At 67.2% G+C, this 54,934-nt stretch carries 63 protein-coding genes and 1 tRNA gene (1 of these 64 cut by a window edge); 53 read left to right on the plus strand and 11 right to left on the minus strand.

Going from position 1 to position 54,934, the window contains the following annotated elements:
- The coding region (locus ACWFR3_RS12320) for a UDP-N-acetylmuramate dehydrogenase (protein ID WP_453734517.1) at positions 1-1,109 on the plus strand (1,109 nt) is incomplete at its 5' end.
- 14 nt (positions 1,110-1,123) lie between these two features.
- On the opposite strand, the gene ACWFR3_RS12325 is transcribed toward ACWFR3_RS12320, so the two are convergent.
- Positions 1,124-1,756, minus strand: a complete 633-nt coding sequence (locus tag ACWFR3_RS12325; RefSeq protein ID WP_453734518.1) for an NAD(P)-dependent oxidoreductase — start codon at positions 1,754-1,756, stop codon at positions 1,124-1,126.
- An 87-nt stretch (positions 1,757-1,843) separates the two neighbouring features.
- Between ACWFR3_RS12325 and ACWFR3_RS12330 the strand changes: the two genes are divergently transcribed.
- Positions 1,844-2,443: a TetR/AcrR family transcriptional regulator gene (locus ACWFR3_RS12330; RefSeq protein WP_453734519.1), complete on the plus strand. Its 600-nt coding sequence runs from the start codon at positions 1,844-1,846 to the stop codon at positions 2,441-2,443.
- Here the strand turns inward: ACWFR3_RS12330 and ACWFR3_RS12335 are convergent.
- Together ACWFR3_RS12335 and ACWFR3_RS12340 are read right to left on the minus strand one after the other, a co-directional pair.
- On the minus strand, positions 2,433-3,452 hold the full coding sequence (locus ACWFR3_RS12335) for an adenosine deaminase (protein WP_453734520.1): 1,020 nt from the start codon (positions 3,450-3,452) through the stop codon (positions 2,433-2,435). The genes ACWFR3_RS12330 and ACWFR3_RS12335 overlap by 11 nt on opposite strands.
- 143 nt (positions 3,453-3,595) lie before the next feature.
- On the minus strand, positions 3,596-4,822 hold the full coding sequence (locus ACWFR3_RS12340) for a pyridoxal phosphate-dependent aminotransferase (RefSeq protein ID WP_453734521.1): 1,227 nt from the start codon (positions 4,820-4,822) through the stop codon (positions 3,596-3,598).
- Between the two features lie 191 nt (positions 4,823-5,013).
- Between ACWFR3_RS12340 and ACWFR3_RS12345 the strand changes: the two genes are divergently transcribed.
- From ACWFR3_RS12345 to ACWFR3_RS12395, 11 genes are all read left to right on the plus strand, one after another.
- Positions 5,014-5,086 (plus strand) — tRNA-Trp (locus ACWFR3_RS12345).
- Between the two features lie 105 nt (positions 5,087-5,191).
- A complete protein-coding gene (gene secE / locus ACWFR3_RS12350) occupies positions 5,192-5,479 on the plus strand; it encodes a preprotein translocase subunit SecE (RefSeq protein ID WP_190084400.1) in 288 nt (95 codons plus the stop codon).
- An 89-nt stretch (positions 5,480-5,568) separates the two neighbouring features.
- Positions 5,569-6,459 carry a transcription termination/antitermination protein NusG gene (gene nusG, locus ACWFR3_RS12355; RefSeq protein WP_453734522.1) on the plus strand — a complete coding sequence of 297 codons (891 nt, stop codon included), beginning with the start codon at positions 5,569-5,571 and terminating at the stop codon, positions 6,457-6,459.
- Positions 6,460-6,634: 175 nt separating this feature from the next.
- Positions 6,635-7,069, plus strand: a complete 435-nt coding sequence (rplK, locus tag ACWFR3_RS12360; protein ID WP_160506641.1) for a 50S ribosomal protein L11 — start codon at positions 6,635-6,637, stop codon at positions 7,067-7,069.
- A gap of 87 nt (positions 7,070-7,156) precedes the next feature.
- Positions 7,157-7,879 (plus strand): 50S ribosomal protein L1, encoded by a 723-nt coding sequence (gene rplA, locus ACWFR3_RS12365; protein WP_453734523.1) that lies wholly within the window; start codon positions 7,157-7,159, stop codon positions 7,877-7,879.
- Between the two features lie 156 nt (positions 7,880-8,035).
- Positions 8,036-8,926, plus strand: coding sequence for a hypothetical protein (locus ACWFR3_RS12370; protein ID WP_453734524.1), 891 nt, complete (start codon positions 8,036-8,038; stop codon positions 8,924-8,926).
- Positions 8,927-8,991: 65 nt separating this feature from the next.
- Positions 8,992-9,942, plus strand: coding sequence for a hypothetical protein (locus tag ACWFR3_RS12375; protein ID WP_453734525.1), 951 nt, complete (start codon positions 8,992-8,994; stop codon positions 9,940-9,942).
- Between the two features lie 261 nt (positions 9,943-10,203).
- Positions 10,204-10,734 (plus strand): 50S ribosomal protein L10, encoded by a 531-nt coding sequence (rplJ, locus tag ACWFR3_RS12380; RefSeq protein ID WP_453734526.1) that lies wholly within the window; start codon positions 10,204-10,206, stop codon positions 10,732-10,734.
- A gap of 113 nt (positions 10,735-10,847) precedes the next feature.
- Positions 10,848-11,228 (plus strand): 50S ribosomal protein L7/L12, encoded by a 381-nt coding sequence (gene rplL / locus ACWFR3_RS12385; protein ID WP_453734527.1) that lies wholly within the window; start codon positions 10,848-10,850, stop codon positions 11,226-11,228.
- 560 nt (positions 11,229-11,788) lie between these two features.
- A complete protein-coding gene (rpoB, locus tag ACWFR3_RS12390; RefSeq protein ID WP_351170398.1) occupies positions 11,789-15,274 on the plus strand; it encodes a DNA-directed RNA polymerase subunit beta in 3,486 nt (1,161 codons plus the stop codon).
- 96 nt (positions 15,275-15,370) lie between these two features.
- Positions 15,371-19,270 (plus strand): DNA-directed RNA polymerase subunit beta', encoded by a 3,900-nt coding sequence (locus ACWFR3_RS12395; RefSeq protein ID WP_453734528.1) that lies wholly within the window; start codon positions 15,371-15,373, stop codon positions 19,268-19,270.
- Positions 19,271-19,362: 92 nt separating this feature from the next.
- Here ACWFR3_RS12395 and ACWFR3_RS12400 read toward each other — a convergent pair whose 3' ends face one another.
- The 6 genes from ACWFR3_RS12400 to ACWFR3_RS12425 form a co-directional block, all read right to left on the minus strand.
- On the minus strand, positions 19,363-20,622 hold the full coding sequence (locus ACWFR3_RS12400) for a M48 family metalloprotease (RefSeq protein ID WP_453734529.1): 1,260 nt from the start codon (positions 20,620-20,622) through the stop codon (positions 19,363-19,365).
- A gap of 30 nt (positions 20,623-20,652) precedes the next feature.
- Positions 20,653-21,192, minus strand: a complete 540-nt coding sequence (locus tag ACWFR3_RS12405; RefSeq protein ID WP_453734530.1) for a Pycsar system effector family protein — start codon at positions 21,190-21,192, stop codon at positions 20,653-20,655.
- Positions 21,189-22,298: a PE-PGRS family protein gene (locus ACWFR3_RS12410; protein ID WP_453734531.1), complete on the minus strand. Its 1,110-nt coding sequence runs from the start codon at positions 22,296-22,298 to the stop codon at positions 21,189-21,191. Before ACWFR3_RS12410 ends, ACWFR3_RS12405 begins: the two co-directional genes overlap by 4 nt.
- 24 nt (positions 22,299-22,322) lie before the next feature.
- The gene (locus tag ACWFR3_RS12415) at positions 22,323-24,512 is read right to left on the minus strand and encodes a hypothetical protein (protein WP_453734532.1); all 2,190 of its coding nucleotides are present in this window, start codon (positions 24,510-24,512) and stop codon (positions 22,323-22,325) included.
- Entirely contained in the window at positions 24,509-25,405 is an 897-nt protein-coding gene (locus ACWFR3_RS12420; protein ID WP_453734533.1) for a hypothetical protein, read from the minus strand. The genes ACWFR3_RS12415 and ACWFR3_RS12420 overlap by 4 nt, the downstream gene beginning before the upstream one ends.
- Before the next feature lie 136 nt (positions 25,406-25,541).
- The gene (locus ACWFR3_RS12425) at positions 25,542-26,261 is read right to left on the minus strand and encodes a Crp/Fnr family transcriptional regulator (protein ID WP_453734534.1); all 720 of its coding nucleotides are present in this window, start codon (positions 26,259-26,261) and stop codon (positions 25,542-25,544) included.
- A 363-nt stretch (positions 26,262-26,624) separates the two neighbouring features.
- On the opposite strand from ACWFR3_RS12425, the gene rpsL reads away from it, so the two are divergent.
- The 35 genes from rpsL (at position 26,625) to truA (ending at position 48,741) form a co-directional block, all read left to right on the plus strand.
- Entirely contained in the window at positions 26,625-26,996 is a 372-nt protein-coding gene (gene rpsL, locus ACWFR3_RS12430) for a 30S ribosomal protein S12 (protein ID WP_003948652.1), read from the plus strand.
- Positions 26,997-26,998: 2 nt separating this feature from the next.
- On the plus strand, positions 26,999-27,469 hold the full coding sequence (rpsG, locus tag ACWFR3_RS12435; RefSeq protein ID WP_003974303.1) for a 30S ribosomal protein S7: 471 nt from the start codon (positions 26,999-27,001) through the stop codon (positions 27,467-27,469).
- 39 nt (positions 27,470-27,508) lie between these two features.
- Entirely contained in the window at positions 27,509-29,635 is a 2,127-nt protein-coding gene (gene fusA, locus ACWFR3_RS12440) for an elongation factor G (RefSeq protein WP_453734535.1), read from the plus strand.
- Positions 29,636-29,787: 152 nt separating this feature from the next.
- Complete coding sequence (gene tuf, locus ACWFR3_RS12445) at positions 29,788-30,981, plus strand: elongation factor Tu (protein ID WP_160506655.1); 1,194 nt, start codon at positions 29,788-29,790, stop codon at positions 30,979-30,981.
- 504 nt (positions 30,982-31,485) lie between these two features.
- A complete protein-coding gene (gene rpsJ, locus ACWFR3_RS12450; RefSeq protein WP_003948644.1) occupies positions 31,486-31,794 on the plus strand; it encodes a 30S ribosomal protein S10 in 309 nt (102 codons plus the stop codon).
- 13 nt (positions 31,795-31,807) lie between these two features.
- Positions 31,808-32,452 carry a 50S ribosomal protein L3 gene (gene rplC, locus ACWFR3_RS12455; RefSeq protein ID WP_361182338.1) on the plus strand — a complete coding sequence of 215 codons (645 nt, stop codon included), beginning with the start codon at positions 31,808-31,810 and terminating at the stop codon, positions 32,450-32,452.
- 7 nt (positions 32,453-32,459) lie between these two features.
- Positions 32,460-33,113 carry a 50S ribosomal protein L4 gene (gene rplD / locus ACWFR3_RS12460; protein ID WP_365862737.1) on the plus strand — a complete coding sequence of 218 codons (654 nt, stop codon included), beginning with the start codon at positions 32,460-32,462 and terminating at the stop codon, positions 33,111-33,113.
- Positions 33,113-33,529, plus strand: a complete 417-nt coding sequence (rplW, locus tag ACWFR3_RS12465; RefSeq protein WP_365862735.1) for a 50S ribosomal protein L23 — start codon at positions 33,113-33,115, stop codon at positions 33,527-33,529. The genes rplD and rplW overlap by 1 nt, the downstream gene beginning before the upstream one ends.
- 39 nt (positions 33,530-33,568) lie before the next feature.
- Positions 33,569-34,405, plus strand: coding sequence for a 50S ribosomal protein L2 (gene rplB / locus ACWFR3_RS12470; RefSeq protein WP_160506661.1), 837 nt, complete (start codon positions 33,569-33,571; stop codon positions 34,403-34,405).
- A 12-nt stretch (positions 34,406-34,417) separates the two neighbouring features.
- Positions 34,418-34,699 carry a 30S ribosomal protein S19 gene (gene rpsS / locus ACWFR3_RS12475; RefSeq protein WP_190084420.1) on the plus strand — a complete coding sequence of 94 codons (282 nt, stop codon included), beginning with the start codon at positions 34,418-34,420 and terminating at the stop codon, positions 34,697-34,699.
- A gap of 41 nt (positions 34,700-34,740) precedes the next feature.
- Positions 34,741-35,088 carry a 50S ribosomal protein L22 gene (rplV, locus tag ACWFR3_RS12480; RefSeq protein WP_016645177.1) on the plus strand — a complete coding sequence of 116 codons (348 nt, stop codon included), beginning with the start codon at positions 34,741-34,743 and terminating at the stop codon, positions 35,086-35,088.
- Positions 35,088-35,930: a 30S ribosomal protein S3 gene (rpsC, locus tag ACWFR3_RS12485; protein ID WP_160506663.1), complete on the plus strand. Its 843-nt coding sequence runs from the start codon at positions 35,088-35,090 to the stop codon at positions 35,928-35,930. The genes rplV and rpsC overlap by 1 nt, the downstream gene beginning before the upstream one ends.
- 5 nt (positions 35,931-35,935) lie before the next feature.
- Positions 35,936-36,355, plus strand: a complete 420-nt coding sequence (rplP, locus tag ACWFR3_RS12490) for a 50S ribosomal protein L16 (protein ID WP_135332557.1) — start codon at positions 35,936-35,938, stop codon at positions 36,353-36,355.
- Entirely contained in the window at positions 36,355-36,579 is a 225-nt protein-coding gene (gene rpmC / locus ACWFR3_RS12495) for a 50S ribosomal protein L29 (protein WP_003998824.1), read from the plus strand. The genes rplP and rpmC overlap by 1 nt, the downstream gene beginning before the upstream one ends.
- Entirely contained in the window at positions 36,579-36,863 is a 285-nt protein-coding gene (rpsQ, locus tag ACWFR3_RS12500; RefSeq protein ID WP_055564830.1) for a 30S ribosomal protein S17, read from the plus strand. Before rpmC ends, rpsQ begins: the two co-directional genes overlap by 1 nt.
- Before the next feature lie 104 nt (positions 36,864-36,967).
- On the plus strand, positions 36,968-37,336 hold the full coding sequence (gene rplN, locus ACWFR3_RS12505) for a 50S ribosomal protein L14 (protein ID WP_073768975.1): 369 nt from the start codon (positions 36,968-36,970) through the stop codon (positions 37,334-37,336).
- 2 nt (positions 37,337-37,338) lie between these two features.
- Entirely contained in the window at positions 37,339-37,662 is a 324-nt protein-coding gene (rplX, locus tag ACWFR3_RS12510) for a 50S ribosomal protein L24 (RefSeq protein ID WP_160506664.1), read from the plus strand.
- Complete coding sequence (gene rplE / locus ACWFR3_RS12515) at positions 37,662-38,219, plus strand: 50S ribosomal protein L5 (protein ID WP_344522014.1); 558 nt, start codon at positions 37,662-37,664, stop codon at positions 38,217-38,219. The genes rplX and rplE overlap by 1 nt, the downstream gene beginning before the upstream one ends.
- A gap of 5 nt (positions 38,220-38,224) precedes the next feature.
- Positions 38,225-38,410 carry a type Z 30S ribosomal protein S14 gene (locus ACWFR3_RS12520; RefSeq protein WP_003948630.1) on the plus strand — a complete coding sequence of 62 codons (186 nt, stop codon included), beginning with the start codon at positions 38,225-38,227 and terminating at the stop codon, positions 38,408-38,410.
- Between the two features lie 224 nt (positions 38,411-38,634).
- The gene (gene rpsH, locus ACWFR3_RS12525; RefSeq protein ID WP_160506666.1) at positions 38,635-39,033 is read left to right on the plus strand and encodes a 30S ribosomal protein S8; all 399 of its coding nucleotides are present in this window, start codon (positions 38,635-38,637) and stop codon (positions 39,031-39,033) included.
- Positions 39,034-39,054: 21 nt separating this feature from the next.
- Entirely contained in the window at positions 39,055-39,594 is a 540-nt protein-coding gene (gene rplF, locus ACWFR3_RS12530) for a 50S ribosomal protein L6 (RefSeq protein ID WP_249588331.1), read from the plus strand.
- 3 nt (positions 39,595-39,597) lie between these two features.
- A complete protein-coding gene (gene rplR / locus ACWFR3_RS12535) occupies positions 39,598-39,981 on the plus strand; it encodes a 50S ribosomal protein L18 (protein ID WP_365862731.1) in 384 nt (127 codons plus the stop codon).
- A 46-nt stretch (positions 39,982-40,027) separates the two neighbouring features.
- Positions 40,028-40,630, plus strand: a complete 603-nt coding sequence (gene rpsE, locus ACWFR3_RS12540; protein WP_006126891.1) for a 30S ribosomal protein S5 — start codon at positions 40,028-40,030, stop codon at positions 40,628-40,630.
- Positions 40,630-40,812, plus strand: a complete 183-nt coding sequence (gene rpmD / locus ACWFR3_RS12545) for a 50S ribosomal protein L30 (protein WP_041985698.1) — start codon at positions 40,630-40,632, stop codon at positions 40,810-40,812. Before rpsE ends, rpmD begins: the two co-directional genes overlap by 1 nt.
- 1 nt (position 40,813) lies before the next feature.
- On the plus strand, positions 40,814-41,269 hold the full coding sequence (rplO, locus tag ACWFR3_RS12550; protein ID WP_249588330.1) for a 50S ribosomal protein L15: 456 nt from the start codon (positions 40,814-40,816) through the stop codon (positions 41,267-41,269).
- 224 nt (positions 41,270-41,493) lie between these two features.
- Positions 41,494-42,807 carry a preprotein translocase subunit SecY gene (secY, locus tag ACWFR3_RS12555; RefSeq protein WP_453734536.1) on the plus strand — a complete coding sequence of 438 codons (1,314 nt, stop codon included), beginning with the start codon at positions 41,494-41,496 and terminating at the stop codon, positions 42,805-42,807.
- Positions 42,807-43,460 carry an adenylate kinase gene (locus ACWFR3_RS12560; RefSeq protein WP_453734537.1) on the plus strand — a complete coding sequence of 218 codons (654 nt, stop codon included), beginning with the start codon at positions 42,807-42,809 and terminating at the stop codon, positions 43,458-43,460. The genes secY and ACWFR3_RS12560 overlap by 1 nt, the downstream gene beginning before the upstream one ends.
- 111 nt (positions 43,461-43,571) lie before the next feature.
- Positions 43,572-44,408: a type I methionyl aminopeptidase gene (gene map / locus ACWFR3_RS12565; RefSeq protein WP_453734538.1), complete on the plus strand. Its 837-nt coding sequence runs from the start codon at positions 43,572-43,574 to the stop codon at positions 44,406-44,408.
- 257 nt (positions 44,409-44,665) lie between these two features.
- Positions 44,666-44,887, plus strand: coding sequence for a translation initiation factor IF-1 (infA, locus tag ACWFR3_RS12570; RefSeq protein ID WP_003948620.1), 222 nt, complete (start codon positions 44,666-44,668; stop codon positions 44,885-44,887).
- Between the two features lie 56 nt (positions 44,888-44,943).
- Entirely contained in the window at positions 44,944-45,057 is a 114-nt protein-coding gene (rpmJ, locus tag ACWFR3_RS12575; protein ID WP_003974245.1) for a 50S ribosomal protein L36, read from the plus strand.
- A gap of 178 nt (positions 45,058-45,235) precedes the next feature.
- Positions 45,236-45,616 (plus strand): 30S ribosomal protein S13, encoded by a 381-nt coding sequence (rpsM, locus tag ACWFR3_RS12580; RefSeq protein ID WP_135332566.1) that lies wholly within the window; start codon positions 45,236-45,238, stop codon positions 45,614-45,616.
- Positions 45,617-45,678: 62 nt separating this feature from the next.
- Positions 45,679-46,083 (plus strand): 30S ribosomal protein S11, encoded by a 405-nt coding sequence (gene rpsK / locus ACWFR3_RS12585; RefSeq protein ID WP_003948617.1) that lies wholly within the window; start codon positions 45,679-45,681, stop codon positions 46,081-46,083.
- Between the two features lie 120 nt (positions 46,084-46,203).
- Positions 46,204-47,226 (plus strand): DNA-directed RNA polymerase subunit alpha, encoded by a 1,023-nt coding sequence (locus tag ACWFR3_RS12590; protein ID WP_016645160.1) that lies wholly within the window; start codon positions 46,204-46,206, stop codon positions 47,224-47,226.
- A gap of 81 nt (positions 47,227-47,307) precedes the next feature.
- Positions 47,308-47,805: a 50S ribosomal protein L17 gene (rplQ, locus tag ACWFR3_RS12595; protein WP_361053552.1), complete on the plus strand. Its 498-nt coding sequence runs from the start codon at positions 47,308-47,310 to the stop codon at positions 47,803-47,805.
- An 81-nt stretch (positions 47,806-47,886) separates the two neighbouring features.
- Positions 47,887-48,741, plus strand: coding sequence for a tRNA pseudouridine(38-40) synthase TruA (gene truA / locus ACWFR3_RS12600; RefSeq protein ID WP_453734539.1), 855 nt, complete (start codon positions 47,887-47,889; stop codon positions 48,739-48,741).
- A 27-nt stretch (positions 48,742-48,768) separates the two neighbouring features.
- On the opposite strand, the gene ACWFR3_RS12605 is transcribed toward truA, so the two are convergent.
- Complete coding sequence (locus ACWFR3_RS12605; RefSeq protein ID WP_453734540.1) at positions 48,769-49,617, minus strand: hypothetical protein; 849 nt, start codon at positions 49,615-49,617, stop codon at positions 48,769-48,771.
- 110 nt (positions 49,618-49,727) lie between these two features.
- Between ACWFR3_RS12605 and ACWFR3_RS12610 the strand changes: the two genes are divergently transcribed.
- From ACWFR3_RS12610 to glmM, 4 genes are all read left to right on the plus strand, one after another.
- On the plus strand, positions 49,728-50,903 hold the full coding sequence (locus ACWFR3_RS12610; RefSeq protein WP_453734620.1) for a glycosyltransferase family 87 protein: 1,176 nt from the start codon (positions 49,728-49,730) through the stop codon (positions 50,901-50,903).
- A gap of 211 nt (positions 50,904-51,114) precedes the next feature.
- Entirely contained in the window at positions 51,115-51,558 is a 444-nt protein-coding gene (gene rplM, locus ACWFR3_RS12615) for a 50S ribosomal protein L13 (RefSeq protein WP_453734541.1), read from the plus strand.
- Between the two features lie 42 nt (positions 51,559-51,600).
- Entirely contained in the window at positions 51,601-52,122 is a 522-nt protein-coding gene (rpsI, locus tag ACWFR3_RS12620; protein ID WP_055548454.1) for a 30S ribosomal protein S9, read from the plus strand.
- Between the two features lie 89 nt (positions 52,123-52,211).
- On the plus strand, positions 52,212-53,570 hold the full coding sequence (glmM, locus tag ACWFR3_RS12625; protein WP_453734542.1) for a phosphoglucosamine mutase: 1,359 nt from the start codon (positions 52,212-52,214) through the stop codon (positions 53,568-53,570).
- 93 nt (positions 53,571-53,663) lie between these two features.
- Here glmM and coaA read toward each other — a convergent pair whose 3' ends face one another.
- Positions 53,664-54,662: a type I pantothenate kinase gene (coaA, locus tag ACWFR3_RS12630; RefSeq protein WP_453734543.1), complete on the minus strand. Its 999-nt coding sequence runs from the start codon at positions 54,660-54,662 to the stop codon at positions 53,664-53,666.
- A 99-nt stretch (positions 54,663-54,761) separates the two neighbouring features.
- Between coaA and ACWFR3_RS12635 the strand changes: the two genes are divergently transcribed.
- Positions 54,762-54,934 carry the 5' end (the start) of a holo-ACP synthase gene (locus ACWFR3_RS12635; RefSeq protein WP_453734544.1) on the plus strand. 196 nt of this gene lie beyond the right edge of the window, so only the first 173 of its 369 coding nucleotides appear in the window; the start codon lies at positions 54,762-54,764; the stop codon falls past the right edge of the window.

Genomic DNA, 54,934 nt, shown 5'->3' on the forward strand with positions numbered 1-54,934 from the left:
ACGGGCGGTGCCCCCGCCCGAGCGGCGGGGCCACGGACCGTACTCTTGAGCACGTGCAGGAACTCCACGATGCCCCCCTCGCCCCGCTGACCACCTTCCGCCTCGGCGGTCCCGCGGCCCGTCTGATCACCGCGACGACCGACGCCGAGGTGATCGCCGCCGTCCGCGAAGCCGACGACTCCGGGACCCCGCTGCTGATCGTCGGCGGCGGCTCGAACCTCGTCATCGGGGACAAGGGCTTCGACGGCACCGCGCTGCGCATCGCCACGAAGGGCTTCGAACTCGACGGGACGAAGCTGGAGTTGGCGGCCGGCGAGGTGTGGACCGACGCGGTGGCCCGCGTCGTGGAGGCCGGGCTCGCGGGCATCGAGTGCCTCGCCGGGATCCCCGGCTCCGCGGGAGCGACGCCGATCCAGAACGTGGGGGCGTACGGCCAGGAGGTCTCGTCGACCATCACCGAAGTGATCGCGTACGACAGGACGACGCACGAGACGGTCGCCGTCACGAACGCCGAGTGCGACTTCTCGTACCGTCACAGCCGTTTCAAGGCCGAGCCCGACCGCTTCGTGGTGCTGCGCGTCCGCTTCGCCCTTGAGGACGCCCAGGGGATGAGCGCCCCCCTCAAGTACCCGGAGACGGCGCGCACCCTCGGCGTCGAGGCGGGAGACCGGGTTCCGGCGGCCGTCGCCCGCGAGACCGTACTGAAGCTGCGCGCGGGCAAGGGCATGGTGCTCGACCCCGAGGACCACGACAGCTGGTCGGCCGGGTCCTTCTTCACCAACCCGATCCTCACGGAGGAGGAGTTCGCCGCCTTCCACGCGCGCGTGGTGGACCGTCTGGGCCCGGAGGTGGCACCCCCCGCCTTCCCGACGGACGACGGCCGCGTGAAGACCTCCGCGGCCTGGCTCATCGACAAGGCGGGCTTCACCAAGGGCTACGGAACGGGCCCGGCCCGCATCTCCACCAAGCACACCCTCGCCCTCACCAACCGCGGCGGCGCGACCACGGAGGACCTCTTGGCCCTCGCCCGTGAGGTCGTCGCCGGAGTGCGGGAGACCTTCGGGGTCACGCTGGTCAACGAGCCGGTGACGGTGGGCGTCAGCCTCTGAGGCCCGACGGGCGGCTAGTAGGCCACGCCCACGCCCTGCTTCACCGTCGACACGTCGTCGACCGCCGCCAGCATCGCGTGTGCCACATCGGCCCTTCCGATGAACCGCCCGCTGGCCGGGGTGCCCCCGACGACCATGCGGTAGACGCCCGTCGCCGGCTTGTCCTGCAGCCGCGGCGGGCGCACGGACGTCCAGTCCGTCGAGCTGGCCGCCAGGTCCGCCTCCATGGCCCGCAGATCGTCGTACACCGGATTCAGGATCTTGCTGACCAGGGATCCCATGATCCGGTCGACCGCGGGCTGACGCTCGGCCGGCGGGCCGACCGGCGCCGCGCTCACCACCACCAGCCTGCGCACCCCCTCGGCCTCCATCGCGTGCACCACCGACCGCGTGAGCCCGGTCGCGATCCCCGCGTCCGCCTTCTTGCGCGGCCCGAGGCCCGAGAGGACCGCGTCCCGCCCGGTCACCGCCGCCCGCAGGGCCTCCGGATCGGTCAGGTCGGCCCGGAACACCTCCAGTCCTTCTCCCGTCACGCTCAGCCTTGCGGGGTCACGTACGACGGCCGTGACCCCGTGGCCCGCCGCGAGCGCCTGCCTGACGATCTCCCCGCCGACACCGCCGGTGGCACCGAACACCGTGAGCTTCATCGCGCACCCTCCCCAGGTGGGTAAGTATTCACTCACCACTAGGGTGAGTATTCACTCACCCATTCGTCAAGGTTGGTTGGACGGCACATGCAGCAGAAGCCCACCCGGGCCCGCATCCTGGACGCGGCGCACGACCTCATGCTCACCATCGGCCTCGCCCGTGCCACCACCAAGGAGATCGCCAAGGCGGCGGGCTGCTCCGAAGCCGCGCTCTACAAGCACTTCGCGAGCAAGGAGGAGCTGTTCGTGGCCGTCCTCCAGGAGCGGCTGCCCCGCCTCGGCCCGCTCCTGCGCCGCCTCGCCGAGGATCCGGGGGAGCGCTCCGTAGCGGACAACCTCGCCGAGATCGCCCGCCTGGCCTGCCACTTCTACGCCCAGAGCTTCCCGATCGCCGCGTCCCTCTACGCCGAGACCAAGCTCAAGCGCCGCCACGAAGACTCCATGCAGGAGATGGGCACGGGCCCGCACGTGCCCATCGAGGCCCTCGACGCCTACCTCCGCACCGAACGCGACGCAGGCCGGATCGCCTCCGGAGCCGACACTTTCGCCGCCGCCTCGCTCCTCCTGGGGGCCTGCGCCCAGCGCGCCTTCGCCTACGACTCCACGGTCGGCAAGCAACCCCCGCAGCCCGTCGAGGAGTTCGCCGCCGCCCTCGCCGGCACTCTCCTTGCGGGCATCAGCCGCTGAGCCACTCCTCGATCCCGGACAGCAGCTTCGCCTGTATGTCGACCGGGGCCGCAGAGCCGCGCACCGACTGCCGGGCGAGCTCGGCCAGGTCGCCGTCGTCGAAGGCGTGGTGCTTGCGCGCGATCTCGTACTGCGCCGCGAGCCGTGATCCGAAGAGCAGCGGGTCGTCGGCCCCCAGCGCCATCGGCACCCCGGCGTCGTACAGGGTCCGCAGCGGGACGTCCTCGGGCTTCTCGTAGACGCCGAGGGCCACGTTGGACGCCGGGCACACCTCGCAGGTCACGCCCCGCTCGGCGAGCCGCTTCAGGAGCCGCGGGTCCTCGGCCGCCCGCACCCCGTGCCCGATCCGCCCGGCGTGCAGGTCGTCCAGGCAGTCCCGCACCGAGGAGGGCCCGCTGAGCTCACCGCCGTGCGGCGCCGCGAGCAGGCCGCCGTCCCGCGCGATCGCGAAGGCCCGGTCGAAGTCCCTTGCGAAGCCCCGGCGTTCGTCGTTCGAGAGCCCGAAGCCGACGATGCCGCGATCGGCGTACCGCACGGCGAGCCGTGCCAGCGTGCGGGCGTCCAGAGGGTGCTTCATGCGGTTCGCGGCGACGAGTACACGTATCCCGAGGCCGGTGTCCCGCGAGGCGCTCTCGACGGCGTCCAGGATGATTTCCAGGGCCGGGATGAGCCCGCCGAGCCGAGGCGCGTACGACGTCGGGTCGACCTGGATCTCCAGCCACCCCGAACCGTCCCGCAGATCCTCCTCCGCGGCCTCCCGCACCAGGCGCTGGATGTCCTCGGGCTCCCGCAGACAGGATCGCGCCATGTCATAGAGCCGCTGGAAGCGGAACCACCCGCGCTCATCGGTCGCCCGCAGCTGCGGAGGCTCACCGCCGGTCAGCGCCGGGGGCAGCCGCACCCCGTACTTGTCGGCGAGTTCCAGCAGGGTCGTGGGCCGCATCGACCCGGTGAAGTGCAGATGCAGATGGGCCTTCGGCAGCTCTCTTACGTCACGTACACGCTCCATTGGAGGATCTTGCCGTACGCGGGCGGCGTCCCGGAAGCCACTTCCCCCATCGTGCACATGCCCGAACGAAGAAACGGGCCGCCTCCCCGGAGTGGGGAGACGGCCCGCACGCGCGCGTGGAGCGCGAAAACTCAAGCGAGACCTCAGTCGCGGGCCTCGGCAAGCAGCTTCTGGACCCGCGAGACGCCCTCGACGAGGTCCTCGTCACCCAGGGCGTACGAAAGGCGCAGGTAACCCGGCGTCCCGAAGGCTTCGCCAGGAACGACCGCGACCTCGGCCTCCTCCAGGATCAGCGCGGCGAGCTCGACCGAGTTCTGCGGGCGCTTGCCGCGGATCTCCTTGCCGATCAGGCCCTTCACCGAGGGGTACGCGTAGAAGGCGCCCTCGGGCTCGGGGCAGAGCACGCCGTCGATGTCGTTCAGCATCCGCACGATGGTCTTGCGGCGCCGGTCGAAGGCCTCGCGCATCTTCTCGACGGCGGTCAGATCGCCGGAGACGGCCGCGATGGCGGCGACCTGCGCGACATTGGAGACGTTCGAGGTGGCGTGCGACTGCAGGTTCGTCGCGGCCTTCACGACGTCCTTCGGGCCGATGATCCACCCCACCCGCCAGCCGGTCATCGCGTACGTCTTGGCCACGCCGTTGACCACGATGCACTTGTCGCGCAGCTCGGGCAGGATCGCGGGGAGCGAGGTGAACTTCGCGTCTCCGTAGACGAGGTGTTCGTAGATCTCGTCGGTCATCACCCACAGGCCGTGCTCGACGGCCCAGCGGCCGATCGCCTCGGCGTCGGCCTCGCTGTAGACGGCACCCGTCGGGTTGGACGGCGACACGAAGAGGACGACCTTCGTGCGCTCCGTGCGAGCGGCCTCCAGCTGCTCCACCGAGACGCGGTAGCCCGTGGTCTCGTCGGCGACGACCTCGACCGGCACGCCGCCCGCGAGACGGATCGACTCGGGGTACGTCGTCCAGTAGGGAGCCGGGACGATGACCTCGTCGCCCGGGTCGAGGATCGCGGCGAACGCCTGGTAGATCGCCTGCTTGCCGCCGTTGGTCACCAGGATCTGCGAGGCGTCGACCTCGTACCCGGAGTCGCGCAGCGTCTTCGCGGCGATCGCGGACTTGAGCTCGGGGAGCCCGCCGGCCGGGGTGTAGCGGTGGTACTTCGGGTTCTTGCAGGCCTCGACGGCGGCTTCGACGATGTAGTCGGGCGTCGGGAAGTCGGGCTCGCCCGCGCCGAAACCGATCACCGGTCGCCCGGCGGCCTTGAGGGCCTTCGCCTTGGCGTCGACGGCGAGGGTCGCGGACTCGGAGATCGCGCCGATGCGGGCGGAGACCCGGCGCTCGGTGGGAGAAGTGGAAGCGCTCATCGCCCCATCGTTCCAGACCTGAAAGACCCCCGGCACGCGGGATTCAGATGTTCGACAAGGCCATCGGATCTGTTTCTGTTCGACGGGGCGCCGCAGAACACGTACACTCACTGCTCGTTGGCCCTCACCGGCCGCACCCTCTCCTCGCACTCTGTGCAGCCGGGCGGATGCGGTAGGTTGGGGGAAATCAAAGGGTCGTAGCTCAATTGGTAGAGCACTGGTCTCCAAAACCAGCGGTTGGGGGTTCAAGTCCCTCCGGCCCTGCTACACACTCCTCTCGGATGTGTGCGCATGTACGTACTGCATTGCACCGCCGTGCGGCTCATACCGGGCGCGGCACGGCCACGACCCGGAATCAGGTGAGGACGAGTGACGGACGCCGTGGGCTCCATCGACATGCCTGATGCCCAGGACGAGGCGCCGGAGTCCAAGAAGAAGGCCCGCAAGGGCGGCAAGCGCGGCAAGAAGGGCCCCTTCGGCCGTCTCGCGCTCTTCTACCGCCAGATCGTCGCGGAACTCCGCAAGGTCGTCTGGCCGACTCGCAGTCAGCTCACGACGTACACCACCGTGGTGATTGTCTTCGTCGTCATCATGATCGGTCTTGTGACCGTGATTGACTATGGGTTCAACCAGGCCGTCAAGTACGTCTTCGGCTGAGCCGATGGCACAGCCAAGAGCGAAGGGCGCCGTACCCGGCGCCCGTTTCGCGCGTTCCACCCCTCTGTATCCAGGAAGAAGCAGCCACCGTGTCTGACCCGAACCTGAACGACGCCATCGAGTCGGCGGAGTCCGTGGAGGACAAGCTCGACATCGTCGAGGCGGCGGACGCCGAGGACCCGGACCAGGCCGAGGCTGCTGACGCCGCCGCGGGCGTACCCGCCGAAGAGTCGGCCCTGCACGTCGAGCCCGAAGCCGAGTCTGCGGACGCCGACGAGACCGACGAGGACGGCGAGAGCGCCGCCGATGACGAGACCGAAGAGGCCGCCGAGTCCGCGGAGGACGAGGAGGAGGCCGAGCCGGTCGACCCGATCGTGGCCCTGCGCGACGAGCTGCGCACCCTCCCCGGCGAGTGGTACGTCATCCACACCTACGCCGGTTACGAGAACCGCGTGAAGACCAACCTCGAGCAGCGTGCCGTCTCGCTGAACGTCGAGGACTTCATCTTCCAGGCCGAGGTGCCGCAGGAAGAGGTCGCGCAGATCAAGAACGGCGAGCGCAAGACCATCCGTCAGAACAAGCTCCCCGGATACGTCCTGGTGCGCATGGACCTGACGAACGAGTCCTGGGGCGTCGTCCGCAACACCCCCGGCGTCACCGGCTTCGTGGGCAACGCCTACGACCCGTACCCGCTGACCCTGGACGAGATCGTGAAGATGCTCGCCCCCGAGGCCGAGGAGAAGGCGGCCCGCGAGGCTGCCGAGGCCGAGGGCAAGCCGGCTCCGTCCCGCAAGGTCGAGGTCCAGGTCCTCGACTTCGAGGTCGGCGACTCGGTCACCGTCACCGACGGTCCGTTCGCGACGCTGCAGGCGACGATCAACGAGATCAACGCCGACTCGAAGAAGGTCAAGGGTCTCGTCGAGATCTTCGGCCGCGAGACCCCGGTCGAGCTCAGCTTCGACCAGATCCAGAAGAACTAGCCTCCGCGGCTTCCTCTGGAACACACGCCTCCGACCAGGTCAGACGGGCTCTCAAAGCCTGTCTGACCTGCTCGGTTTTTGGCCGCGTGACGATACCCGTTATCGTGGTGCGGTATGCCTCCATCCGGATGACTGGATGAAGGCTGGAAACTCTCACTAGGACCCGGAGAGAGCAATGCCTCCCAAGAAGAAGAAGGTCACGGGGCTTATCAAGCTCCAGATCCAGGCCGGCGCAGCCAACCCGGCCCCGCCGGTCGGCCCCGCGCTGGGCCAGCACGGCGTCAACATCATGGAGTTCTGCAAGGCCTACAACGCCGCGACCGAGTCGCAGCGTGGCTGGGTCATCCCGGTGGAGATCACGGTCTACGAAGACCGCTCCTTCACCTTCGTGACCAAGACTCCGCCGGCCGCCAAGATGATCCTCAAGGCCGCGGGTGTCGAGAAGGGCTCCGGCGAGCCGCACAAGACCAAGGTCGCCAAGATCACCGAGGCGCAGGTCCGCGAGATCGCCACCACCAAGATGGAAGACCTCAACGCCAACGACCTGGACGCCGCGTCGAAGATCATCGCCGGCACCGCCCGTTCCATGGGCATCACGGTCGAGGGCTGAGAGCTTTCCCCGTCTGACCTTTCTCAGTGGTAGGGCCAAGCGCTGGTCCACACCACGACTCCACACTTGAAACCAACAGGAGCAGAAGTGAAGCGCAGCAAGACTCTCCGCGCTGCGGACGCCAAGATCGACCGGGACAAGCTCTACGCCCCGCTCGAGGCCGTCCGTCTCGCCAAGGAGACCTCCTCGACCAAGTTCGACGGCACCGTCGAGGTCGCCTTCCGCCTGGGTGTCGACCCGCGCAAGGCCGACCAGATGGTCCGTGGCACCGTGAACCTCCCGCACGGCACCGGCAAGACCGCCCGGGTCCTGGTCTTCGCGACCGGTGACCGTGCTGCGGCCGCGGAAGCCGCTGGGGCCGACATCGTCGGCGCCGACGAGCTCATCGACGAGGTCGCCAAGGGTCGCCTGGACTTCGACGCCGTCGTCGCCACCCCGGACCTCATGGGCAAGGTCGGCCGCCTCGGCCGCGTGCTCGGCCCGCGTGGTCTGATGCCGAACCCGAAGACCGGCACCGTGACCCCCGACGTCGTGAAGGCTGTCAACGACATCAAGGGCGGCAAGATCGAGTTCCGCGTCGACAAGCACTCGAACCTGCACTTCATCATCGGCAAGGTCTCCTTCGACGAGACCAAGCTGGTGGAGAACTACGCCGCGGCCCTGGAGGAGATCCTCCGTCTGAAGCCGTCGGCCGCCAAGGGTCGCTACATCAAGAAGGCCGCCATCGCCACCACGATGGGCCCCGGCATTCCGCTGGACAGCAACCGCACCCGCAACCTCCTCACCGAGGAGGACCCGGCCGCCGTCTGAATCTGACGGCAGTCGCGTCGTGTACGCGTTTGTGATGACGGGCCCCGCAACCTTTCGAGGTGCGGGGCCCGTCCTCGTATTAGTACGTGTTCCTCAGCGCTTTCGGGGGACTGCACTAGCGTGCGGGATTCACACGAGTACAAGGGGTGGGATGTCATGAACAGCACGACAAAGCGACGCGCTGGTCTGTCGATCGCGGTGGCCGCCGCGCTGACCGGGGTCGCGGCCTGTGGCTCCTCCGGCGGTGACGGTGAAGGGAAGAGCAAGGGCGAGGATTCGGTGGCCCTCAGCCCGATAGCCGCCCTGCGCACCATCGAGGACAAGACCGACGATGCCGACTCGGCCAAGATCGAGGGCAAGACGGTCATGGGCAGCAAGATGTCGATGGACATGACCGGCGCCATGGAGTGGTCGGACGGCATCACCGGCAACATGACGGCGACGCTCACGGGCGGAACCCAGGCCGAGCAGATGGAGCAGATGGGGCAGTCGAAGATCGACTACCGCTATCTGAAGAACGGGTTCTACGCGAACATGGGCGACAAGTTCGCTCAGCAGGCGGGCGGCGGCAAGCACTGGATCGAGTACGACTACGCCACCCTGGCCGAGATAAGCGGCGCTGCCGGTGATGCCTTCAAGGATCAGATGCAGAACTCCACCCCGAACCAGTCGGTCAAGATGCTGCTCGCCTCGGGTGACGTGAAGCGCGTGGGGGAGGAGACCGTGCGCGGGACGAAGACGACCCACTACTCCGGGACCGTCGATGCCGCGGACTTCACCGGCAAGAACTCGGATCTCGACGCCGAGCAGATGGCCGAGCTCAGGAAGCAGTTCAAGCAGGTGGGTCTCAGCAAGCAGACCATCGACATCTGGGTCGACGGCGACGACCTGCTGGTCAAGAAGGCCGAGAAGGGCGAGATGGCCGACGGCGACTTCTCCCAGACCGCCTACTACAGCGACTACGGGACCCCCGTGTCCGTGGAGAAGCCCGCTGCCTCGGACACCATGAGCTTCAAGGACCTCATGAACCAGCAGCCGCAGGCCTGAACTCGACTGTCGGGTATTCTCACCAAACCTAAATGTGTCGATCATGTGTTCCTAGGGGTGGGGTCATGACTGTGAAGAGAGTGGCGGGCGCTGTGCTCGCGACCGCGTTGCTGTGTACCGGTGCGGTGGCCTGTGGAGGCTCCGACGGCGGCAAGAAGACGGGGGCGGACTCGGGGGAGACGCAGTCCCGGTCGAAGGTCACCGAGGTCATCACGGCGGCGTACGAGAAGACCTCGAAGGCGAAGTCGGCCAAGGTCGAGATGACGATGACGGCACCGGCGTCGATGGGCGGCGGCGCGGGCGACATGAAGATGTCCGGCGTCATGGGCTGGGATCCGACGGTCATGGATCTGACGATGTCGGGTTCGGCGCTCACGGAGGGCGACCCGGAGGCCCCGGAGAAGGTCCGGATGCTCTGGCAGGACGACGTGATGTACATGGACATGGGGGCCGCCGCCGCCAAGGACATGGACGGCAAGCAGTGGATGAAGATGGATCTGAACGCCATCGCCGAGCAGGCCGGTGACGAAAAGATCGCCAAGCAGATGACCAGCGGTCTGGAGAACATGAACCAGGACCCGGCGCAGCAACTGGCCCTGCTTCTGGAATCGCCGAACCTGAAGCACGTCGGCTCCTCGAAGGTCGACGGCGTGCAGGCCCAGCGTTACAAGGGCCGGCTCACCGTCAAGGAAATGATGGAGACGAATAAGGACCTCGACGACATGCTCAGCAAGAAGGAGCGTGAGGAGCTTTACAAGAGTGCCGAGAAATCCGGTATGAAGGGCTACGACACCGAGGTCTGGGTCAACGAGGACGACTATCCGGTCCGCATGGATGTCGGCATGAAGTTCCCCCAGGGCACGATGAAGATGTCCGTGAAGCTTTCGGACTACGGCACCAGCGCCAAGGTCAGCGCCCCGCCGGCCGGGGAGACCTTCGACCTGATGGAGATGTTCAAGGAGCTCGGCAAGGGCGGCTCGGGCGGCCTGGGGGACGCCACCGACAGCGGCCTCTGAGCCGATTTGCCTGACGCGAACCCGTTCGCGTACTCTTCCACAGAAGCCAAAGACCGCTGGTCGTTGCCGTGTGCTCGCAAGAGGACGCGGTGGCCGAAGGATCCGCTGAAACTGCGGACGACCCGCGCAGGTGACTGTGGTTGTGCTCCCGGACGGGTTTCCGTCGGGTCGAGCTCACGCCCCGTGCGCCTGCGCCGGGGCGTTTTGTTTTGTCAGCCCCTTCTGAGCGGTCCTCATCACCCGGAAGGAGGCTGACGCTCTATGCCGACGCCCGACAAGGCTGCCGCGGTAGCCGAGCTCACGGACAAGTTCCGCAGCTCGAACGCCGCCGTGCTGACCGAGTACCGGGGTCTCACCGTGGCGCAGCTCAAGCAGCTGCGCCGCTCCCTCGGTGAGAACTCCGAGTACGCCGTGGTGAAGAACACGCTGACCAAGATCGCGGCCAACGAGGCCGGGATCAACACGCTGGACGACCTGTTCTCGGGTCCGACGGCGGTTGCCTTCGTCACCGGTGACCCGGTGGAGTCGGCGAAGGGTCTTCGTGACTTCGCCAAGGACAACCCCAACCTCATCATCAAGGGCGGTGTCCTTGACGGTAAGGCGCTGTCCGCCGATGAGTTCAAGAAGCTCGCGGACCTCGAGTCCCGCGAGGTTCTGCTCAGCAAGCTGGCCGGCGCGCTGAAGGGCAAGCAGACGCAGACTGCGCAGCTCTTCCAGGCGCTGCCGTCGAAGTTCGTCCGCACCGCGGAGGCGCTTCGTGCCAAGCAGGCCGAGCAGGGCGGTGCCGAGTAATTCGGCTCGCGCATTGATCGCCGCCCGTTAGGGCGACGGTCGCAGCGGGCCACACGTACGCCCGCCTTCATATACACCCGGCACCAGCCGAATTAGTGGAAGGATCGCCCATCATGGCGAAGCTCAGCCAGGAAGACCTGCTTGCCCAGTTCGAGGAGCTCACCCTCATCGAGCTCTCCGAGTTCGTGAAGGCCTTCGAGGAGAAGTTCGACGTCACCGCCGCCGCGGCCGTCGCCGCCGCCCCGGCCGGCCCGGCCGCCGCCGCCGAGGCCCCGGAGGAGCAGGACGAGTTCGACGTCATCCTCACCGGCGCCGGCGAGAAGAAGATCCAGGTCATCAAGGTCGTGCGCGAGCTCACCTCCCTGGGTCTCAAGGAGGCCAAGGACCTCGTCGACGGCACCCCGAAGCCGGTCCTCGAGAAGGTCGCCAAGGAGGCCGCCGAGAAGGCTGCCGAGTCCCTCAAGGCTGCCGGCGCCTCGGTCGAGGTCAAGTAACCTCGCGAGTCGTCTGACTCCTTTCAGGTGCTGCTCAGGCAGTGCCGCGCCAAGGGCGATCACCCATCTGGGTGGTCGCCCTTCGGCGTTCTCCGGCTCACCCCTACGGCTGCCTTGCGCTGTCGGTCCCGACGAGTATGGTGATCTTCGTCGTGCCTTGGGACGGCCGTGACGGTGACGATCCGAGAGCCAAGTCGGGGCAGGGGGGCCTTGACGAACCGCACGCAGCGCGCAATTCTCAGGACGCGTCGTCACAACGATCCGGATCCGAGGCATGGATCGGCGGCGAAGAGGGCAGTATCGATGTGCATCGAGGGCGTGGCTTGCAGCAGGGGTTGAGAACAACGAGGGTCTCCCAGAACCCGCACTGGACATCAGTGGGCCAACTGGCTACACTGACCCTTTGCGCTGCCTGTTAGCTGCCTCCTGCCCGTCACCAGGGGCATGCCCATGCTTGAGCACTGTGGACCGAATCTTCCCTGACCAGGGAATTCTGTCCCCCTGTCCAGCCTGGGACCGGTACGCGCGTAGTGAGTCCGAGCCCTCGGAAGGACCCCCTCTTGGCCGCCTCGCGCACTGCCTCGACCGCGAATACGAACAACGGCGCCAGCACCGCCCCGCTGCGCATCTCCTTTGCAAAGATCAGGGAGCCCCTCGAGGTTCCGAACCTTCTTGCGCTGCAGACCGAGAGCTTTGACTGGCTGCTCGGGAATGAAGCCTGGAAGGGTCGTGTCGAGGCGGCTCTCGACAGTGGACAGGACGTCCCCACCAAGTCCGGTCTGGAGGAGATCTTCGAGGAGATCTCTCCGATCGAGGACTTCTCCGGGTCGATGTCCCTGACGTTCCGCGACCACCGTTTTGAGCCCCCGAAGAACTCCATCGACGAGTGCAAGGAGCGCGACTTCACGTTCGCCGCCCCGCTCTTCGTCACCGCTGAGTTCACCAACAACGAGACCGGCGAGATCAAGTCCCAGACGGTCTTCATGGGCGATTTCCCGCTCATGACGAACAAGGGCACCTTCGTCATCAACGGCACCGAGCGTGTCGTCGTGTCGCAGCTGGTCCGTTCGCCGGGTGTCTACTTCGATTCCTCGATCGACAAGACGTCCGACAAGGACATCTTCTCCGCCAAGATCATCCCGTCCCGGGGTGCCTGGCTGGAGATGGAGATCGACAAGCGCGACATGGTCGGTGTCCGCATCGACCGCAAGCGCAAGCAGTCGGTCACCGTTCTGCTCAAGGCTCTCGGTTGGACGACCGAGCAGATCCTTGAGGAGTTCGGCGAGTACGAGTCCATGCGCGCCACCCTGGAGAAGGACCACACCCAGGGCCAGGACGACGCGCTGCTCGACATCTACCGCAAGCTGCGTCCCGGCGAGCCGCCGACCCGTGAGGCCGCTCAGACGCTCCTTGAGAACCTCTACTTCAACCCGAAGCGCTACGACCTCGCGAAGGTCGGCCGCTACAAGGTCAACAAGAAGCTGGGTGCGGACGCTCCGCTCGACGCGGGCATCCTCACGGTCGAGGACATCATCGCCTCGATCAAGTACCTGGTGAAGCTGCACGCCGGTGAGACCGAGACCGTTGGCGACAGCGGTACGTCGATCGTCGTCGAGACCGACGACATCGACCACTTCGGCAACCGTCGTCTGCGCAACGTCGGCGAGCTCATCCAGAACCAGGTCCGCACGGGTCTGGCTCGTATGGAGCGCGTCGTCCGCGAGCGCATGACGACTCAGGACGTCGAGGCGATCACGCCGCAGACCCTGATCAACATTCGCCCGGTCGTGGCGTCGATCAAGGAATTCTTCGGCACCTCGCAGCTGTCGCAGTTCATGGACCAGAACAACCCGCTGTCGGGTCTCACCCACAAGCGCCGTCTCTCGGCGCTTGGCCCGGGTGGTCTCTCCCGTGAGCGGGCCGGCTTCGAGGTCCGTGACGTGCACCCGTCTCACTACGGCCGTATGTGCCCGATTGAGACTCCCGAAGGCCCGAACATCGGTCTGATCGGTTCGCTCGCCTCGTACGGCCGCGTCAACGCGTTCGGCTTCGTCGAGACGCCGTACCGCAAGGTCGTCGAGGGCGTCGTCACCGACGACGTCGACTACCTCACGGCCGATGAGGAAGACCGCTTCGTTATCGCCCAGGCCAACGCCGTGCTTGGTGAGGACATGCGCTTCACCGAGTCGCGCGTCCTGGTCCGCCGTCGTGGCGGCGAGATCGACTACATCCCCGGCGACGACGTCGACTACATGGACGTCTCGCCGCGCCAGATGGTGTCGGTCGCGACCGCGATGATCCCGTTCCTCGAGCACGACGACGCCAACCGTGCCCTCATGGGCGCGAACATGATGCGTCAGGCCGTGCCGCTGATCACCGCCGAGGCTCCCCTCGTCGGCACCGGCATGGAGTACCGCTGTGCGGTCGACGCCGGTGACGTGATCAAGGCCGAGAAGGCGGGTGTGGTCCAGGAGGTCTCCGCGGACTACGTCACGGTCACGAACGACGACGGCACGTACACCACGTACCGCATCGCCAAGTTCTCCCGGTCGAACCAGGGCACCTCGGTCAACCAGAAGGTTGTCGTCGACGAGGGCGCCCGCGTGATCGAGGGCCAGGTCCTGGCCGACGGTCCCGCGACCGAAGAGGGCGAGATGGCCCTCGGCAAGAACCTGCTCGTGGCGTTCATGCCCTGGGAAGGTCACAACTACGAGGACGCGATCATCCTGTCGCAGCGCCTCGTCCAGGACGACGTCCTCTCCTCGATCCACATCGAGGAGCACGAGGTCGACGCCCGTGACACCAAGCTCGGCCCGGAGGAGATCACCCGGGACATCCCGAACGTCTCCGAAGAGGTCCTCGCCGACCTCGACGAGCGCGGCATCATCCGTATCGGTGCCGAGGTCGTCGCCGGCGACATCCTCGTCGGCAAGGTCACGCCCAAGGGTGAGACCGAGCTGACGCCGGAGGAGCGCCTGCTCCGCGCGATCTTCGGTGAGAAGGCGCGCGAGGTGCGCGACACCTCGCTGAAGGTGCCGCACGGTGAGATCGGCAAGGTCATCGGCGTACGCGTCTTCGACCGTGAAGAGGGCGACGAGCTGCCGCCGGGCGTGAACCAGCTGGTTCGTGTCTACGTGGCGCAGAAGCGCAAGATCACGGACGGCGACAAGCTCGCAGGCCGACACGGCAACAAGGGCGTCATCTCCAAGATCCTTCCGATCGAGGACATGCCCTTCCTTGAGGACGGCACGCCGGTCGACATCATCCTCAACCCGCTGGGTGTCCCGTCCCGAATGAACCCGGGTCAGGTCCTGGAGATCCACCTCGGCTGGCTCGCCAGCCAGGGCTGGGACGTCTCCGGTCTCAGCGAGGAGTGGGCGCAGAGCCTGCAGCGCATCGGCGCCGACCAGGTCGCCCCGCGGACGAACGTCGCGACCCCGGTCTTCGACGGCGCCCGCGAGGACGAGCTGACCGGCCTCCTCGAGCACACCGTCCCGAACCGCGACGGCGACCGCATGGTCCTCCCGTCCGGCAAGGCGCGACTGTTCGACGGACGCTCCGGCGAGCCGTTCCCGGACCCGATCTCGATCGGGTACATGTACATCCTCAAGCTGCACCACCTGGTCGACGACAAGCTGCACGCCCGTTCGACCGGTCCGTACTCCATGATCACCCAGCAGCCGCTGGGTGGTAAGGCTCAGTTCGGTGGTCAGCGCTTCGGTGAGATGGAGGTGTGGGCGCTGGAGGCATACGGCGCCGCATACGCCCTCCAGGAGCTGCTGACGATCAAGTCCGATGACGTGACCGGCCGCGTGAAGGTCTACGAGGCCATCGTCAAGGGCGAGAACATCCCCGAGCCCGGCATTCCCGAGTCCTTCAAGGTGCTCATCAAGGAAATGCAGTCGCTCTGCCTCAACGTGGAGGTGCTGTCCTCGGACGGCATGTCCATCGAGATGCGCGACACCGACGAGGACGTCTTCCGCGCGGCGGAGGAGCTCGGTATCGACCTGTCCCGGCGCGAGCCGAGCAGCGTCGAAGAGGTCTGACGGGTTGGCCGGCCGGACCTCGTGTCCGGCCGGCTCTCCCCGGACCCGTTCAGACCATGATTGAGACTCGACCCCGAAAGAGGGATTGACGACAAAGTGCTCGACGTCAACTTCTTCGACGAGCTGCGGATCGGCCTTGCCACCGCGGACGACATCCGACAGTGGTCCCACGGCGAGGTCAAGAAGCCGGAGACCATCAACTACCGCACGCTCAAGCCCGAAAAGGACGGACTCTTCTGCGAGAAGATCTTCGGTCCGACCCGGGACTGGGAGTGCTACTGCGGTAAGTACAAGCGTGTCCGCTTCAAGGGCATCATCTGCGAGCGCTGCGGCGTCGAGGTCACTCGCGCCAAGGTGCGTCGTGAGCGGATGGGCCACATTGAGCTGGCCGCCCCTGTCACGCACATCTGGTACTTCAAGGGCGTCCCGTCGCGCCTCGGCTACCTGCTTGATCTCGCCCCGAAGGACCTCGAAAAGGTCATCTACTTCGCGGCGTACATGATCACGTTCGTGGACGAGGAGCGCCGTACGCGTGACCTGCCCTCCCTGGAGGCGCACGTCTCCGTGGAGCGTCAGCAGGTCGAGAACCGTCGCGACTCCGACCTGGAGGCCCGCGCCAAGAAGCTCGAGACCGACCTGGCCGAGCTTGAGGCCGAGGGCGCCAAGGCCGACGTGCGCCGCAAGGTGCGCGAAGGTGCCGAGCGGGAGATGAAGCAGCTGCGTGACCGTGCGCAGCGCGAGATCGACCGTCTCGACGAGGTCTGGAACCGCTTCAAGAACCTCAAGGTCCAGGACCTGGAGGGTGACGAGCTGCTCTACCGCGAGCTGCGTGACCGCTTCGGCACGTACTTCGACGGTTCGATGGGTGCCGCTGCACTGCAGAAGCGCCTTGAGTCGTTCGACCTGGATGAGGAAGCCGAGCGCCTCCGCGAGATCATCCGTACCGGCAAGGGCCAGAAGAAGACCCGTGCGCTCAAGCGCCTCAAGGTCGTCTCCGCGTTCCTGCAGACCAGCAACAGCCCCAAGGGCATGGTGCTCGACTGCGTGCCGGTCATCCCGCCGGACCTGCGTCCGATGGTGCAGCTGGACGGTGGCCGCTTCGCGACCTCCGACCTGAACGACCTGTACCGCCGCGTCATCAACCGCAACAACCGCCTGAAGCGGCTTCTCGACCTCGGTGCTCCCGAGATCATCGTGAACAACGAGAAGCGCATGCTCCAGGAGGCCGTGGACGCCCTCTTCGACAACGGTCGTCGTGGTCGCCCGGTCACCGGTCCCGGTAACCGCCCGCTGAAGTCCCTGAGCGACATGCTCAAGGGCAAGCAGGGTCGTTTCCGTCAGAACCTTCTCGGTAAGCGTGTGGACTACTCCGCGCGTTCCGTGATCGTCGTCGGCCCGCAGCTGAAGCTGCACCAGTGTGGTCTGCCGAAGGCCATGGCACTGGAGCTCTTCAAGCCGTTCGTGATGAAGCGTCTGGTTGACCTCAACCACGCGCAGAACATCAAGAGCGCGAAGCGCATGGTCGAGCGCGGCCGCACGGTCGTGTACGACGTCCTGGAAGAGGTCATCGCCGAGCACCCGGTTCTCCTGAACCGTGCGCCGACGCTGCACCGCCTCGGCATCCAGGCCTTCGAGCCGCAGCTGGTCGAGGGCAAGGCCATTCAGATCCACCCGCTCGTCTGCACCGCGTTCAACGCGGACTTCGACGGTGACCAGATGGCCGTGCACCTGCCGCTCTCCGCGGAGGCGCAGGCCGAGGCCCGCATCCTGATGCTGTCCTCGAACAACATCCTGAAGCCGGCAGACGGCCGTCCCGTCACCATGCCGACCCAGGACATGGTTCTCGGTCTCTTCTTCCTCACGACGGACGAGGAAGAGCGCAAGGTCATCGGTGAGGGCCGTTCGTTCGGTTCCTCCGCCGAGGCGACCATGGCGTTCGACGCCAAGGAGCTCTCGCTCCAGGCGAAGGTCGACATCCGCTTCCCGGTGGGCACCATCCCGCCGCGCGGCTGGACCCCGCCGGCCGTCGAAGAGGGCGAGCCCGAGTACCAGCAGGGCGACAGCTTCCGGCTGCGTACGACCCTGGGCCGCGCGCTCTTCAACGAGCTGCTGCCCGAGGACTACCCGTTCGTCGACTACTCGGTGGGCAAGAAGCAGCTCTCCGAGATCGTCAACGACCTGGCCGAGCGCTACCCCAAGGTCATCGTGGCGGCGACGCTCGACAACCTGAAGGCGGCGGGCTTCTTCTGGGCGACCCGTTCCGGCGTCACCGTGGCCATCTCCGACGTCGTGGTCCCCGAGGCCAAGAAGGAGATCGTCGCGGGCTACGAGGCCCAGGACGAGAAGGTCCAGAAGCAGTACGAGCGCGGTCTGATCACCAAGGACGAGCGCACGCAGGAGCTCATCGCGATCTGGACCAAGGCGACCAACGAGGTTGCCGAGGCGATGAACGCGAACTTCCCCAAGACGAACCCCATCTTCATGATGGTTGACTCGGGTGCCCGAGGAAACATGATGCAGATGCGTCAGATCGCCGGTATGCGTGGTCTGGTGTCGAACGCCAAGAACGAGACGATCCCGCGCCCGATTAAGGCCTCCTTCCGTGAGGGCCTGTCGGTGCTTGAGTACTTCATCTCGACTCACGGTGCTCGTAAGGGTCTTGCGGACACGGCTCTCCGTACCGCTGACTCCGGTTACCTCACCCGTCGTCTGGTCGACGTCTCCCAGGACGTCATCATTCGCGAGGAGGACTGTGGCACCGAGCGCGGTCTGAAGCTCAAGATCGCGGTCAAGGGCGAGGACGGTGTGCTCCGCAAGACGGAGAACGTCGAGACCTCGGTGTACGCCCGCATGCTGGCCGAGGACGTCGTCATCGACGGCAAGGTCATCGCGCCGGCCAACGTCGACCTCGGTGACGTCCTGATCGACGCCCTGGTCGCCAACGGCGTCGAGGAGGTCAAGACCCGTTCGGTCCTGACCTGTGAGTCCGCGGTCGGTACCTGTGCCTTCTGCTACGGCCGTTCGCTCGCCACCGGCAAGCTGGTCGACATCGGTGAGGCGGTCGGCATCATCGCCGCCCAGTCCATCGGTGAGCCCGGCACGCAGCTGACGATGCGTACGTTCCACACCGGTGGTGTGGCCGGTGACGACATCACCCAGGGTCTGCCCCGTGTCGTCGAGCTCTTCGAGGCTCGTACGCCCAAGGGTGTCGCCCCGATCTCGGAGGCGGCAGGCCGCATCCGTATCGAGGAGACCGAGAAGACCAAGAAGATCGTCGTCACGCCGGACGACGGCAGCGACGAGACTCCCTTCCCGATCTCGAAGCGTGCCAAGGTCCTCGTGCGTGAGGGTGACCACGTCGAGGTGGGCCAGAAGCTCACCTTCGGTGCCACCAACCCGCACGACGTGCTGCGGATCCTCGGTCAGCGCGCGGTCCAGGTCCACCTGGTCGGCGAAGTCCAGAAGGTCTACAACAGCCAGGGCGTGTCGATCCACGACAAGCACATCGAGATCATCATCCGGCAGATGCTGCGCCGCGTGACGATCATCGAGTCCGGCGACGCGGAGCTGCTGCCGGGCGAGCTCGTCGAACGCTCGAAGTTCGAGACCGAGAACCGTCGTGTGGTCACGGAAGGCGGCCACCCGGCCTCCGGCCGTCCGCAGCTGATGGGTATCACCAAGGCCTCGCTGGCGACGGAGTCGTGGCTGTCCGCGGCCTCCTTCCAGGAGACGACCAGGGTCCTGACGGACGCGGCGATCAACGCCAAGTCCGACTCCCTGATCGGCCTCAAGGAGAACGTCATCATCGGTAAGCTCATCCCGGCCGGTACGGGTCTCTCCCGCTACCGCAACATCCGGGTGGAGCCGACCGAGGAAGCCAAGGCTGCGATGTACTCGGCCGTCGGTTACGACGACATCGACTACTCGCCCTTCGGCACGGGCTCCGGCCAGGCTGTTCCGCTGGAGGACTACGACTACGGGCCTTACAACCAGTAGGCGTTGGTCGGTAGTTGCTTGAGTTGAACTGAAGGGCGCTCACTCCGTATTTGCGGGGTGGGCGCCCTTCGGCGTTTCAGCGCACGGCTCGTTCAGAGGTGTGTGCGCAGGTAGGGCTCCAAGGCGAGCAGCCGCGTGTGGGTTTCGGGGTGGCTGGAGAGCAGCCGGGCCGTCCTGCCCGGCTGCTTGAAGCCGTACCCGGCGGCGACGGCCCGCGCGCGGTCGGTGTCCTCCTGCAACTGCGTCTGACGCAGGATGTCCGCGAGCATGGGGGCGAAGCCCAGGGCCGCGGCCTGCTGATCGGCCCGGAGTTCGCCCCGGCGGCCGAAGTGGGCCAGCAGATACGGGGTGACGATCAGCGGCACGAGGATGAACCACAGGGTCGCCGCCACGGACAGCAGGAAGCCCCCCAGGACCAGGAAGACGAGGCCGGTCGCCACCGGCGAGATGCGCCTCGCCACGAAGAACGTGATCCGGGCGATGCGTCGGGCCACGGCCCAGACCACGCGCCCCGGCATCGAGTACCACTGGCCGAGCAGTCCCGCCCAGGCGTGCCCGCCGGTGTGATGCCCCAGCTCGTGGGCCAGTACGGCAGCGAGCCTGCTGCTGGGCAGCTGGTTCAGGGAGTACGTCGTGACGCTGACGACATGACCGGCGGCCGCGAGGGCGTTGAGCTCGCCGCTGCTCTCCACCATCAACTCGTACGACTGCGGTTCGATGCCCGCGCGGGCGGTGACCTCCTGCCAGACCGGTTCGAGCCGCGTCCGCTCCTCGGCGAGCGGCTGTCGCAGACCGAGTGCGTGCCGGGCGAAGGCCAGCTCGGTCGGCCGGTGGAAGACCAGGGCCCCGGACGCGAGCCAGGCCAGGACGACGAGCCAGCCGAGAGCGCCGAGCAGGCCGACGGAGAGGCCGCTGACGACGAAGGAGCTCACGAGGAATCCGGGTACCTGGGCAAGGAGGCTTCCCACGGCGGTGGCGTCGGCACCCCGCTGGTGGGCGGCCACGTGCAGCCGCGCGCCTTGGTGCCGGTAGTCGAGATCGTCGGCTGCCCGGTGCGGCTCGGGAGGGCGTGCCGCGGAAGGGCGTGGCTCCGGGGGGAGCGGTGGGGGCTCGGCGATGGGGTGGGCCGCTGCGGGGTTCGGGTACGGGTCCGGGTACGTGGGCGCTGGGTCCGGGTACGTGGGGGCCGGATCGGGTTGAGCGGGGTCCGGATACGCCGGCTCGGGGTACGCGGACGCCGGGCAGAAGGGGGCGGGGGCGGGCTCCGGGTAGCTGGGTTCTGGGTAGGCGGGCTCCGGGTAGCCGGGTGGCGGCTCCGGGCGGCCGGGGTCCGTGGGGTGGGGCGGGGCCATGGGCGGGCTCCTTCGTTCTGTGTGTGGTCGTCAGCTGATGAGGAGGGCGGCGGGCAGCAGCACGGTGCCGGTGCAGAAGGCGATCAGGCCCGCACGGATCCACTGGTGCTTGCGCGTGGCGATGAGGCTCGTCTCGGTGAGTGCCGACAGGAGACCCGCCACGGGATCGCGCTCGGTCTCGACGAGTGCCCGGGCCAGCTCGCCCTCTCGTACGGCCTGCCGGATGTCACCGAAGTAGGACAGGGGGCGTCCGGTGGTCCACGTGGTGCCGTGGAAGCGAGGCAGTACGGCGAGGAGCAGGGCGAACAGGGCGAACACGAGAGCCAGCACACCGGCCCACCAGAGCGCCGCCCCGGCAGCGGAGAGCTCGCCCGGCCGCCACTCCCGTCCGGCGAGCAGTCCGCTGAACACGCCGGCCGTCATGCCCAGGGCGGCCACCAGTACCGACGCTTTGCCGTCCGCCCGGGCGATCTCGGACCGCAGGTCGGTGAGAAGCCGCTCGGCGGCCTGCGCGCCGGAGGATTGAGGCGGTGCCGGCGGCGTCGGGTCGGCGGTGCCCGGCGTGCTCATACCGGCGTCGTGTCGTGCGGTGTCCCGCCCTGATCGGCGGCCGGGGCGGGGCCGGTCGTGCCCGTCTCCGGGGCGTCGTACGGCTGTTGCGGCGCATCTTGCGGGGGCAGCGCGGCCCGCTGCTCGACGTCCGCTTCCGGCGTGGGTGCCGAGAGGTCGAGACCCTGCTGCTGGAGGAGGTCGTTGACCGCCTTCAGGGCGTGCTTCGCCGACTCGGCCTTCTGGTAGTCCTCCAGGCCGTCGCCGCTGATCAGCTCCAACTGGCTCTGGATGAGGGAGAGCTGATCCCTGCGGATGCTGCTCATGACGAGCTGGGTGTCCTCGGGGTGCTGGGCCAGGTGCAGCGCCCACGCCCCGACCCCGCCGTGCTGGAGGTGGTAGCGGTAGAACTCGATCTTCCGCGCGGTCAGCTCCTGTGCCTGCTCCTGGCGCAGGATCTCCAGCTCGTGCTCCTGCCGGGCCTGCTGCAGTTGGTACTGGTGCTCGGGGGTGAGCATCTCGTGCTCGTAACGCAGGCTGCGCTGCCGTCGCCGGTGCGCGATCGCCTCGTCGTCCAGGCGCAGCCGCAGCATGCACGTGACGGCGATCCCGATCCCCGCGGCGAATACTCCGGACTCCACGGCGCTCTGCACCGCGTCCTCGGCCGTCGCGCTGTCCTCGATGGAGAACCGGCGGCTGACGGGCCGGGCGCACTGGTGCAGCTCACGAGTGAGCCGGGTGGGCAGGTTCCGCTCACCACTGCGTACGAACGCGATCGGATCGGCCACCCGCCAGGTCAGATCGGCGGTCACCTCGAAGGAGAACGCGTCGTCGTCGCTGGGCAGCTGCAGTTCCAGCTGGACCGGGTGGCTGCCCATGTCGACCTCGTACACGGAGACGTACCGTCTGGTCGCGGCGTCCGTCCGGGTCGGTCGGTGCGGGGGGATGTAGACGTCGTAGACGCCGGCCGCGGTGGCGAACACCAGGGCGTGATCGATCGCGGTGATGTGCCTGCGGGTGGTGTAGTCGAACCGTGAGATCGGCCGGACGGTGAGCACCGGGTCGATCAACTGGCTGTGCCGGTCGGCCTCTTGCTGCCATTCCGGCTGACGGCGGAACTCCGCCATGGGGTCAACTCCTCGGTGGTTCGGTCAGAGAACGGTGGCCGTGGCGCCCGCCGGGTGCACGGCGGTCAGCAGCCGTTCGGCGATCGCGGGCCGGGGGCCGCCGTCCTCGGCAGGCAGGGTGCGCAGCAGGTGGGTGAGGCGGTCCCGGTCGGCCACGGTCTTCACCAGGGCCGGCAGCAGCAGGCCGAGGGCCCGCTCGGCTTCGGGGAGCCGTCCGGCGACGTACACCCAGGTCCGCAGCGCATCCAGGGCGCTGCGGGTGTGGGCGCGCTCGCCCAGCGCGGTGTGCCACAGGTTCGCCAGATCGCGGGCCCACTCCGGGCTGTGCACCCCGGACTCCGCGTACCACTCGACGAGGCTCCCCTCCTCCCGGTTGTCGCAGGCGCGCACGAAGGCGGACAGTGCGAGCGCCCTGACGGCGGAGGTGTCCAGATGGAGCAGCCGCACCAGCTCGGCGAGCATCTCCCCGCGATTCCCCGCGGACAGGAGCAGTGCCGTCGACTCGATCAGGTTGTGGCGCTCGGCCTCGCTGCTGTCGTTCGCGCGCGCCCTGGCGGACAGCGCGTCCAGCGCAGGACCGGCCAGGTCGGGGCGGAGCGGGGCGAGCAGCGCGAAGGCGCGGATCGCCGTCCAGCGCCGGGCCCAGTGCCGGTCGGTGCACCACTGCGAGAGCAGCTGGGGGATGGCCGGAGCACCCGACAGCTGCGCCAGGGTGAGCGTGTTGGCCGCGGTCACCCTGGGGCCGAAGGAGCGGGAGACCGACCAACCGTCGACCAGGAGCGCCACGGTCGACGGCAGGTCGGCGGCGGCGAGCAGCGCGGTCGCGGCGGCGGCGCGCGTGCGCACCAGGGGACGGCCGTCGCGGGCCAGCTGCTTGAGCCAGGCGACCAGGGCGGGACGGGCCGAGGGGTGACCGGTCCACACCTCGGTGAGCAGCACGCCCGGCATACGGGCCTCGCTGAAGTACGCCACGTACTGGGGGACAGGGCCCCAGTCCGTTGCCTCGCTGCGCAGCTCGCCGACGGCCCGCGCCAGGTCGAGCCGGTCGGCCGGAGCCGGACCGAACACCGGTACCTCCGGCGGTCGCTCCGGGTCCTGGAGTCGTTGGAAGTGGACGAAGAGCGTGTCGGCGAACTCGGCGGCCAGCACGTAGGGCGCCTGGTCGAAGAGCGCGAGCGAGATGAGGAAGGCCTTGTCGCGCAAGCCGAGCGCGGGGTCACCCAGCCAGGCGCGGCACTGCTTCTCGACGGAGGCGAGGCTGAAGCCCCGGAGCCGGTCGAGCGCCTGCTCCGTCCCGTCGTACGCGGCGAGACCGGCGGCGAGGTCGACTGCTTCGGCCGGCCTGCGGTGCGGGTGGTCGAGGAACTCCCGCACGGGTTCGAGCGCGAGCAGCTGATCGGTGTCGGCCGGTGCGGTCGGACGGGCGGACAGGTGCGCGCGGAGTACGTCGGCGGCGTCCGGGGCCCGCCAGTCGACCGGGGTCACGCCCAGCAGATGCGGGGAGTTCTCGACGGTGATCACCAGGTGGCCGCCGGTCTTCCTGAGCTGGTCGCGCGCCGCGTAGAGATGGGTTTCACGCAGCGGCTTGTTCCGGCTGAGCGGCATGTCGCACAGCACGTGGCCGCTGCCGTGGGCGAGCTGGCCGGCAAGCGCGGCGGGGCTGGTCTCGGGCTGCAGGGCACGCACCGCCGGGACGCCGAGGTGGTGCAGGAGCATGAGGGCCGCGGCGCTGCGTCCGGTGGCATGGGCGCCACGCAGTACCAGTACGTGCTCCTCGCACAGGCGTCGCAGGGCGAGCGCGAAGGCGGGACTCTCGACGAACACCCCGGCGAGAGCCTCAAGCCGTTCGCGCGGAATCTCGCCGGAGGCGTAGGCGGGTGCGGCCGCGGCACCGTGATGGTGGATCTCGGTCTTCGCGCCCATGACGACATCGCGGCCGACGTGCCCGCCGGACACCCCGTGCTGAGCGCCACCGACCAGGGAGCCCCCGAAAGAGGAGGCCGAGCCGAGAATGAACTCCGGGGCATGGGCGAACAGTTCGCGCTGCGCCGCGCGGGCCTCCTGCGCCTGTTCCTCCGGCTCGTGGGAGTCGACCGGGTGGGAGCCCGGCGCCTCCGGCCGGCCGGCGGGGTGCTGGACTCCGTCCTGTGCCGCCCCCGGCGCGGGGGGTGCGGGACGGGCCTGCGGGGGCTCCGCGTGCGGGGACGGGTTCACGAGGCCTCGTCCTGGTCGGGCTCCGGGGTGCCGCCGGAGCCGCCGATGTGGACGTCGCCGTGTACGGTCCCGCCCGACATGCCGTGCAGGTCGCCGCCGATCAGGCTGCCGCCGAAGCTCGGCGCGCCGCCGTTGAAGTGGAAGGCGGCACCGCCCCTGGAGGGAGCCGCCTGCGCAGCCGTGCCCTGCGCCGCCTGCGGAGCCGAGCCGGGCCCCGGCGCCGGACGCTCCCCCGAGCCCGCATCCGGCGCCGGGTTTCCCCCGGCCCCCCTCTCACTGTGGTCATCGGTACGGCGCTGCCCGCCGGAGCCCCCTGAGACCGCGGGCCGCGGACCGTGCAGCCACGCCCGCAGCGGACCGTTCTTGCTGGCCACGGTCACGGCGCGGAAGTCATCGGCCGGCACCCCGGGCCGGTCGTGCCGCACGATTCCCTCGTACACGCCCTCCGAGACGCAGAGCGCGAAGTCGTCCCTGCGCTCCCGCAGGGCAGCGCGCAGCACCTCGCCGTCCAGCAGACGACAGGCGTGGTTGAGGTCGGAGCCGACCCATCCGTCGAGCTCGTCGACCGCGACGTATCCGGTGGCCACCACCGCGCGCAGCCGGATCTGCGCGGAAGTCGACGCCATCCGGTTCACTCCCCGCAGCTGCGCCGGTACTTCGCCGAGCAGGGCGCGCAGCAGGGAGTGCACCGAGGCGTTGGCGTCGATCAGCTCCATCACGGAGTCACCGCGGTCGGCGCGCCGCCGGAGGGTCTCGTCGATGCCGGCGCTCTCCAGCGCACGGTCGGTGATGTCGTACAACATGCGGCGCAAATAGGCCTGTTCGATGTCGTCACGGTCGCTGTACTTCTCGATGTCGAGCAGCAGGATGGTGCGGCTCACGGAGTCGGTCATGTTCGCCCTTCGAGCGGGGAGTTACGCCGACCAGAAGCGTGCAGACGAACGGGCCCCGGCAGTGAGGGCGGATGACGCACTCGGAGTGTGACCGTGTGCACAGAGTCGCTCTCGGGAGGGGAGTGGTCGCAGTGGGTCACCCCGGCCCGGGGCGTTCGGCACGCGCGATGCGCCGCAGGACGTCGGGCCGCATGATCACGAGAGCGCGCCTCCCGGTGGCCACGGCCTCGCGGTCCCGCAGCTCTTTGAGCAGCCGCTGCACCATTTCCCTGGAGGCCCCGACGGATCCGGCGAGTTCCTGCTTGCTGAGCGGCACGGCGAGCTCGATGCCTTCGTCCGTGCGCCGCCCGTGCGTGCGGGCCAGATCCAGGAGCAGTACGGCGAACCGCTCGCGCACGCTCATGGACGCGAACTCCAGGCGGCGCCGGTCGGCGGCCCTGGTCCGGTCGGAGGTGAGGCCGAGCAGGGCGAACGAGGCGGCGGGGGAGCGGCCGAGGAATTCCGTGAACCGCTCGTGCTCGACGGCCACGGCCCGCACCGGTTCGAGTGCGGTGACCGTCGCCGAGCGCGGCCGCCCCGTCAGCGCCGCGGATTCCCCGATGATGTCGCCGGGACCGCGCAGGGCGAGCAGCGCCTCGTAGCCGTTGGCCGCGGACGCGGTCACCTTCGTCCAGCCGGTCAGGATGAGCAGAATGTGCGACGACGGCTCGTTCTGGTGCAGGAGCTGAATGCGTGCCGCGTAGTGCAGCTCGTGGCCGAGAGTGAGCAGTGCCGAGCGTTCCTCGCTCTCCAGGCGGGCGAGGAACGGGACGCGGTCGTCCAGGCCGCCGTCCCCGGGTAAGTGCGTGGCCGTCATGAGTCCCCCGATTGTCCAGCGGATCGATCAAGCTACTTAAGCTGAGTGCCGCGTGAACACGGAACGGACAGGATCGGTGCCGGAGAGGGGTGCGATCCGCGCCGAAAAGCCCGGCGTGTCGCCCCCCACCGCATTTGTTTTGACCGAACCCGATGAGGTAGGTACGCTCAGACCTTGTGCCTGGGGTGTGCCTGGGCTCGTGCGCGTGTCTTCAGCCGCATCGCGAGTCCGAGAACGGCCACCGTAATCTGCGCCCCTTTCCGCCTTGCGGCGGGAGTCTGCAGCATTCGACACACCCGACCGCGTGGGTCGGCGACGTTCCAGGTTAGCTTTACTATTCGGCACACAGAAACCGGAGAAGTAGTGCCTACGATCCAGCAGCTGGTCCGGAAGGGCCGGCAGGACAAGGTCGAGAAGAACAAGACGCCCGCGCTCGAGGGATCGCCCCAGCGCCGCGGCGTCTGCACGCGTGTGTTCACGACCACCCCGAAGAAGCCGAACTCGGCACTCCGTAAGGTCGCGCGTGTGCGTCTGACCTCCGGGATCGAGGTCACGGCCTACATTCCGGGTGAGGGACACAACCTGCAGGAGCACTCCATCGTGCTCGTGCGTGGTGGCCGTGTGAAGGACCTGCCGGGTGTTCGCTACAAGATCATCCGCGGCTCCCTTGACACCCAGGGCGTCAAGAACCGCAAGCAGGCCCGCAGCCGCTACGGCGCCAAGAAGGAGAAGTAAGAATGCCTCGTAAGGGCCCCGCCCCGAAGCGCCCGGTCATCATCGACCCGGTCTACGGTTCTCCTCTGGTGACCTCCCTCATCAACAAGGTGCTGCTGAACGGCAAGCGCTCCACCGCCGAGCGCATCGTGTACGGCGCCATGGAGGGCCTGCGCGAGAAGACCGGCAACGACCCGGTCATCACGCTCAAGCGCGCGCTGGAAAACATCAAGCCGACCCTCGAGGTCAAGTCCCGCCGTGTCGGTGGCGCGACCTACCAGGTCCCGATCGAGGTCAAGCCGGGCCGTGCGAACACGCTCGCCCTGCGCTGGCTGGTCGGTTACTCCCGCGCCCGTCGCGAGAAGACCATGACCGAGCGTCTGCTCAACGAGCTCCTCGACGCCTCCAACGGCCTTGGTGCCGCTGTGAAGAAGCGCGAGGACACCCACAAGATGGCCGAGTCCAACAAGGCCTTCGCGCACTACCGCTGGTAGTCGCTACCCCCATCGAGACCGAGAGAAGACTGAGCCGATATGGCTACCACTTCACTTGACCTGGCCAAGGTGCGCAACATCGGCATCATGGCTCACATCGACGCGGGCAAGACGACGACCACCGAGCGGATCCTGTTCTACACCGGTGTGTCGTACAAGATCGGTGAAGTCCACGATGGCGCCGCCACCATGGACTGGATGGAGCAGGAGCAGGAGCGTGGCATCACGATCACCTCTGCTGCCACCACCTGTCACTGGCCGATGAACGACGTCGACCACACCATCAACATCATCGACACCCCGGGCCACGTCGACTTCACCGTCGAGGTGGAGCGTTCGCTCCGCGTGCTCGACGGTGCCGTGACGGTGTTCGACGGCGTCGCCGGTGTTGAGCCCCAGTCCGAGACTGTGTGGCGTCAGGCTGACCGCTACGGCGTCCCCCGCATCTGCTTCGTCAACAAGCTCGACCGTACGGGTGCCGAGTTCCACCGCTGCGTCGACATGATCGTCGACCGCCTCGGTGCGACCCCGATCGTCATGCAGCTGCCCATCGGTGCAGAGGCTGACTTCAAGGGTGTCGTCGACCTCGTGACGATGAAGGCCTTCGTCTGGTCCGCAGAGACCAAGATGGGCGAGGCGTACGACATCGTCGACATCCCCTCGACGCACACCGAGGCCGCTGATGAGTGGCGCGGGAAGCTCCTCGAGGCCGTCGCCGAGAACGACGAGCAGATGATGGAGCTGTACCTCGAGGGCCAGGAGCCCACCGAGGACCAGCTGTACGAGGCGATCCGTCGCATCACCATCGCCTCGGGCAAGGGCGGCGACACCACCGTCACCCCCGTGTTCTGCGGCACCGCGTTCAAGAACAAGGGCGTCCAGCCCCTGCTCGACGCGGTCGTGCGTTACCTGCCTTCGCCCCTGGACGTCGAGGCCATCGAGGGCCACGACGTCAAGGACCCCGAGACCGTCGTCAAGCGCAAGCCTTCGGACGAGGAGCCCCTTTCGGCTCTCGCGTTCAAGATCGCGAGCGACCCGCACCTCGGCAAGCTCACCTTCGTCCGGATCTACTCCGGTCGCCTGGAGGCCGGCACCGCGGTGCTGAACTCCGTCAAGGGCAAGAAGGAGCGCATCGGCAAGATCTACCGCATGCACGCGAACAAGCGTGAGGAGATCGCGTCGGTGGGCGCCGGTGACATCGTCGCCGTCATGGGCCTGAAGCAGACCACCACCGGTGAGACGCTGTGTGACGACAAGAAGCCGGTCATCCTGGAGTCCATGGACTTCCCGGCGCCGGTCATTCAGGTCGCCATCGAGCCCAAGTCCAAGGGTGACCAGGAGAAGCTGGGTGTAGCCATCCAGCGTCTCTCGGAGGAGGACCCCTCCTTCCAGGTCCACTCGGACGAGGAGACCGGCCAGACCATCATCGGTGGTATGGGCGAGCTTCACCTCGAGGTGCTCGTCGACCGCATGAAGCGCGAATTCCGCGTCGAGGCGAACGTCGGCAAGCCCCAGGTCGCGTACCGCGAGACGATCCGTCGGGCCGTCGAGCGCGTGGACTACACCCACAAGAAGCAGACCGGTGGTACCGGTCAGTTCGCCAAGGTGCAGATCGCGATCGAGCCCATCGAGGGCGGCGAGGCGTCGTACGAGTTCGTGAACAAGGTCACCGGTGGCCGTATCCCGCGGGAGTACATCCCGTCGGTGGACGCCGGTGCGCAGGAGGCCATGCAGTTCGGCATCCTGGCGGGCTACGAGATGACTGGTGTTCGCATCACGCTTCTCGACGGCGCCTACCACGAGGTCGACTCCTCCGAGCTGGCGTTCAAGATCGCCGGTTCGCAGGCCTTCAAGGAGGCCGCGCGCCAGGCGAAGCCCGTGCTGCTCGAGCCGATGATGGCCGTCGAGGTCACCACGCCCGAGGACTACATGGGCGATGTCATCGGTGACATCAACTCCCGTCGTGGCCAGATCCAGGCCATGGAGGAGCGCAGCGGCGCTCGCGTCGTGAAGGGCCTCGTGCCCCTCTCGGAGATGTTCGGCTACGTCGGAGACCTCCGCAGCAAGACGTCGGGTCGCGCAAGCTACTCAATGCAGTTCGACTCCTACGCCGAGGTTCCGCGGAACGTCGCCGAGGAGATCATCGCGAAGGCCAAGGGCGAGTAACTCACCCGAGTTGACGCTTTAGGCTTGACTCCGGAGTCTCCGGGGCATTCCGACCCTCTTCGGGTCGGGTGCCCCGGGCCCCGGGTATCCCAGCAAAGATCACCTGGCGCCGATGAAGCAAGGCGTACAGAACCACTCCGCAGGAGGATTCAGTGGCGAAGGCAAAGTTCGAGCGGACTAAGCCGCACGTCAACATCGGCACCATCGGTCACATTGACCACGGTAAGACGACCCTCACGGCCGCCATTACCAAGGTGCTGCACGACGCGTACCCCGAGCTGAACGAGGCCTCGGCCTTCGACCAGATCGACAAGGCTCCCGAGGAGCGCCAGCGCGGTATCACGATCTCGATCGCGCACGTCGAGTACCAGACGGAGACGCGTCACTACGCGCACGTCGACTGCCCGGGTCACGCGGACTACATCAAGAACATGATCACGGGTGCCGCGCAGATGGACGGCGCGATCCTCGTGGTTGCCGCCACCGACGGCCCGATGCCGCAGACCAAGGAGCACGTGCTCCTGGCCCGCCAGGTCGGCGTTCCGTACATCGTCGTCGCCCTGAACAAGGCCGACATGGTGGACGACGAGGAGATCCTGGAGCTCGTCGAGCTCGAGGTCCGTGAGCTCCTCTCCGAGTACGAGTTCCCGGGCGACGACCTGCCGGTCGTCAAGGTCTCGGCGCTCAAGGCGCTCGAGGGCGACAAGGAGTGGGGTGAGTCCGTCCTCAACCTGATGAAGGCTGTCGACGAGTCCATCCCGGAGCCCGAGCGTGACGTCGACAAGCCGTTCCTGATGCCGATCGAGGACGTCTTCACGATCACCGGTCGTGGCACCGTCGTCACCGGTCGTATCGAGCGCGGCATCCTCAAGGTCAACGAGACCGTCGACATCATCGGCATCAAGACCGAGAAGACCACCACCACGGTCACCGGCATCGAGATGTTCCGCAAGCTGCTCGACGAGGGCCAGGCCGGTGAGAACGTCGGTCTGCTCCTCCGTGGCATCAAGCGCGAGGACGTCGAGCGCGGCCAGGTCATCATCAAGCCCGGTTCGGTCACGCCGCACACCGAGTTCGAGGCCCAGGCCTACATCCTGTCGAAGGACGAGGGTGGCCGTCACACCCCCTTCTTCAACAACTACCGCCCGCAGTTCTACTTCCGCACCACGGACGTGACCGGCGTCGTGACCCTCCCCGAGGGCACCGAGATGGTCATGCCGGGCGACAACACTGAGATGACCGTTGAGCTCATCCAGCCCGTCGCGATGGAAGAGGGCCTGAAGTTCGCCATCCGTGAGGGTGGCCGGACCGTCGGCGCCGGCCAGGTCACCAAGATCAACAAGTAAGCTCCGCTTGCTTGAAGATCGGGGAGACCCGGTCGCTCTGAACTGAGCGCAGCGAGGAGCCCCGCACGCCTTCTGGGTGTGCGGGGCTCTTTGCGTACGTGAATGGCGGCCGTGGCAGCTTGACAGGTCGGCCCGATTGGCCTTCGGCATCCCACGTGTGGCACACTGTTCAGGTTGCTCGGTTGAGTGCCGATGCTGCGCGCCTCCCGCCGGGAGGACCGGAAGCGAGTCCCACAGTACTCGTCGCCCCATCTGCCGTAAGGCAGCACTGGAGCGGACGTACGGGAATCTTCTGGGAAGTGCAGTGCGGAAGCTGAACCAGGCGCCCGGTGGGTTTCTTCCCCCGGACCCGCGGTCATCTGGGCCGCAGCCCCTAGCAGGGAAATCCTTCGGGAAATCTCCGTGAGCGGGACTGCGACACGCCCGACCGCGTGGGTCGGAGGAAGTAGAAAAAAGGGCCTTCCGGGAGCCAGAGCGTTCGAGACAAAGGACTACCAAGTAGCCATGGCGGGACAGAAGATCCGCATCCGGCTCAAGGCCTACGACCACGAGGTCATCGACTCTTCGGCGAAGAAGATCGTCGAGACGGTGACTCGCACTGGTGCGTCGGTCGCAGGCCCGGTGCCGCTGCCCACTGAGAAGAACGTGTACTGCGTCATCAAGTCGCCGCACAAGTACAAGGACTCGCGCGAGCACTTCGAGATGCGCACGCACAAGCGCCTGATCGACATCCTCGACCCGACGCCCAAGACCGTTGACTCGTTGATGCGCCTGGACCTTCCGGCCGGCGTCGACATCGAGATCAAGCTCTGAGAGGCGCGGACAGATGACTAAGCAGATCAAGGGCGTCCTGGGCGAGAAGCTCGGCATGACCCAGGTCTGGGACGAGAACAACCGTGTCGTCCCGGTCACCGTCGTCAAGGCCGGGCCCTGCGTCGTTACCCAGGTCCGTACGAATGACTCCGACGGCTACGAGTCGGTCCAGATCGCCTTCGGCGAGATCGACCCTCGCAAGGTGAACAAGCCCCTCAAGGGTCACTTCGCCAAGGCCGACGTGACCCCCCGCCGCCACCTGGTGGAGATCCGCACCCCCGACGCCAGCGAGTACACGCTGGGCCAGGAGGTGACTGCCGAGGTGTTCGAGTCCGGCGTCAAGGTTGACGTCACGGGCAAGAGCAAGGGCAAGGGCTTCGCCGGTGTCATGAAGCGTCACAACTTCAAGGGACTCGGCGCCGGTCACGGCACCCAGCGCAAGCACCGCTCTCCCGGTTCCATCGGTGGCTGTGCCACCCCGGGCCGTGTGTTCAAGGGCCTCCGCATGGCGGGCCGTATGGGCAACGAGCGGGTCACCACCCAGAACCTGACCGTTCACGCCGTTGACGCGGAGAAGGGCCTGCTCCTCATCAAGGGCGCAGTTCCCGGTCCGAACGGCGGCCTCGTCCTGGTCCGTACCGCGGCCAAGGGGGCTTGAGGAACCGATGAGCACCATTGACATCCTTTCGCCGGCAGGCGACAAGGCCGGGACCGTCGAGCTCCCCTCGGAGATCTTCGACGTCGAGAAGATCAGCATTCCGCTGATCCACCAGGTCGTTGTCGCACAGCTGGCCGCTGCCCGTCAGGGCACGCACAAGACCAAGCGCCGCGGTGAAGTCCGCGGTGGTGGTAAGAAGCCGTACCGCCAGAAGGGCACCGGCCGCGCGCGCCAGGGTTCGACCCGTGCGCCGCAGTTCGCAGGCGGTGGCGTCGTCCACGGCCCGCAGCCGCGTGACTACTCGCAGCGGACCCCGAAGAAGATGAAGGCCGCGGCCCTGCGCCACGCCCTCACCGACCGGGCCCGCAACGCTCGTATCCACGTTGTCACCAACGTGGTCGAGGGCGACATCTCCACGAAGGCCGCGAAGACGCTGCTCGGCAAGGTCAGCGAGCGCAAGAACGTGCTCCTGGTCATCGACCGTGCGGACGAGACTTCGCTGCTCTCCGCCCGCAACCTGCCCCAGGTGCACATCCTGGAGCCGGGCCAGCTGAACACGTACGACGTGCTCGTCTCGGACGACGTGGTCTTCACCAAGGCCGCCTTCGAGTCCTTCGTGTCTGGCCCCCAGGCCGTTGAGACCGAAGGGAGCGAAGCCTGATGGCTACGCGTCACCCGAGCATCGCCCCCAAGGCGGCCAAGGCCGCCAAGGCAGCGCGCATCGCCAAGGCGAAGCGTCACGCCACCGAGGGCAAGAACACCGTCGAGACGCCGCTGAGCAAGAGCTTCACGGACCCCCGTGACGTCCTCGTCAAGCCGGTCGTCTCCGAGAAGAGCTACGCGCTCCTCGACGAGGGCAAGTACACCTTCATCGTTGCGCCCGGCGCCAACAAGACCCAGATCAAGCAGGCCGTCGAGGCGGTCTTCTCGGTCAAGGTCACTGGGGTCAACACGATCAACCGCCAGGGCAAGCGCAAGCGCACCCGCACGGGCTTCGGTAAGCGCGCTGACACCAAGCGCGCGATCGTGACCCTCGCTGAGGGCGACCGTATCGACATCTTCGGCCAGGCCTCCTAACGGAGCGCCCTGGTCCGAATATCGGACGAGGACTGAGAAATGGGAATCCGCAAGTACAAGCCGACTACGCCGGGCCGTCGTGGCTCCAGCGTCGCCGACTTCGTCGAGGTAACGCGGTCCACGCCGGAGAAGTCGCTGGTCCGCCCGCTGCACAGCAAGGGCGGCCGTAACAACGCCGGTCGTGTGACCGTTCGCCACCAGGGTGGCGGACACAAGCGCGCCTACCGAGTGATCGACTTCCGTCGTCACGACAAGGACGGCGTGCCGGCGAAGGTCGCGCACATCGAGTACGACCCGAACCGCACCGCGCGCATCGCGCTCCTGCACTACGCGGACGGCGAGAAGCGCTACATCCTGGCCCCCCGCAACCTGTCGCAGGGTGACCGGGTCGAGAACGGACCGGGCGCGGACATCAAGCCGGGCAACAACCTGGCGCTCCGCAACATCCCGGTCGGTACGACCATCCACGCCATCGAGCTGCGGCCCGGCGGCGGCGCGAAGTTCGCCCGCTCCGCGGGTGCCTCCGTGCAGCTGCTGGCGAAGGAGGGCTCCATGGCCCACCTTCGTATGCCGTCCGGTGAGATCCGCCTGGTCGACGTCCGCTGCCGCGCCACGATTGGCGAGGTCGGCAACGCCGAGCAGTCGAACATCAACTGGGGCAAGGCCGGCCGTAAGCGCTGGCTTGGCGTTCGCCCGACCGTTCGCGGTGTGGCGATGAACCCGGTCGACCACCCGCACGGTGGTGGTGAAGGCAAGACTTCCGGTGGTCGCCACCCGGTCTCGCCGTGGGGTCAGAAGGAGGGTCGTACTCGTTCGCCGAAGAAGGCGAGCAACAAGTACATCGTCCGCCGCCGCAAGACGAACAAGAAGCGCTAGGAGCGGGTTTAGATGCCGCGCAGTCTCAAGAAGGGACCCTTCGTTGACGGCCACCTCGTAAAGAAGGTGGACGCTCAGAACGAAGCAGGTTCCAAGAACGTCATCAAGACCTGGTCCCGTCGCTCGATGATCGTCCCGGCCATGCTGGGCCACACGATCGCGGTGCACAACGGCAAGACCCACATCCCGGTGTTCGTCACCGAGGCGATGGTCGGCCACAAGCTCGGCGAGTTCTCGCCGACTCGCACCTTCCGCGGCCACGTCAAGGACGACCGGAAGTCGAAGCGCCGCTAGCGCGGGGTGGAACGACTATGACTTACACCGAAGGGACAACCATGGAAGCCAGGGCCCAGGCGCGGTACATCCGCGTCACGCCCATGAAGGCCCGCCGAGTGGTGGACCTCATCCGTGGCATGGATGCCACGGAGGCTCAGGCGGTCCTGCGTTTCGCCCCGCAGGCCGCGAGCGTGCCGGTTGGCAAGGTGCTTGACAGCGCCATTGCCAACGCTGCACACAACTACGACCACAGTGACGCCTCTTCGCTGGTCATCAGCGAGGCGTACGTGGATGAGGGCCCGACCCTGAAGCGGTTCCGTCCGCGTGCTCAGGGCCGTGCCTACCGGATCCGTAAGCGGACCAGCCACATCACCGTGGTCGTCAGCAGCAAGGAAGGAACCCGGTAATGGGCCAGAAGGTAAACCCGCACGGGTTCCGGCTCGGCATTACCACCGACTTCAAGTCGCGTTGGTACGCCGACAAGCTGTACAAGGACTACGTCAAGGAAGACGTCGCCATCCGTCGGATGATGACGTCCGGCATGGAGCGCGCCGGCATCTCGAAGGTTGAGATCGAGCGCACCCGTGACCGCGTGCGGGTGGACATCCACACCGCGCGTCCCGGCATCGTCATCGGCCGCCGTGGCGCCGAGGCCGACCGCATCCGCGGCGACCTCGAGAAGCTCACGGGCAAGCAGGTTCAGCTGAACATCCTCGAGGTCAAGAACCCCGAGGTCGACGCTCAGCTGGTCGCGCAGGCCGTTGCGGAGCAGCTGTCCTCCCGCGTCTCCTTCCGTCGCGCCATGCGTAAGAGCATGCAGTCGACGATGAAGGCCGGCGCCAAGGGCATCAAGATCCAGTGTGGCGGCCGTCTCGGCGGCGCCGAGATGTCCCGGTCGGAGTTCTACCGCGAGGGCCGTGTGCCGCTGCACACGCTCCGTGCGAACGTCGACTACGGCTTCTTCGAGGCCAAGACGACCTTCGGCCGTATCGGCGTGAAGGTCTGGATCTACAAGGGCGACGTCAAGAACATCGCCGAGGTCCGCGCCGAGAACGCTGCGGCCCGTGCGGGTAACCGCCCGGCCCGTGGTGGCGGCAACGACCGCCCGGCCCGTGGTGGCCGTGGTGGCGAGCGTGGCGGCCGCGGCCGCAAGCCGCAGCAGCAGTCCGCGCCGGCTGCCGAGGCCCCCAAGGCCGACGCTCCCGCCGCAGCTGCCGCTCCGGCTGAGAGCACCGGAACGGAGGCCTGACCGACATGCTGATCCCTCGTAGGGTCAAGCACCGCAAGCAGCACCACCCCAAGCGCAGCGGTATGTCAAAGGGTGGTACGCAGGTTGCGTTCGGCGAGTACGGGATTCAGGCCCTCACTCCGGCGTACGTGACCAACCGCCAGATCGAGGCGGCTCGTATCGCGATGACCCGCCACATCAAGCGTGGCGGCAAGGTCTGGATCAACATCTACCCGGACCGTCCGCTGACGAAGAAGCCCGCCGAGACCCGCATGGGTTCCGGTAAGGGTTCCCCCGAGTGGTGGGTCGCGAACGTCAAGCCCGGACGGGTGATGTTCGAGCTGTCCTACCCGAATGAGAAGACTGCGCGTGAGGCGCTTACCCGCGCTGCTCACAAGCTTCCGATGAAGTGCCGGATTGTTCGGCGCGAGGCAGGTGAGTCGTGATGTCGGCCGGTACCAAGGCGTCCGAGCTGCGCGAACTGGGCGACGAGGAGCTTCTCGCGAAGCTTCGCGAAGCCAAGGAAGAGCTGTTCAACCTCCGCTTCCAGGCGGCGACCGGTCAGCTCGAGAACCACGGGCGGCTCAAGGCCGTCCGCAAGGACATCGCGCGGATCTACACCCTGATGCGTGAGCGCGAGCTGGGCATCGAGACGGTGGAGAGCGCCTGATGAGCGAGAGCAACGTGACTGAGACCAAGACTGACCGCGGATTCCGCAAGACCCGTGAGGGTCTGGTCGTCAGCGACAAGATGGACAAGACCGTCGTCGTCGCTGTCGAGGACCGCGTGAAGCACGCGCTGTACGGCAAGGTCATCCGCCGTACGAACAAGCTCAAGGCGCACGACGAGCAGAACGCTGCCGGCGTCGGCGACCGCGTCCTCCTGATGGAGACGCGTCCGCTGTCGGCGACCAAGCGCTGGCGCATCGTCGAGATCCTCGAGAAGGCCAAGTAAATCTCTGAGGGGTTTCCCCCAGAGTTCGTTCCGCCAGGCTCGGCGAGCTCCGTGATTCGACTTACGGAGCTCGCCGGGAACCGGCAGACAAACAGGAGATAGACGTGATCCAGCAGGAGTCGCGACTTCGGATCGCCGACAACACGGGTGCGAAGGAAATTCTCACCATTCGTGTTCTCGGTGGCTCGGGTCGCCGCTACGCGGGCATCGGTGACGTCATCGTCGCCACCGTCAAGGACGCGATCCCCGGTGGCAACGTGAAGAAGGGTGACGTCGTCAAGGCCGTCATCGTTCGCACCGTCAAGGAGCGCCGCCGTCCCGACGGCTCGTACATCCGCTTCGACGAGAACGCCGCCGTCATTCTGAAGAACGACGGCGACCCTCGCGGCACCCGTATCTTCGGCCCGGTCGGCCGTGAGCTGCGCGAGAAGAAGTTCATGAAGATCATCTCGCTCGCGCCGGAGGTGCTGTAAGCATGAAGATCAAGAAGGGCGACCTGGTCCAGGTCATCACCGGTAAGGACAAGGGCAAGCAGGGCAAGGTCATTGCCGCTTACCCGCGCGACGAGCGTGTCCTGGTCGAGGGTGTCAACCGGGTCAAGAAGCACACGAAGGCCGGCCCGACCGCCAGCGGTTCGCAGGCCGGCGGCATCGTGACCACCGAGGCCCCTGTCCACGTCTCCAACGTCCAGCTGGTCGTGGAGAAGGACGGCAACAAGGTCGTCACGCGTGTCGGTTTCCGCTTCGACGATGACGGCAACAAGATCCGCGTTGCCAAGCGGACGGGTGAGGACATCTGATGACGACCACCACCAGCCCGCGTCTGAAGACGAAGTACCGCGAGGAGATCGCGGGCAAGCTGCAGGAAGAGTTCTCGTACGAGAACGTCATGCAGACCCCCGGCCTCGTCAAGATCGTGGTGAACATGGGTGTCGGCGACGCCGCCCGTGACTCCAAGCTCATGGACGGTGCCGTCCGTGACCTGACCACGATCACCGGTCAGAAGCCGGCCATCACCAAGGCCCGGAAGTCCATCGCGCAGTTCAAGCTGCGCGAGGGTCAGCCGATCGGCTGCCACGTCACGCTTCGTGGCGACCGCATGTGGGAGTTCCTGGACCGCACCCTGTCGCTCGCGCTTCCGCGCATCCGCGACTTCCGTGGTCTGTCCCCCAAGCAGTTCGACGGCCGTGGCAACTACACCTTCGGTCTCACGGAGCAGGTCATGTTCCACGAGATCGACCAGGACAAGATCGACCGCGTCCGGGGTATGGACATCACCGTGGTCACCACGGCGACCAACGACGCTGAGGGCCGTGCGCTCCTTCGTCACCTCGGCTTCCCGTTCAAGGAGGCGTAAGCGAGATGGCGAAGAAGGCACTTATTGCCAAGGCTGCTCGTAAGCCCAAGTTCGGTGTGCGTGGCTACACCCGCTGCCAGCGCTGTGGCCGTCCGCACTCCGTGTACCGCAAGTTCGGCCTGTGCCGCGTCTGCCTTCGTGAGATGGCTCACCGTGGCGAGCTGCCGGGCGTGACCAAGAGCTCCTGGTAATTCCCCGCTGTCCTTAGGGACTTGGGAATTACTGGAGGCTCTCGGTAAGTATCTGGTCGGTAGGTAGCCCACCCCTCTATGCCTTAGGCTAGGAGGGTTGGGCGCCTGCCGCCCTGACCGACTTACTACGCCGTAGGTCCCCGCGCCGCACCCGTCCCGCCTCTGAGTGGGGAGAGGGATGGCGCAGATAGGAAACCACGGCGAGAGAGGCCGAAGGCCAATTCATGACCATGACTGATCCGATCGCGGACATGCTGACTCGTCTGCGTAACGCGAACTCGGCGTACCACGACTCCGTGGCGATGCCGCACAGCAAGATCAAGTCTCACATCGCGGAGATCCTCCAGCAGGAGGGCTTCATCACGGGCTGGAAGACCGAGGACGCCGAGGTCGGCAAGAACCTCGTCCTCGAGCTGAAGTTCGGCCCGAACCGTGAGCGCTCCATTGCGGGCATCAAGCGGATCTCCAAGCCCGGTCTCCGGGTTTACGCGAAGTCCACCAACCTGCCGAAGGTGCTCGGCGGCCTGGGCGTGGCGATCATCTCCACGTCGCACGGTCTGCTCACCGGCCAGCAGGCAGGCAAGAAGGGCGTAGGTGGGGAAGTCCTCGCCTACGTCTGGTAGTCGGGAACGGAGGAATAGCTAATGTCGCGTATTGGCAAGCTCCCCATCACGGTTCCCGCCGGCGTGGACGTCACCATCGACGGCCGGACGGTTTCGGTTAAGGGTCCCAAGGGCTCCCTTTCCCACACCGTCGTCGCGCCGATCGACATCGCTAAGGGTGAGGACGGCGTCCTGAGCGTCACCCGCCCCAACGACGAGCGTCAGAACAAGGCCCTGCACGGCCTGTCCCGCACGCTGGTGGCGAACATGATCACCGGTGTGACCACGGGGTACGTGAAGAAGCTCGAGATCAGCGGTGTCGGTTACCGCGTGCTCGCGAAGGGCTCCAACCTGGAGTTCTCGCTGGGTTACAGCCACCCGATCCTGGTCGAGGCCCCCGAGGGCATCACCTTCAAGGTGGAGTCCGCGACCAAGCTTTCGGTCGAGGGCATCGACAAGCAGAAGGTCGGCGAGGTTGCGGCCAACATCCGCAAGCTGCGCAAGCCCGACCCGTACAAGGCCAAGGGCGTCAAGTACGAGGGCGAAGTCATCCGGCGCAAGGTCGGAAAGGCAGGTAAGTAAGCCATGGCATACGGTGTGAAGATCGCCAAGGGTGACGCTTACAAGCGTGCCGCCAAGGCCCGCCGCCATATCCGCATCCGCAAGAACGTGTCGGGTACGGCGGAGCGTCCGCGCCTCGTCGTGACGCGCTCGAACCGCAACATCGTTGCTCAGGTCATCGACGACCTCAAGGGTCACACCCTTGCGTCGGCGTCGACCCTGGACACCACGATCCGCGGTGGCGAAGCCGACAAGTCGGCGCAGGCCAAGCAGGTCGGCGCGCTCGTTGCCGAGCGTGCCAAGGCTGCGGGTGTCGAGGCCGTCGTGTTCGACCGCGGTGGCAACAAGTACGCCGGGCGCATTGCCGCTCTGGCGGACGCCGCCCGCGAAGCCGGGCTGAAGTTCTAAGCCCCGGTTCCGGAGCTAGCGGACGTAACAGAGAGAGGTAATTCCAATGGCTGGACCCCAGCGCCGCGGAAGCGGTGCCGGTGGCGGCGAGCGGCGGGACCGGAAGGGTCGCGACGGTGGCGCTGCCGCCGAGAAGACCGCATACGTTGAGCGCGTTGTCGCGATCAACCGTGTCGCCAAGGTTGTCAAGGGTGGTCGCCGCTTCAGCTTCACCGCGCTGGTCGTGGTGGGCGACGGTGACGGCACCGTAGGTGTCGGATACGGCAAGGCCAAGGAAGTTCCCGCGGCCATCGCCAAGGGCGTTGAAGAGGCCAAGAAGAACTTCTTCAAGGTCCCGCGTATCCAGGGCACCATCCCGCACCCGATCACGGGCGAGAAGGCCGCGGGCGTCGTCCTGCTCAAGCCTGCTTCCCCCGGTACCGGTGTTATCGCCGGTGGCCCGGTGCGTGCGGTGCTCGAGTGCGCCGGCGTTCACGACATCCTGTCGAAGTCGCTCGGTTCGTCGAACGCGATCAACATCGTGCACGCGACCGTGGAGGCCCTGAAGGGCCTGCAGCGTCCCGAGGAGATCGCGGCTCGCCGTGGTCTGCCCCTCGAGGACGTCGCCCCCGCGGCTCTGCTTCGTGCGCGTGCGGGAGCGGGTGCGTAATGGCCCGTCTCAAGATCACGCAGACGAAGTCGTACATCGGCAGCAAGCAGAACCACCGTGACACGCTGCGTTCGCTCGGGCTCAAGCGCCTGAACGACGTGGTCGTCAAGGAAGACCGCCCCGAGTTCCGCGGAATGGCTAACACCGTCCGCCACCTCGTGACGGTTGAGGAGGTCGACTGACATGGCGGAGCAGAACCCGCTGAAGGTCCACAACCTCCGGCCCGCCCCGGGCGCCAAGACCGCCAAGACCCGTGTGGGTCGTGGTGAGGCGTCCAAGGGTAAGACCGCTGGTCGTGGTACCAAGGGCACCAAGGCCCGTTACCAGGTTCCGGAGCGCTTCGAGGGTGGCCAGATGCCCCTCCACATGCGTCTCCCGAAGCTCAAGGGCTTCAAGAACCCGTTCAAGACCGAGTTCCAGGTCGTGAACCTCGACAAGCTGAGCGCGCTGTTCCCCGAGGGTGGCGAGGTCACCGTTGAGGGTCTCGTCGCCAAGGGTGCCGTTCGCAAGAACAGCCTCGTCAAGGTCCTCGGCCAGGGTGAGGTCACCGTGGCGCTGCAGGTGACGGTTGACGCCGTCTCCGGCTCCGCCAAGGAGAAGATCACCGCCGCCGGCGGTACCGTCACCGAGCTCGTCTGAATTCTTCAGGCGCCTCGATGACTTGAGCGATTCCCAGCCGGGGATGCCCCACATATGGGGCATCCCCGGTTGGTCGTTCCAAGGGGGGCACGGTCGCCGGTAAGGTGGCGTGCACTGTCTAAGCTCCGTGCGGTCTTGCCGTGCGGTTTTTCTGACTGATACGTATTCGTCGATCCTCAGACCACTACCTCTTGCGCACGCGCGCGGGGGTCGCAGGAGGCACCGTGCTCACCGCGTTCGCCCGGGCGTTCAAGACGCCCGACCTGCGCAAGAAGCTGCTCTTCACTCTCGGCATCATCGTGATCTACCGGATCGGTACGCACATTCCGATCCCGGGCGTGAGCTATAAGAACGTCCAGGTCTGCATGGACCAGGCCAACTCCAACCAGGGGTTGTTCGGTCTGGTCAACATGATGAGTGGCGGGGCGCTGCTGCAGATCACGATCTTCGCGCTCGGCATCATGCCGTACATCACGGCGAGCATCATCTTGCAGCTGCTGACCGTGGTGATCCCGCGGCTCGAGGCCCTCAAGAAGGAGGGCCAGGCCGGCACGGCGAAGATCACGCAGTACACGCGTTATCTGACTGTCGCGCTCGCGATCCTCCAGGGGACCGGCCTCGTGGCCACGGCTCGTACGGGCTCGCTGTTCTCCGGCTGCCCCGTCGCCACCGAGATCGTTCCGGACCAGTCCATCTTCGTGACCGTCACCATGGTCATCACGATGACCGCGGGTACGGCCTGCGTCATGTGGCTCGGTGAGCTCATCACCGACCGCGGCATCGGCAACGGCATGTCGATCCTGATGTTCATCTCGATCGCCGCCACCTTCCCGAGCGCCCTGTGGGCCATCAAGAAGCAGGGCTCGCTGGCCGGTGGCTGGATCGAGTTCGGCACCGTCATCGCGGTCGGGCTCGTCATGGTCGGTCTGGTCGTCTTCGTCGAGCAGGCTCAGCGCCGCATTCCCGTCCAGTACGCGAAGCGCATGATCGGCCGCCGTTCTTATGGCGGCACCTCGACGTACATTCCGCTGAAGGTCAATCAGGCGGGCATCATCCCTGTGATCTTCGCCTCCTCGCTTCTCTACATCCCTGCTCTTGTAGCCCAGTTCGCGGGCGGCAATTCCGGGTGGAAGCAGTGGATCGAGGCGAACCTGACCAAGGGTGACCACCCGATCTACATCGCGACGTACTTCTTGTTGATCGTGTTCTTCGCCTTCTTCTACGTGGCTATCTCGTTCAACCCCGAGGAAGTCGCGGACAACATGAAGAAGTATGGTGGCTTCATCCCGGGCATCCGGGCTGGCCGTCCGACCGCTGAGTACCTGAGTTACGTACTCAACCGGATCACGTGGCCGGGCTCGCTGTATCTGGGTCTGATCGCTCTTGTACCGACGATGGCGTTGGTGGGCTTCGGCGCGAACCAGAACTTCCCGTTCGGCGGGACAAGCATCCTGATCATCGTGGGTGTGGGTCTGGAGACCGTGAAGCAGATCGAGAGCCAGCTCCAGCAGCGCAATTACGAAGGGTTCCTCCGCTGATGCGAATCGTCCTCGTCGGGCCGCCCGGGGCGGGCAAGGGAACGCAGGCAGCGTTCCTCGCCAAGAACCTGTCGATCCCGCACATCTCCACGGGCGACCTCTTCCGTGCCAACATCAGCCAGGGCACGGAGCTTGGCAAGCGGGCGAAGGCCTACATGGACGACGGCAATCTCGTCCCCGACGAGGTCACCATCGGCATGGCGAAGGACCGCATGGCGCAGCCGGACGCCGAGAACGGCTTTCTGCTCGACGGCTTCCCGCGGAACGTGTCGCAGGCCGAGGCCCTGGACGAGGCGCTCAAGACGGACGGCCAGCAGCTCGACGCCGTCCTGGACCTCGAGGTCCCCGAGGACGAGGTGGTCAAGCGCATCGCCGGCCGTCGCATCTGCCGGAACGATTCCAGCCACGTCTTCCACGTGACGTACAGCAAGCCGAAGACCGAGGGCGTCTGCGACGTCTGCGGCGGCGAGCTCTACCAGCGCGGTGACGACCAGGAAGAGACCGTGCGCAAGCGGCTCGACGTGTACCACCGCGAGACCGAGCCGATCATCGACCACTACAAGGCCCAGGGCCTGGTGGTCACGATCTCCGCGCTCGGCAAGGTGGACGAGGTCACCAAGCGCGCGATGGACGCGATCAAGGGCGGCAAGTAGCCCGTACGCAGTCCAGTACGCTGTTTCGGCCGCGGTGCCCTTCGGGGGACCGCGGCCGTAGTGTTGTGTACATAACCGGTTGTTGGACGGACGACGGAGAGCGGAAGCCCCATGGTGCAGATCAAGACCCCCGAGCAGATCGCGAAGATGCGTGAGGCGGGCCTTGTCGTCGCCGCGGTCCACGCCGCTACGCGCGAGGCGGCGGTGCCGGGTGCGACCACGAAGGACCTGGACGACGTCGCCCGCAAGGTGATCGCCGAGCACGGCGCGAAGTCCAACTTCCTGGGATACGGCGGCTTCCCCGCGACGATCTGCACCTCGGTCAACGAGGTCGTCGTGCACGGCATCCCGGACGACAAGACCGTCCTGAAGGACGGCGACATCATCTCCATCGACGCGGGCGCCATCATCGACGGCTGGCACGGCGACGCCGCCTACACCGCGTTCGTGGGCACCGGTCACGCTCCGGAGCTGATCGAGCTCTCCCGGGTGACCGAGGAGTCGATGTGGGCCGGTCTGGCCGCCATGAAGCAGGGCAACCGGCTCGTCGACATCTCCCGCGCCATCGAGTCGTACATCCGCCGCCAGCCGAAGCCCGGCGGCGGCAAGTACGGCATCGTCGAGGACTACGGCGGCCACGGCATCGGCACCGAGATGCACATGGACCCCCACCTCCTGAACTACGTCGAGCGCCGGCGCGGCAAGGGCCCCAAGCTGGTGCCCGGCTTCTGCCTGGCCATCGAGCCCATGGTCTCCCTCGGCACGCCCCGCACGGAGGTCCTGGAGGACGACTGGACGGTCATCACGACCGACGGGACCTGGTCCTCGCACTGGGAGCACTCCGTCGCGCTGACGGAGGAGGGGCCGATTGTTCTCACGGCTCCTGACTGCGGCAGGGCGAAGCTTGCGGAGTACGGCGTGACTGCCGCCCCTGACCCGCTGGGCTGAGCCCGCCTGCGCCGGGGTGGGCGCCTTTTGTTTCGGCATCCGGCGTTGGTGCGCTGTGCCCACCCGTTCCGCCCTGCGGAACGCCTGCCCACAGCGGGGACGGCCCCCGGTGCTTAGGGATCTTGGTTGTAGGGCATTCTTCCTCGATTCGTCTTTCCGGGTGGCCTGACGTAGACTGACTCGTCGGCTCTCGTGCATCCGTGTGCCTGCATGCGGCGTACGAAGTCGATCAAGGTAGTCGATTCGAAGGGCAGAGCGTGGCCAAGAAGCAAGGTGCCATCGAGATCGAGGGCACTGTCGTTGAGTCTCTTCCGAACGCCATGTTCAAGGTTGAGCTCCAGAACGGCCACCAGGTCCTGGCACACATCAGCGGCAAGATGCGTATGCACTACATCCGCATCCTCCCTGACGACCGGGTCGTGGTGGAGTTGTCTCCTTACGACCTGACTCGTGGCCGGATCGTCTACCGGTACAAGTAGATCTTGCCCGCACCTCATTCACGTGGGGTGTGGCACTGACCCGGAGAACCTCACCAATGAAGGTCAAGCCGAGCGTCAAGAAGATCTGCGACAAGTGCAGGGTGATCCGCCGTCACGGCCGGGTCATGGTTATCTGCGACAACCCGCGCCACAAGCAGCGCCAGGGCTGACGCACGACTGCAGTTCGCAGATTTTCGCGCGACGCACGTAAGCACATATGCAGGACGCGTCCCTCTTCAGTGATGGAGGGCGACACCCCCGGTCGGAGGCCGGGGACCCGGGATGTACCTCGTACGGCACTCGGGACCGGTCCTGCTGAAGACCTCCGAAAATCAACAGGAGCCTTGAATGGCACGCCTTGAAGGTGTTGACCTCCCGCGCGAAAAGCGCGTCGAGGTTGCCCTCACGTACGTGTTCGGCATTGGCCGCACGCTGTCCCAGCAGACGCTGGACGCCACCGGTGTGGACCGCAACACCCGTGTTCGTGATCTGTCCGAAGAGGACCTGATCAAGATCCGCGAGTACGTGGACGCCAACATCCAGACCGAGGGTGACCTCCGTCGCGAGATCCAGGCCGACATCCGCCGCAAGGTCGAGATCGGTTGCTACCAGGGTCTTCGTCACCGTCGTGGCCTGCCCGTCCGCGGTCAGCGCACCAGCACCAACGCCCGCACCCGTAAGGGCCCGCGTCGCGCCATCGCCGGTAAGAAGAAGCCGGGCAAGAAGTAGTCCTCAGCGGTCGATCGACAGCTGTCGCTGCAGGACCGACCACCTCGCGTAGGAGTTAATAGATGCCCCCCAAGGGTCGTCAGGGCGCTGCCAAGAAGGTGCGCCGCAAGGAAAAGAAGAACGTCGCTCACGGGCACGCCCACATCAAGAGCACGTTCAACAACACCATCGTCTCGATCACGGACCCCACGGGCAACGTGATCAGCTGGGCCTCCGCCGGCCACGTCGGCTTCAAGGGCTCGCGCAAGTCGACTCCGTTCGCCGCGCAGATGGCCGCCGAGTCGGCCGCGCGTCGCGCCCAGGAGCACGGCATGCGCAAGGTTGACGTCTTCGTCAAGGGTCCCGGCTCCGGCCGTGAGACCGCGATCCGCTCCCTCCAGGCCACGGGCCTCGAGGTCGGTTCGATCCAGGACGTCACCCCCACGCCGCACAACGGCTGCCGTCCCCCCAAGCGTCGCCGCGTCTGACGCACGTCGCTTGACCCAGGGATTTTCGGGCGGTGCGGCTCTCCGGAGCCGTACCGCCCGTACCCTTGTAGCACTCAAGGACATCAAATAGTGGGTGTCCATGACTGAAGGAAACACTTCATGCTGATCGCTCAGCGTCCCTCGTTGACCGAAGAGGTCGTCGACGAATTCCGCTCCCGGTTCGTGATCGAGCCGCTGGAGCCGGGCTTCGGTTACACCCTCGGCAACTCCCTGCGTCGGACCCTTCTCTCCTCGATCCCGGGTGCGGCCGTCACGTCCATCCGCATCGACGGTGTCCTGCACGAGTTCACCACCGTGCCGGGCGTCAAGGAAGACGTCACCGACCTCATCCTCAACATCAAGCAGCTGGTCGTTTCCAGCGAGCACGATGAGCCCGTCGTGATGTACCTGCGCAAGCAGGGTCCCGGTCTCGTCACCGCCGCTGACATCGCCCCGCCGGCCGGTGTCGAGGTGCACAACCCCGACCTGGTCCTCGCCACGCTCAACGGCAAGGGCAAGCTGGAGATGGAGCTGACCGTCGAGCGCGGTCGCGGCTACGTCTCCGCCGTCCAGAACAAGCAGGTCGGTCAGGAGATCGGGCGCATCCCGGTCGACTCGATCTACTCGCCGGTCCTGAAGGTCACGTACAAGGTCGAGGCCACGCGTGTCGAGCAGCGCACCGACTTCGACAAGCTGATCGTCGACGTCGAGACCAAGCAGGCCATGCGTCCCCGTGACGCCATGGCGTCGGCCGGTAAGACCCTGGTCGAGCTGTTCGGTCTGGCCCGCGAGCTCAACATCGACGCCGAGGGCATCGACATGGGCCCCTCGCCGACGGACGCGGCCCTGGCCGCCGATCTCGCCCTGCCGATCGAGGAGCTCGAGCTCACCGTTCGGTCGTACAACTGCCTCAAGCGCGAGGGCATCCACTCCGTGGGTGAGCTCGTGGCCCGCTCCGAGGCGGACCTGCTCGACATTCGCAACTTCGGTGCGAAGTCGATCGACGAGGTCAAGATGAAGCTCAACGGCATGGGTCTTGCGCTCAAGGACTCGCCCCCCGGCTTCGACCCGACCGCTGCCGCCGACGCCTTCGGCGCCGACGACGACGCGGACGCCGGTTTCGTCGAGACCGAGCAGTACTGATGAACTGCCCGGGGGCGTCCGCCCTCGGGGCCCTGTCCCCGGTACCTGATACGGCCGGGGCAGATCACTAGGAGAAACACCATGCCGAAGCCCACCAAGGGTGCCCGTATGGGCGGCAGCGCCGCGCACGAGAAGCTTCTGCTGGCGAACCTCGCCAAGCAGCTCTTCGAGTACGGCCGCATCACCACCACCGAGGCGAAGGCCCGTCGTCTGCGTCCCTACGCGGAGCGTCTGGTCACCAAGGCGAAGAAGGGCGACCTTCACAACCGCCGCCAGGTGCTGTCCGTCATCACCGACAAGAGCATCGTGCACACGCTCTTCACGGAGATCGGCCCGCGCTACGAGAACCGCCCGGGTGGCTACACCCGTATCACCAAGATCGGTAACCGTCGTGGCGACAACGCGCCCATGGCGATCATCGAGCTTGTCGAGGCCCTGACCGTGGCGCAGGCTGCCACCGGTGAGGCCGAGGCGGCCACGAAGCGCGCCGTCAAGGAAGACGCCCTCAAGAAGGACGACGCGCCCGTCGAGGACGCGAAGCCGGCTGAGGACGCTGCCGAGGAGTCCAAGGACGCCTGAGGCTCTGCCTTGCTGTGAGCGGGTCCGCCCTTCGGGGCGGGCCCGCTTTCGCATGTCCATGGTGCTGAGAGGATGACTGGTGTGAGTGATGAAGTAGAGCCCGGGTTCGTGCGGGTGCGTCTTGACCTTTCGTATGACGGCAAGGACTTCTCCGGCTGGGCCAAGCAGCGGCAGGGGCAGCGGACCGTCCAGGGGGAGATCGAGAGCGCGCTGCGGACCGTGACGCGGTCGCAGGAGACGTACGAGCTGACCGTCGCGGGGCGGACCGACAGCGGGGTGCACGCCCGGGGGCAGGTCGCCCACGTCGATCTGCCCGATGAGGTGTGGGCCGAGCACAGTGACAAGCTGCTGCGCAGGCTCGCCGGGCGGCTGCCGCACGACGTGCGGGTCTGGAAGGTGGCCGAGGCCCCTGCCGGGTTCAACGCGCGGTTCGCGGCCGTGTGGCGGCGTTACGCCTATCGCGTGACCGATCACCCCGGCGGTGTCGACCCGCTGTTGCGCAGTCATGTGCTGTGGCACGACTGGGAGTTGGATCTCGACGCCATGAACGCGGCGGCCGAGAAGCTCCTCGGCGAGCATGACTTCGCGGCCTACTGCAAGAAGCGCGAGGGCGCCACGACCATTCGTACGCTCCAGGAACTGCGCTGGGAGCGGCGGCCGGACGGCATTCTCGAAGCGACCGTGCGGGCCGACGCGTTCTGCCACAACATGGTGCGGTCGCTGGTGGGTGCCATGTTGTTCGTGGGTGACGGGCACCGGCCCGTCGAGTGGCCGGCCAAGGTTCTTGCCGCCGGGGTGCGGGACTCCGCCGTGCACGTCGTACGGCCGCACGGGCTCACCCTCGAGGAAGTCGGCTATCCCGCCGACGAGTTGCTCGCCGCGCGCAGCAAGGAAGCGCGCAACAAGCGGACGTTGCCCGGCGCCGGCTGCTGCTGAGCCCCCGGCGGCCGGGCTGCCGCCGGACTACTGCGGGGCGCCCGCCGCGGCGGATGCCTGGGCCGCGCCCCGCCGGTGGATCTGGCCGAAGGTGAAGCGGGCCAGGTCGTTGCCGACGGTGTAGACCTTGCGCTCCTTCTCCGTGACGTCCTTGTCGCTGGTGAAGCCGGACGTCGTGAAGTAGGCGTAGCGGCCGTAGGCGTTGTACGTGCCGCGGCAGACCGCCGTACGGCAGAAGCTGGGCACGCCCTTGCCGGGCAGCGAGACGACCAGGCCCTTGTTCGCCTGATCGTTGACCTTCTTGGCCTGGGCCGCCGTGTCGAAGACGGCGACGCCGACCGTCACGGCGATGTTGTCCTTCACGTAGCTGGCACGGAAGAGCTCGGTGCAGTCGTTCTTGGTGAGGAGCGTGCCGAGTGCGTCCTGGGTGACGCTCGCGCACTTCTTCGTGCTGTCCGTGGCGCCCTTCTTGTAGACGCGGTCGCCCGAGGTCAGCGTCTTGCCGGGGAAGAGCGTGTCGGGGCCGAGCGGCGCCTTGTCCTTCTTGGCGCTGGAGATGAACTCCTTGGGGTCCGGCGGGGGCGGCGGTGTCGTCTCCTCGAAGGACGGGCCGGGGTTCTCGCTCGCGCCGGGGATGTCCGCGGTCGAGGGCAGCTCGCTGGCCGGTTTGTTCGAGGCGGAGGAGTTGTCGCTGTTCGCGGAGACGACGCCCACCGCGACCGCGGCCGCGACCACGACGGTGGCGAGCGCGCCACCGCCGATCATCAGCCATTTGCGGCGCCGGGTGCGCGATTCGGACGCCTCGGCGAGCGCCGCCCAGTCAGGCGTCCGTGAATCCCCTGGACCCCACTGAGGTCCCCCTTGCCCAAAGCTCATGCGCCGCATCTTAGACGGGGAGTTGGGGATGTTGAGCGGGGGCCGGGGGAGGTGGCCGACCTAGCCTGACGCGTATGAATACGGGCAAAGTAGCTTTTAGTGGGTGGTTGCTGCGGCCGGCGACCTGGCACGCCTGGGCGGCGCTCGGTGTCGTGCTGCTCGCCACGGTCGTCCGGGTGGGGCTGCGGGGGCCGGGCGGCGGGATGGACAACGCCATCGTGGTGCGGGCGGCCGAGGCCTGGCTGGAAGGGCGCTCGCCCTATGCCGACCGGCACTTCCTCTATCTGCCGGGCGCGGTGCTCGCCGCGGTGCCGCAGGCGCTGCTTCCGGAGTCCGTCGTGCGGTACCTCGTCCCGACCGGGGTCGCGGCCTCGCTCGTCTTCGGGTGGGTGTGTGCGCTGCGGATCTACGGGGTGGAGTGGCGCAGCCGGTTCGCGGTGCTCGGGCTGCTGGCGCTCGCCCTGGGCTTCGCGCCGTTCGTGCACCTCGTCGAGCTCGGCAACTGGACCGTGGCGTCGGCCGCCGCGCTGCCGCTCGCGCTGCTCCTCGTGTGCCGGGGGAGGTGGGTGGCCGCGGGCCTGGTGATCGGGGCGGCCGTCGCCGTGAAGCCGCTGCTCGCGCCCGTCGTGCTGCTCTTCGTGTTCGCACGGCGCTGGCGGGCGCTCGGGGGTGCGGTGCTCGTGCCCGCGGCGGTTTCCGCGGGGGTGGCGTTCGTCATGCCGGATCCGACGGGGTTCTTCACGCGGACGCTGCCGTTCCTGCTGCGGGGCGACGACCGCTTCGTACGGCTCTATGAGGCGTCGCCCGCGGCCGTGCTGCCGCGGCTCGGGGTGCCGCAGGGGGCGGCGACGCTGCTGGCCCTCGTGGCCGCGGGGGCGGGGGTGTGGTGCGCGTGGCGGCGCTGGCGGGGCGGTGAGGGGACGGCGGAGCAGCGGGTCGTCGAGACGGCCGTCATGCTGATGCTGGCGGCCTTCCTGGTGTCCAGGCCGTCGTACGACCATTACCTGCTCGTCGTCGTGCCGCTGCTGCTCGCCGGGGCCCGGGAGCCCGGTGCGGTGGTCCGGGGGCCGTGGTTCTGGCTGGCGCTGGTGCCGCAGGTTCCGGGGTTCGACTGGCCCTGGCTGGAGCCGGGTGCCACGCGGGCGTACCGCGACTGCGTGACGCTCTGTGTGCTGGCGCTCACGGTCGCCCGGAGCTGCGTCCGGACGAGCGGGATCAGGCTGGAAAGCGCTGACCCGCCTGTGGCCGGCGAGTCGGCGGTGCCGGTTTCCAGGGCCGCGTTTTGACCGGTACGGGGCGGCGCGGGTAGTCTCGACGATTGTTATGCGTATTGGTGTCGTCGTTCTCACGCGAAGGGCCCATACGTAGGTTCCCTGGAGCAGTTACCAGTGGCTCGCATACGGGCAGCGTCCCGGCGATTGTGAGCCCCAGCTGCATGATCGCTTCCTGGGTGCCGTGTGTCTGGACCCCATCCACTGAAGAAGCGAAGGCTACGAAGTGCGTACGTACAGCCCTAAGCCCGGCGATGTGACCCGCCAGTGGCACGTCATTGACGCGCAGGACATCGTCCTGGGCCGTCTGGCGACCACTGCCGCCAACCTCCTGCGGGGCAAGCACAAGGCGATCTACGCCCCCCACATGGACATGGGCGACTTCGTCATCATCATCAACGCCGAGAAGGTTCACCTCTCCGGCAACAAGAAGACTCAGAAGATGGCGTACCGCCACTCCGGTTACCCGGGTGGTCTGCGTTCCGTCCGCTACGACGAGCTTCTTGAGAAGAACCCCGAGAAGGCCGTCGAGAAGGCCATCAAGGGCATGATCCCCAAGAACACCCTGGGCCGTCAGATGCTCTCGAAGCTGAAGGTCTACGCGGGCGACCAGCACCCGCACGGCGCTCAGCAGCCGGTCCCGTTCGAGATCACCCAGGTCGCGCAGTAGTTCCGGCCACCCCCAAAGACGTAAAGAAATCTGAGGAGAATCGTGGCCGAGACCACCGTTGAGCAGCCGGTCGAAGAGACCGAGGTTGTTGACGTCGAGCAGTACACCACCGAGTCCGAGGCGCCCGTCGAGGGCGAGTACACCTCGGAGTCGAACGCCGCGCGCTTCGGCGACCCCCAGCCGGCCGCCGGCCTGGGCCGTCGCAAGAACGCCATCGCCCGCGTCCGGATCGTCCCGGGCACCGGCAAGTGGAAGGTCAACGGGCGCACGCTCGAGGACTACTTCCCGAACAAGGTTCACCAGCAGGAAGTCAACGAGCCCTTCAAGGTGCTCGAGCTCGACGACCGCTACGACGTCATCGCCCGCATCTCGGGTGGCGGCGTCTCCGGCCAGGCCGGTGCGCTCCGTCTCGGTGTCGCCCGTGCGCTGAACGAGGCCGACGTCGACAACAACCGCGCCGCCCTCAAGAAGGCCGGTTACCTCAAGCGTGACGACCGTGCGGTCGAGCGCAAGAAGGCCGGTCTCAAGAAGGCCCGCAAGGCTCCGCAGTACAGCAAGCGTTAATCTGCCTGCTTGTACTGCTCGTTCGCCCCGGCGGCACGTTGTGTGCTGCCGGGGCGTTCGTTTATCGGAAACCCTGGAGGAGGACAGCAGTGGGACGACTCTTCGGCACGGACGGCGTGCGCGGTGTCGCCAACGCGGATCTGACGGCCGAGCTCGCGCTCGGGCTCTCCGTGGCGGCGGCTCATGTGCTCGGCGAGGTGGGCACGTTCGAGGGCCATCGGCCGGTCGCGGTGGTCGGACGAGACCCCCGCGCGTCAGGGGAGTTCCTGGAGGCCGCGGTGGTCGCCGGTCTCGCGAGCGCGGGCGTGGACGTCCAGCTCGTCGGTGTGCTGCCCACCCCCGCGGTGGCGCATCTCACCGGTGCGCTGGGCGCCGACCTCGGCGTGATGCTCTCCGCGAGCCACAACGCCATGCCGGACAACGGCATCAAGTTCTTCGCGCGCGGCGGCCACAAGCTGGCCGACGAGCTGGAGGACCGCATCGAGTCCGTGTACGAGGAGCACCGCACCGGCGCTCCCTGGCAGCGCCCCACGGGCGCGGGCGTCGGCCGCGTGCGGACGTACGACCAGGGACTCGACCAGTACGTCGCGCATCTCCTGGGCGTGCTGCCCAACCGCCTCGACGGACTGACGATCGTCCTCGACGAGGCACACGGCGCCGCCGCCCGAGTCTCGCCCGAGGCGTTCGCGCGCGCCGGTGCCGAGATCATCACGATCGGCGCCAAGCCGGACGGCCTGAACATCAACGACGGCTGCGGGTCCACGCACCTGGACCTCCTCAAGGCCGCCGTCGTCGAGCACGGCGCCGACTTCGGTGTCGCGCACGACGGCGACGCGGACCGCTGCCTCGCCGTGGACCACACGGGTGCCGAGGTCGACGGGGACCAGATCCTCGCCGTCCTGGCGCTCGCCATGCGGGAGCACGGCACGCTGCGCGAGGACACCGTCGTCGCCACGGTCATGTCGAACCTCGGCTTCAAGATCGCCATGGAGCGCGAAGGGCTCTCCCTGGTGCAGACGGCCGTCGGCGACCGCTACGTCCTGGAGTCGATGAAGGAGCACGGCTTCGCCCTCGGCGGCGAGCAGTCCGGGCACGTCATCGTCCTGGACCACGCGACCACCGGTGACGGCACGCTGACCGGGCTGCTGCTCGCGGCGCGCGTCGCCGAGACCGGGCGCAGCCTCGCGGAGCTCGCCGGGGTCATGGAGCGGCTTCCGCAGGTCCTCATCAATGTGCCCGACGTCGACAAGTCGCGGGTCACGACCTCCGCCGAACTGACGGCCGCCGTCGCCGACGCCGAGCGTGAACTGGGTGCCACCGGTCGGGTGCTGCTGCGCTCGTCCGGCACGGAGCCGCTGGTGCGCGTCATGGTCGAGGCCGCCGACATCGAGCAGGCACGGTCCGTGGCCGAGCGGCTCGCAGATGTGGTGAAGTCCGCGCTGGGCTAGGCCAGTTGTGTGGTGAGGTGTTGTTGTACGCCCGTGCTGCTCGGCAGCACGGGCGTACGGCGTTTTCGGCCTGGCCCTGTGGGCCCTGCGGGGTCAGAGCTTGCGCAGGCTCAGCTTCTGCACCTTGTGGTCGGGGCCCTTGCGGATGACCAGGGCGGCCCGGCCGCGCGTGGGGGCCACGTTCTCCAGGAGGTTGGGCTTGTTGATCGTGCGCCAGGTCGTGCGGGCGTAGTCCAGGGCCTCCTCCTCCGAGACCTGGGTGTACTTGCGGAAGTACGAGGACGGGTCCTGGAACGCCGTGGCGCGCAGCTTCTTGAAGCGGTTCAGGTACCAGCGCTCGATGTCCTCGGCGCGGGCGTCCACGTACACGCTGAAGTCGAAGTAGTCGGCGAGCCCCACCCGGGTGCGGCCGTCCTTGCCGGGGAGGGCCGGCTGCAGGACGTTGATGCCCTCGACGATGAGGATGTCGGGGCGCCGGACGGTCAGGCGCTGGTCCGGCACGATGTCGTAGATCAGGTGGGAGTAGACGGGCGCCGTCACCTCGTCCTTGCCCGCCTTGATGTCCGCCACGAAGCGGGTCAGGGCCCTTCTGTCGTACGACTCCGGGAAGCCCTTCCTGGACATCAGGCCGCGGGCCTCAAGCTCCCTGGTCGGCAGCAGGAAGCCGTCCGTCGTCACGCGCTCCACGCGGGGGTGCTCGGGCCAGCGGGAGAGCAGGGCCTGGAGGAGGCGGGCGACGGTCGACTTGCCCACGGCCACCGAGCCGGCGACCCCTATGACGAACGGCGTGCCCGACTGGGAGCCCTTCTCGCCGAGGAAGGTGTTGAGCGCGCCGCGCAGGCCGTCCGTGGCGCCTACGTAGAGGTTCAGGAGGCGGGAGAGCGGCAGATAGATGTCCCGCACCTCGTCCAGGTCGATGACATCACCCAGGCCGCGCAGCTTCTCCAGCTCCGCGGCGGTCAGGGGGAGCGGCGTCTTGTCACGCAGGGCGCTCCACTCGGTGCGGGTGAGGTCGACGTAGGGAGTCGCCTCCGGCCTGTGCCGGTGGGCGCTCCGCGCGGTCGTCGGGGGTACGGAGACCGAAGAGATCACAGTCCATTGTTACGGCTGTTTGAACGGGGCGGGGGGTGGGGTGCGTCACCCTGCGGGGCTTGGGCGGTTGGGGCCGGGTGGGCTCGTAGGCTGCTGCTCGTGATTATTGGGGTCGGTATCGACGTGGCCGAGATCGAGCGGTTCGAGGCGGCGCTGCAGCGTACGGCCGGGATGGCGGGGCGGCTCTTCGTGGAGCGTGAGCTGCTGCTGCCCAGCGGGGAGCGGCGGGGAATCGCCTCGCTGGCGGCGCGCTTCGCGGCCAAGGAGGCGCT

Source organism: Streptomyces sp. NPDC055189 (assembly GCF_053606765.1).

What these genes read in the sequence shown, in the direction of transcription:
- ACWFR3_RS12325 (WP_453734518.1), bottom strand. Translation starts at nt 1,756, where the DNA reads ATGAAGCTCACGGTGTTCGGTGCCACCGGCGGTGTCGGCGGGGAGATC.
- ACWFR3_RS12330 (WP_453734519.1), top strand. Translation starts at nt 1,844, where the DNA reads ATGCAGCAGAAGCCCACCCGGGCCCGCATCCTGGACGCGGCGCACGAC.
- ACWFR3_RS12335 (WP_453734520.1), bottom strand. Translation starts at nt 3,452, where the DNA reads ATGGAGCGTGTACGTGACGTAAGAGAGCTGCCGAAGGCCCATCTGCAT.
- ACWFR3_RS12340 (WP_453734521.1), bottom strand. Translation starts at nt 4,822, where the DNA reads ATGAGCGCTTCCACTTCTCCCACCGAGCGCCGGGTCTCCGCCCGCATC.
- rplK (WP_160506641.1), top strand. Translation starts at nt 6,635, where the DNA reads ATGCCTCCCAAGAAGAAGAAGGTCACGGGGCTTATCAAGCTCCAGATC.
- ACWFR3_RS12370 (WP_453734524.1), top strand. Translation starts at nt 8,036, where the DNA reads ATGAACAGCACGACAAAGCGACGCGCTGGTCTGTCGATCGCGGTGGCC.
- ACWFR3_RS12375 (WP_453734525.1), top strand. Translation starts at nt 8,992, where the DNA reads ATGACTGTGAAGAGAGTGGCGGGCGCTGTGCTCGCGACCGCGTTGCTG.
- rplJ (WP_453734526.1), top strand. Translation starts at nt 10,204, where the DNA reads ATGCCGACGCCCGACAAGGCTGCCGCGGTAGCCGAGCTCACGGACAAG.
- rplL (WP_453734527.1), top strand. Translation starts at nt 10,848, where the DNA reads ATGGCGAAGCTCAGCCAGGAAGACCTGCTTGCCCAGTTCGAGGAGCTC.
- ACWFR3_RS12400 (WP_453734529.1), bottom strand. Translation starts at nt 20,622, where the DNA reads ATGGCCCCGCCCCACCCCACGGACCCCGGCCGCCCGGAGCCGCCACCC.
- ACWFR3_RS12405 (WP_453734530.1), bottom strand. Translation starts at nt 21,192, where the DNA reads ATGAGCACGCCGGGCACCGCCGACCCGACGCCGCCGGCACCGCCTCAA.
- ACWFR3_RS12410 (WP_453734531.1), bottom strand. Translation starts at nt 22,298, where the DNA reads ATGGCGGAGTTCCGCCGTCAGCCGGAATGGCAGCAAGAGGCCGACCGG.
- ACWFR3_RS12420 (WP_453734533.1), bottom strand. Translation starts at nt 25,405, where the DNA reads ATGACCGACTCCGTGAGCCGCACCATCCTGCTGCTCGACATCGAGAAG.
- ACWFR3_RS12425 (WP_453734534.1), bottom strand. Translation starts at nt 26,261, where the DNA reads ATGACGGCCACGCACTTACCCGGGGACGGCGGCCTGGACGACCGCGTC.
- rpsG (WP_003974303.1), top strand. Translation starts at nt 26,999, where the DNA reads ATGCCTCGTAAGGGCCCCGCCCCGAAGCGCCCGGTCATCATCGACCCG.
- fusA (WP_453734535.1), top strand. Translation starts at nt 27,509, where the DNA reads ATGGCTACCACTTCACTTGACCTGGCCAAGGTGCGCAACATCGGCATC.
- rpsJ (WP_003948644.1), top strand. Translation starts at nt 31,486, where the DNA reads ATGGCGGGACAGAAGATCCGCATCCGGCTCAAGGCCTACGACCACGAG.
- rplC (WP_361182338.1), top strand. Translation starts at nt 31,808, where the DNA reads ATGACTAAGCAGATCAAGGGCGTCCTGGGCGAGAAGCTCGGCATGACC.
- rplD (WP_365862737.1), top strand. Translation starts at nt 32,460, where the DNA reads ATGAGCACCATTGACATCCTTTCGCCGGCAGGCGACAAGGCCGGGACC.
- rplW (WP_365862735.1), top strand. Translation starts at nt 33,113, where the DNA reads ATGGCTACGCGTCACCCGAGCATCGCCCCCAAGGCGGCCAAGGCCGCC.
- rplB (WP_160506661.1), top strand. Translation starts at nt 33,569, where the DNA reads ATGGGAATCCGCAAGTACAAGCCGACTACGCCGGGCCGTCGTGGCTCC.
- rpsS (WP_190084420.1), top strand. Translation starts at nt 34,418, where the DNA reads ATGCCGCGCAGTCTCAAGAAGGGACCCTTCGTTGACGGCCACCTCGTA.
- rplV (WP_016645177.1), top strand. Translation starts at nt 34,741, where the DNA reads ATGGAAGCCAGGGCCCAGGCGCGGTACATCCGCGTCACGCCCATGAAG.
- rpsC (WP_160506663.1), top strand. Translation starts at nt 35,088, where the DNA reads ATGGGCCAGAAGGTAAACCCGCACGGGTTCCGGCTCGGCATTACCACC.
- rplP (WP_135332557.1), top strand. Translation starts at nt 35,936, where the DNA reads ATGCTGATCCCTCGTAGGGTCAAGCACCGCAAGCAGCACCACCCCAAG.
- rpmC (WP_003998824.1), top strand. Translation starts at nt 36,355, where the DNA reads ATGTCGGCCGGTACCAAGGCGTCCGAGCTGCGCGAACTGGGCGACGAG.
- rpsQ (WP_055564830.1), top strand. Translation starts at nt 36,579, where the DNA reads ATGAGCGAGAGCAACGTGACTGAGACCAAGACTGACCGCGGATTCCGC.
- rplX (WP_160506664.1), top strand. Translation starts at nt 37,339, where the DNA reads ATGAAGATCAAGAAGGGCGACCTGGTCCAGGTCATCACCGGTAAGGAC.
- rplE (WP_344522014.1), top strand. Translation starts at nt 37,662, where the DNA reads ATGACGACCACCACCAGCCCGCGTCTGAAGACGAAGTACCGCGAGGAG.
- ACWFR3_RS12520 (WP_003948630.1), top strand. Translation starts at nt 38,225, where the DNA reads ATGGCGAAGAAGGCACTTATTGCCAAGGCTGCTCGTAAGCCCAAGTTC.
- rpsH (WP_160506666.1), top strand. Translation starts at nt 38,635, where the DNA reads ATGACCATGACTGATCCGATCGCGGACATGCTGACTCGTCTGCGTAAC.
- rplF (WP_249588331.1), top strand. Translation starts at nt 39,055, where the DNA reads ATGTCGCGTATTGGCAAGCTCCCCATCACGGTTCCCGCCGGCGTGGAC.
- rplR (WP_365862731.1), top strand. Translation starts at nt 39,598, where the DNA reads ATGGCATACGGTGTGAAGATCGCCAAGGGTGACGCTTACAAGCGTGCC.
- rpsE (WP_006126891.1), top strand. Translation starts at nt 40,028, where the DNA reads ATGGCTGGACCCCAGCGCCGCGGAAGCGGTGCCGGTGGCGGCGAGCGG.
- rpmD (WP_041985698.1), top strand. Translation starts at nt 40,630, where the DNA reads ATGGCCCGTCTCAAGATCACGCAGACGAAGTCGTACATCGGCAGCAAG.
- rplO (WP_249588330.1), top strand. Translation starts at nt 40,814, where the DNA reads ATGGCGGAGCAGAACCCGCTGAAGGTCCACAACCTCCGGCCCGCCCCG.
- ACWFR3_RS12560 (WP_453734537.1), top strand. Translation starts at nt 42,807, where the DNA reads ATGCGAATCGTCCTCGTCGGGCCGCCCGGGGCGGGCAAGGGAACGCAG.
- map (WP_453734538.1), top strand. Translation starts at nt 43,572, where the DNA reads ATGGTGCAGATCAAGACCCCCGAGCAGATCGCGAAGATGCGTGAGGCG.
- rpmJ (WP_003974245.1), top strand. Translation starts at nt 44,944, where the DNA reads ATGAAGGTCAAGCCGAGCGTCAAGAAGATCTGCGACAAGTGCAGGGTG.
- rpsM (WP_135332566.1), top strand. Translation starts at nt 45,236, where the DNA reads ATGGCACGCCTTGAAGGTGTTGACCTCCCGCGCGAAAAGCGCGTCGAG.
- rpsK (WP_003948617.1), top strand. Translation starts at nt 45,679, where the DNA reads ATGCCCCCCAAGGGTCGTCAGGGCGCTGCCAAGAAGGTGCGCCGCAAG.
- ACWFR3_RS12590 (WP_016645160.1), top strand. Translation starts at nt 46,204, where the DNA reads ATGCTGATCGCTCAGCGTCCCTCGTTGACCGAAGAGGTCGTCGACGAA.
- rplQ (WP_361053552.1), top strand. Translation starts at nt 47,308, where the DNA reads ATGCCGAAGCCCACCAAGGGTGCCCGTATGGGCGGCAGCGCCGCGCAC.
- ACWFR3_RS12605 (WP_453734540.1), bottom strand. Translation starts at nt 49,617, where the DNA reads ATGAGCTTTGGGCAAGGGGGACCTCAGTGGGGTCCAGGGGATTCACGG.